55 protein-coding genes (2 of these 55 cut by a window edge) are annotated in these 56,566 nt (G+C 58.8%); 41 read left to right on the top strand and 14 right to left on the bottom strand.

Annotated elements, in window-relative coordinates:
- Window positions 1-60, top strand: the end of a protein-coding gene (gene tcdA / locus M5G20_RS24780) for a tRNA cyclic N6-threonylcarbamoyladenosine(37) synthase TcdA (RefSeq protein ID WP_273921306.1). The gene continues 759 nt to the left of window position 1, outside the view; only the last 60 of its 819 coding nucleotides appear in the window; its start codon lies beyond the left edge, outside the window; it ends in the stop codon at window positions 58-60.
- Window positions 61-178: 118 nt separating this feature from the next.
- On the opposite strand, the gene M5G20_RS24775 is transcribed toward tcdA, so the two are convergent.
- From M5G20_RS24775 to map, 8 genes are all read right to left on the bottom strand, one after another.
- Window positions 179-592, bottom strand: a complete 414-nt coding sequence (locus tag M5G20_RS24775) for a SufE family protein (RefSeq protein WP_273921305.1) — start codon at window positions 590-592, stop codon at window positions 179-181.
- Entirely contained in the window at window positions 589-1,794 is a 1,206-nt protein-coding gene (locus M5G20_RS24770; protein ID WP_273921304.1) for an aminotransferase class V-fold PLP-dependent enzyme, read from the bottom strand. The genes M5G20_RS24775 and M5G20_RS24770 overlap by 4 nt, the downstream gene beginning before the upstream one ends.
- Before the next feature lie 131 nt (window positions 1,795-1,925).
- Window positions 1,926-2,960, bottom strand: a complete 1,035-nt coding sequence (gene dapD / locus M5G20_RS24765) for a 2,3,4,5-tetrahydropyridine-2,6-dicarboxylate N-succinyltransferase (protein ID WP_150732093.1) — start codon at window positions 2,958-2,960, stop codon at window positions 1,926-1,928.
- Between the two features lie 31 nt (window positions 2,961-2,991).
- The gene (locus tag M5G20_RS24760) at window positions 2,992-3,354 is read right to left on the bottom strand and encodes an ArsC family reductase (RefSeq protein ID WP_008057297.1); all 363 of its coding nucleotides are present in this window, start codon (window positions 3,352-3,354) and stop codon (window positions 2,992-2,994) included.
- Between the two features lie 522 nt (window positions 3,355-3,876).
- Window positions 3,877-4,626 (bottom strand): peptidase M12, encoded by a 750-nt coding sequence (locus M5G20_RS24755; protein ID WP_273921303.1) that lies wholly within the window; start codon window positions 4,624-4,626, stop codon window positions 3,877-3,879.
- Between the two features lie 211 nt (window positions 4,627-4,837).
- Window positions 4,838-6,037, bottom strand: coding sequence for a succinyldiaminopimelate transaminase (gene dapC, locus M5G20_RS24750; RefSeq protein WP_273921302.1), 1,200 nt, complete (start codon window positions 6,035-6,037; stop codon window positions 4,838-4,840).
- A gap of 182 nt (window positions 6,038-6,219) precedes the next feature.
- Entirely contained in the window at window positions 6,220-8,922 is a 2,703-nt protein-coding gene (locus M5G20_RS24745) for a [protein-PII] uridylyltransferase (RefSeq protein WP_150732097.1), read from the bottom strand.
- Window positions 8,923-8,963: 41 nt separating this feature from the next.
- Window positions 8,964-9,746: a type I methionyl aminopeptidase gene (map, locus tag M5G20_RS24740; protein WP_273921301.1), complete on the bottom strand. Its 783-nt coding sequence runs from the start codon at window positions 9,744-9,746 to the stop codon at window positions 8,964-8,966.
- Between the two features lie 371 nt (window positions 9,747-10,117).
- On the opposite strand from map, the gene rpsB reads away from it, so the two are divergent.
- The 23 genes from rpsB (at window position 10,118) to ispD (ending at window position 36,231) form a co-directional block, all read left to right on the top strand.
- On the top strand, window positions 10,118-10,855 hold the full coding sequence (rpsB, locus tag M5G20_RS24735) for a 30S ribosomal protein S2 (RefSeq protein ID WP_060541028.1): 738 nt from the start codon (window positions 10,118-10,120) through the stop codon (window positions 10,853-10,855).
- Window positions 10,856-11,047: 192 nt separating this feature from the next.
- Window positions 11,048-11,911 (top strand): translation elongation factor Ts, encoded by an 864-nt coding sequence (gene tsf / locus M5G20_RS24730; protein ID WP_273921300.1) that lies wholly within the window; start codon window positions 11,048-11,050, stop codon window positions 11,909-11,911.
- A gap of 211 nt (window positions 11,912-12,122) precedes the next feature.
- Window positions 12,123-12,866, top strand: a complete 744-nt coding sequence (gene pyrH / locus M5G20_RS24725) for a UMP kinase (RefSeq protein WP_003198235.1) — start codon at window positions 12,123-12,125, stop codon at window positions 12,864-12,866.
- Entirely contained in the window at window positions 12,863-13,420 is a 558-nt protein-coding gene (frr, locus tag M5G20_RS24720; protein WP_075946742.1) for a ribosome recycling factor, read from the top strand. The genes pyrH and frr overlap by 4 nt, the downstream gene beginning before the upstream one ends.
- A 13-nt stretch (window positions 13,421-13,433) precedes the next feature.
- Window positions 13,434-14,189: a polyprenyl diphosphate synthase gene (gene uppS / locus M5G20_RS24715; protein ID WP_150732100.1), complete on the top strand. Its 756-nt coding sequence runs from the start codon at window positions 13,434-13,436 to the stop codon at window positions 14,187-14,189.
- Window positions 14,189-14,995, top strand: a complete 807-nt coding sequence (locus tag M5G20_RS24710) for a phosphatidate cytidylyltransferase (RefSeq protein ID WP_273921299.1) — start codon at window positions 14,189-14,191, stop codon at window positions 14,993-14,995. The genes uppS and M5G20_RS24710 overlap by 1 nt, the downstream gene beginning before the upstream one ends.
- Window positions 14,992-16,182 (top strand): 1-deoxy-D-xylulose-5-phosphate reductoisomerase, encoded by a 1,191-nt coding sequence (gene ispC, locus M5G20_RS24705; protein ID WP_273921298.1) that lies wholly within the window; start codon window positions 14,992-14,994, stop codon window positions 16,180-16,182. Before M5G20_RS24710 ends, ispC begins: the two co-directional genes overlap by 4 nt.
- Before the next feature lie 52 nt (window positions 16,183-16,234).
- Window positions 16,235-17,587, top strand: coding sequence for a sigma E protease regulator RseP (rseP, locus tag M5G20_RS24700; protein WP_273921297.1), 1,353 nt, complete (start codon window positions 16,235-16,237; stop codon window positions 17,585-17,587).
- Window positions 17,588-17,661: 74 nt separating this feature from the next.
- Window positions 17,662-20,037, top strand: coding sequence for an outer membrane protein assembly factor BamA (gene bamA / locus M5G20_RS24695; RefSeq protein ID WP_273921296.1), 2,376 nt, complete (start codon window positions 17,662-17,664; stop codon window positions 20,035-20,037).
- Between the two features lie 45 nt (window positions 20,038-20,082).
- The gene (locus M5G20_RS24690) at window positions 20,083-20,586 is read left to right on the top strand and encodes an OmpH family outer membrane protein (RefSeq protein WP_007990260.1); all 504 of its coding nucleotides are present in this window, start codon (window positions 20,083-20,085) and stop codon (window positions 20,584-20,586) included.
- 3 nt (window positions 20,587-20,589) lie between these two features.
- The gene (gene lpxD / locus M5G20_RS24685) at window positions 20,590-21,645 is read left to right on the top strand and encodes a UDP-3-O-(3-hydroxymyristoyl)glucosamine N-acyltransferase (protein ID WP_273921295.1); all 1,056 of its coding nucleotides are present in this window, start codon (window positions 20,590-20,592) and stop codon (window positions 21,643-21,645) included.
- A 108-nt stretch (window positions 21,646-21,753) separates the two neighbouring features.
- Window positions 21,754-22,194 (top strand): 3-hydroxyacyl-ACP dehydratase FabZ, encoded by a 441-nt coding sequence (fabZ, locus tag M5G20_RS24680; RefSeq protein ID WP_007907157.1) that lies wholly within the window; start codon window positions 21,754-21,756, stop codon window positions 22,192-22,194.
- Entirely contained in the window at window positions 22,191-22,967 is a 777-nt protein-coding gene (gene lpxA / locus M5G20_RS24675; protein ID WP_075946749.1) for an acyl-ACP--UDP-N-acetylglucosamine O-acyltransferase, read from the top strand. Before fabZ ends, lpxA begins: the two co-directional genes overlap by 4 nt.
- 2 nt (window positions 22,968-22,969) lie before the next feature.
- On the top strand, window positions 22,970-24,100 hold the full coding sequence (gene lpxB / locus M5G20_RS24670) for a lipid-A-disaccharide synthase (RefSeq protein ID WP_273921293.1): 1,131 nt from the start codon (window positions 22,970-22,972) through the stop codon (window positions 24,098-24,100).
- A gap of 11 nt (window positions 24,101-24,111) precedes the next feature.
- Window positions 24,112-24,738 (top strand): ribonuclease HII, encoded by a 627-nt coding sequence (rnhB, locus tag M5G20_RS24665; protein WP_139315768.1) that lies wholly within the window; start codon window positions 24,112-24,114, stop codon window positions 24,736-24,738.
- A 77-nt stretch (window positions 24,739-24,815) separates the two neighbouring features.
- Window positions 24,816-28,337 (top strand): DNA polymerase III subunit alpha, encoded by a 3,522-nt coding sequence (gene dnaE / locus M5G20_RS24660; RefSeq protein WP_212625620.1) that lies wholly within the window; start codon window positions 24,816-24,818, stop codon window positions 28,335-28,337.
- Between the two features lie 138 nt (window positions 28,338-28,475).
- The gene (locus M5G20_RS24655; protein ID WP_150732108.1) at window positions 28,476-29,423 is read left to right on the top strand and encodes an acetyl-CoA carboxylase carboxyltransferase subunit alpha; all 948 of its coding nucleotides are present in this window, start codon (window positions 28,476-28,478) and stop codon (window positions 29,421-29,423) included.
- 132 nt (window positions 29,424-29,555) lie between these two features.
- Window positions 29,556-30,884: a tRNA lysidine(34) synthetase TilS gene (tilS, locus tag M5G20_RS24650; RefSeq protein ID WP_273921291.1), complete on the top strand. Its 1,329-nt coding sequence runs from the start codon at window positions 29,556-29,558 to the stop codon at window positions 30,882-30,884.
- A 274-nt stretch (window positions 30,885-31,158) separates the two neighbouring features.
- On the top strand, window positions 31,159-32,790 hold the full coding sequence (locus M5G20_RS24645) for a CTP synthase (protein ID WP_157714753.1): 1,632 nt from the start codon (window positions 31,159-31,161) through the stop codon (window positions 32,788-32,790).
- 5 nt (window positions 32,791-32,795) lie between these two features.
- Window positions 32,796-33,641: a 3-deoxy-8-phosphooctulonate synthase gene (gene kdsA / locus M5G20_RS24640; RefSeq protein WP_060541044.1), complete on the top strand. Its 846-nt coding sequence runs from the start codon at window positions 32,796-32,798 to the stop codon at window positions 33,639-33,641.
- A gap of 145 nt (window positions 33,642-33,786) precedes the next feature.
- Window positions 33,787-35,076 (top strand): phosphopyruvate hydratase, encoded by a 1,290-nt coding sequence (gene eno / locus M5G20_RS24635; protein WP_075946755.1) that lies wholly within the window; start codon window positions 33,787-33,789, stop codon window positions 35,074-35,076.
- Between the two features lie 172 nt (window positions 35,077-35,248).
- Window positions 35,249-35,527, top strand: a complete 279-nt coding sequence (ftsB, locus tag M5G20_RS24630; RefSeq protein WP_075946756.1) for a cell division protein FtsB — start codon at window positions 35,249-35,251, stop codon at window positions 35,525-35,527.
- Window positions 35,524-36,231 carry a 2-C-methyl-D-erythritol 4-phosphate cytidylyltransferase gene (gene ispD, locus M5G20_RS24625; RefSeq protein ID WP_212625618.1) on the top strand — a complete coding sequence of 236 codons (708 nt, stop codon included), beginning with the start codon at window positions 35,524-35,526 and terminating at the stop codon, window positions 36,229-36,231. Before ftsB ends, ispD begins: the two co-directional genes overlap by 4 nt.
- Here the strand turns inward: ispD and M5G20_RS24620 are convergent.
- Complete coding sequence (locus tag M5G20_RS24620) at window positions 36,228-37,124, bottom strand: LysR substrate-binding domain-containing protein (RefSeq protein WP_150732112.1); 897 nt, start codon at window positions 37,122-37,124, stop codon at window positions 36,228-36,230. The two genes, ispD and M5G20_RS24620, sit on opposite strands and share 4 nt — an antisense overlap.
- A 107-nt stretch (window positions 37,125-37,231) precedes the next feature.
- Between M5G20_RS24620 and M5G20_RS24615 the strand changes: the two genes are divergently transcribed.
- The 8 genes from M5G20_RS24615 to rpoS all read left to right on the top strand — a co-directional run bounded on the left by M5G20_RS24615 (window position 37,232) and on the right by rpoS (window position 44,454).
- Window positions 37,232-38,344, top strand: coding sequence for an S-(hydroxymethyl)glutathione dehydrogenase/class III alcohol dehydrogenase (locus M5G20_RS24615; protein ID WP_273921287.1), 1,113 nt, complete (start codon window positions 37,232-37,234; stop codon window positions 38,342-38,344).
- 96 nt (window positions 38,345-38,440) lie between these two features.
- Window positions 38,441-39,289, top strand: coding sequence for an S-formylglutathione hydrolase (gene fghA / locus M5G20_RS24610; RefSeq protein ID WP_443218321.1), 849 nt, complete (start codon window positions 38,441-38,443; stop codon window positions 39,287-39,289).
- Between the two features lie 41 nt (window positions 39,290-39,330).
- Window positions 39,331-39,804 (top strand): 2-C-methyl-D-erythritol 2,4-cyclodiphosphate synthase, encoded by a 474-nt coding sequence (gene ispF, locus M5G20_RS24605; RefSeq protein WP_034149878.1) that lies wholly within the window; start codon window positions 39,331-39,333, stop codon window positions 39,802-39,804.
- On the top strand, window positions 39,801-40,859 hold the full coding sequence (truD, locus tag M5G20_RS24600) for a tRNA pseudouridine(13) synthase TruD (RefSeq protein WP_273921286.1): 1,059 nt from the start codon (window positions 39,801-39,803) through the stop codon (window positions 40,857-40,859). The genes ispF and truD overlap by 4 nt, the downstream gene beginning before the upstream one ends.
- Complete coding sequence (gene surE / locus M5G20_RS24595) at window positions 40,847-41,596, top strand: 5'/3'-nucleotidase SurE (RefSeq protein ID WP_273921285.1); 750 nt, start codon at window positions 40,847-40,849, stop codon at window positions 41,594-41,596. The genes truD and surE overlap by 13 nt, the downstream gene beginning before the upstream one ends.
- A gap of 41 nt (window positions 41,597-41,637) precedes the next feature.
- Entirely contained in the window at window positions 41,638-42,273 is a 636-nt protein-coding gene (locus tag M5G20_RS24590; RefSeq protein ID WP_177336601.1) for a protein-L-isoaspartate(D-aspartate) O-methyltransferase, read from the top strand.
- A gap of 211 nt (window positions 42,274-42,484) precedes the next feature.
- Window positions 42,485-43,342, top strand: coding sequence for a peptidoglycan DD-metalloendopeptidase family protein (locus M5G20_RS24585; RefSeq protein ID WP_273921376.1), 858 nt, complete (start codon window positions 42,485-42,487; stop codon window positions 43,340-43,342).
- A gap of 104 nt (window positions 43,343-43,446) precedes the next feature.
- Entirely contained in the window at window positions 43,447-44,454 is a 1,008-nt protein-coding gene (rpoS, locus tag M5G20_RS24580) for an RNA polymerase sigma factor RpoS (RefSeq protein WP_056856224.1), read from the top strand.
- 484 nt (window positions 44,455-44,938) lie between these two features.
- Here rpoS and fdxA read toward each other — a convergent pair whose 3' ends face one another.
- Together fdxA and mutS are read right to left on the bottom strand one after the other, a co-directional pair.
- Window positions 44,939-45,262, bottom strand: coding sequence for a ferredoxin FdxA (gene fdxA, locus M5G20_RS24575; protein WP_273921284.1), 324 nt, complete (start codon window positions 45,260-45,262; stop codon window positions 44,939-44,941).
- A gap of 142 nt (window positions 45,263-45,404) precedes the next feature.
- Window positions 45,405-47,984 carry a DNA mismatch repair protein MutS gene (gene mutS, locus M5G20_RS24570; RefSeq protein ID WP_273921282.1) on the bottom strand — a complete coding sequence of 860 codons (2,580 nt, stop codon included), beginning with the start codon at window positions 47,982-47,984 and terminating at the stop codon, window positions 45,405-45,407.
- A gap of 210 nt (window positions 47,985-48,194) precedes the next feature.
- On the opposite strand from mutS, the gene M5G20_RS24565 reads away from it, so the two are divergent.
- The 5 genes from M5G20_RS24565 (at window position 48,195) to recX (ending at window position 51,668) form a co-directional block, all read left to right on the top strand.
- Window positions 48,195-48,929, top strand: coding sequence for a LexA family transcriptional regulator (locus M5G20_RS24565; protein WP_273921374.1), 735 nt, complete (start codon window positions 48,195-48,197; stop codon window positions 48,927-48,929).
- Window positions 48,930-49,090: 161 nt separating this feature from the next.
- A complete protein-coding gene (locus M5G20_RS24560) occupies window positions 49,091-49,432 on the top strand; it encodes a phage holin family protein (protein WP_273921281.1) in 342 nt (113 codons plus the stop codon).
- A gap of 117 nt (window positions 49,433-49,549) precedes the next feature.
- Window positions 49,550-50,050: a CinA family protein gene (locus tag M5G20_RS24555; RefSeq protein WP_273921280.1), complete on the top strand. Its 501-nt coding sequence runs from the start codon at window positions 49,550-49,552 to the stop codon at window positions 50,048-50,050.
- An 83-nt stretch (window positions 50,051-50,133) separates the two neighbouring features.
- Window positions 50,134-51,192: a recombinase RecA gene (recA, locus tag M5G20_RS24550; protein WP_053159537.1), complete on the top strand. Its 1,059-nt coding sequence runs from the start codon at window positions 50,134-50,136 to the stop codon at window positions 51,190-51,192.
- 8 nt (window positions 51,193-51,200) lie between these two features.
- Window positions 51,201-51,668 carry a recombination regulator RecX gene (gene recX / locus M5G20_RS24545; protein ID WP_273921278.1) on the top strand — a complete coding sequence of 156 codons (468 nt, stop codon included), beginning with the start codon at window positions 51,201-51,203 and terminating at the stop codon, window positions 51,666-51,668.
- A gap of 44 nt (window positions 51,669-51,712) precedes the next feature.
- Here recX and M5G20_RS24540 read toward each other — a convergent pair whose 3' ends face one another.
- Entirely contained in the window at window positions 51,713-52,831 is a 1,119-nt protein-coding gene (locus M5G20_RS24540; RefSeq protein WP_273921277.1) for a TIGR00730 family Rossman fold protein, read from the bottom strand.
- A gap of 483 nt (window positions 52,832-53,314) precedes the next feature.
- Between M5G20_RS24540 and M5G20_RS24535 the strand changes: the two genes are divergently transcribed.
- Complete coding sequence (locus tag M5G20_RS24535; RefSeq protein ID WP_273921276.1) at window positions 53,315-53,509, top strand: hypothetical protein; 195 nt, start codon at window positions 53,315-53,317, stop codon at window positions 53,507-53,509.
- Here the strand turns inward: M5G20_RS24535 and M5G20_RS24530 are convergent, their stop codons facing one another.
- The gene (locus M5G20_RS24530) at window positions 53,510-53,932 is read right to left on the bottom strand and encodes a PA3611 family quorum-sensing-regulated virulence factor (protein WP_273921275.1); all 423 of its coding nucleotides are present in this window, start codon (window positions 53,930-53,932) and stop codon (window positions 53,510-53,512) included. It lies immediately after the preceding gene.
- Between the two features lie 189 nt (window positions 53,933-54,121).
- Between M5G20_RS24530 and M5G20_RS24525 the strand changes: the two genes are divergently transcribed.
- The 3 genes from M5G20_RS24525 (at window position 54,122) to M5G20_RS24515 (ending at window position 56,174) form a co-directional block, all read left to right on the top strand.
- On the top strand, window positions 54,122-54,865 hold the full coding sequence (locus M5G20_RS24525) for a tRNA-uridine aminocarboxypropyltransferase (protein WP_273921274.1): 744 nt from the start codon (window positions 54,122-54,124) through the stop codon (window positions 54,863-54,865).
- Between the two features lie 220 nt (window positions 54,866-55,085).
- Window positions 55,086-55,736, top strand: a complete 651-nt coding sequence (gene erdR / locus M5G20_RS24520) for a response regulator transcription factor ErdR (protein WP_034149864.1) — start codon at window positions 55,086-55,088, stop codon at window positions 55,734-55,736.
- Between the two features lie 75 nt (window positions 55,737-55,811).
- A complete protein-coding gene (locus tag M5G20_RS24515) occupies window positions 55,812-56,174 on the top strand; it encodes a diacylglycerol kinase (RefSeq protein ID WP_008060649.1) in 363 nt (120 codons plus the stop codon).
- On the opposite strand, the gene M5G20_RS24510 is transcribed toward M5G20_RS24515, so the two are convergent.
- A protein-coding gene (locus M5G20_RS24510) for a LysR family transcriptional regulator (RefSeq protein WP_075946790.1) crosses the window boundary here: on the bottom strand, window positions 56,171-56,566 show its end. It continues 531 nt past the right edge of the window; 396 of the gene's 927 nt are visible here — the last part of the coding sequence; its start codon lies beyond the right edge, outside the window; its stop codon occupies window positions 56,171-56,173. The two genes, M5G20_RS24515 and M5G20_RS24510, sit on opposite strands and share 4 nt — an antisense overlap.

Below are 56,566 nucleotides of genomic sequence, written 5' to 3'. Positions count from 1 at the left end.
GTGGACAAGATTGTGGCAGGCGTGCGGCGGCCGGCGGAGCGGGTCAAACCCCAAACTTGAACCCTTCCCTGTAGGCGCCGGCTTGCTGGCGATTCGGGCGACACGGTATGCCTGACACCGCGGCGCTTGGATCGCCAGCAAGCCGGCTCCTACGGGATTGTGTGGCGCCGAATAATCTTCATGAAGCCGCGAAAGCTAACTCGCGCATCCGCTGAAGCACTGCATTCAATCCGTTACTGCGCGACTGCGACAACTGCCGCCCCAGCCCCAACTGGTTGAACCACTCCGGTAAATCCACCTGCTGCAATTCAGTCGCCGACAAGCCATTGACCCGCGCCAGCAGTAACGCCACTAGCCCACGAATCAACCGCGCATCGCTGTTGGCGCTGAATTGCCAATGGCCTTCGCGCAATTCGCCCACCAGCCACACCTGGCTTTCACAGCCGTGCACGCGGTTGGCTTCACACATCTGTGCATCGCTCAACGCAGGCAGACGTTCGCCCCACTGCATCAACAACCGCGCCCGCTGTTCCCAGCCAGCGGCGGCCTGAAAGGTTTCGAGTGCGCAAACGGCATCGTCAGGCAGGTTCATCGCAACAACTCCAGTGCCTGATCCAGCGCCTCAAAGAACCGTTCAAGATCTTCTGAATCATTGTAGAGCGCCAACGAAACCCGGATCGCTCCGGCCAGTTCGAAGCGTTTAAGTAGCGGCATGGCGCAATGATGACCGGCGCGCACCGCGATGCCTTGCTCGGTCAGCAAATGTGCCAGATCCGAGTTGTGCACGCCCTCGATGGTGAAGCTGGCCAGCGCCAGTTGCGGCTTGCCGAGCAAGCGAATGCCGTTGCGTGCCTCAAGACCTTTGAGCAGATAGTCATGCAGCGCCGCTTCATGGGCAGACACGGCGTCCTGATCGAGTCCGGCGAGATAATCCAGGGTTGCCCCCAGGCCGATCACACTGGCGATTGGCGGTGTTCCAGCCTCGAAACCCAAGGGGGCCGGGCGAAAACGTGCGTCGTGGTAGTTAGCGTCCAGCACCATCTCGCCACCGAACTGCCACGGCCGCAACTGTTGCAACGCTTCGTTGCGGCCGAACAGCACTCCGAGGCCATCGGGGCCGTAGAGCTTGTGGCTGGAAAATACATAAAAATCACAGCCCAGCGCTTGCACGTCATGGCGACCATGGACCACGCCTTGTGCGCCATCGATCACGGTCAATGCGTTGTGCGCCTTGGCCATCGCCAGCAACTCAGGCAGAGGCTGCCAGGCGCCGATCACGTTGGATAATTGGCTGATGGCCAGCAGCCGCGTGCGCGGACCGATCAAGCCGGCGGCGGCTTCAAGGTCGATCACACCGTCGACATCCAGTGGCAGGATCACCAGTTTCAGGTCGCGGCGGTGCGCCAGTTGCTGCCACGGCAGCAGGTTGGCGTGATGCTCCAGAGCGCTGATGACAATTTCATCGCCTGCATGGAACAGGTGTTCCAGGCCATAGGCCAGGAGGTTCAGCGCAGAAGTGGCGCCGTGGGTAAAGATAATCTGTCCGCGGTCACCGGCATTGAGCCATTGCGCGACTTTGCGGCGGCTGTCCTCAAAGGCCTGGGTTGCGTGAGCGCCGGGCAGATGTTGTGCCCGATGCACGTTGGCTGCGCCGTTGGCGTAGTAATGCGTCAGGGCATCCAGCAGGGCTTGAGGTTTTTGCGTGGTGGCGGCGTTGTCCAGATAGGTCTGGCCTTGCCGTTGCAGGGCGGCGATGGCCGGAAAGTCGGCGCGCCAGGGAGAGGGAATCATCATGCTGTCGGGCCCTGGTGAACATGGGCGGGGTGTACACGGCACCTTGTGGGAGCAAGCCTGCTCGCGATGGCGTCCGTAAGTCCGCCAAAAAGCATCGCGAGCAGGCTCGCTCCCACAGGTGCCTGCGGCACTTAGTTGTGAGCGTGCAGCGCTTCGTTCAGTTCGATCGCCGATTTGTGGGTTTTGCATTCCACGGCACCGGTTTCCGAATTGCGACGGAACAACAGGTCGGTCTGGCCAGCCAGTTCACGAGCCTTCACCACTTTGACCAGCTTGTTGTTCTCGTCCAGCAGCGCCACTTTGGTACCAGCGGTCACGTACAGGCCCGACTCAACAGTATTGCGGTCACCCAACGGGATGCCGATACCGGCGTTGGCGCCGATCAGGCAGCCTTCGCCAACCTTGATCACGATGTTGCCGCCGCCCGACAGGGTGCCCATGGTCGAGCAACCGCCGCCCAAGTCCGAGCCCTTGCCGACGAATACGCCAGCGGACACGCGGCCTTCGATCATGCCCGGGCCTTCGGTGCCGGCGTTGAAGTTGATGAAGCCTTCGTGCATCACGGTGGTGCCTTCGCCCACGTAGGCGCCCAGACGCAGACGCGCGGCGTCAGCGATACGCACGCCGGCCGGAACCACGTAGTCAGTCATTTTCGGGAACTTGTCCACCGAGAACACTTCCAGCAACTCGCCACGCAGGCGGGCTTCCAGTTGATGCTCGGCCAGTTCGGACAGGTCGATCGCGCCCTGGCTGGTCCAGGCCACGTTCGGCAGCAGCGGGAAGATGCCGGCCAGGTTCAGGCCGTGCGGCTTGACCAGGCGATGGGACAACAGGTGCAGCTTGAGGTACGCCTCAGGGGTCGAAGACAGTTGGGCGTCTTCAGCCAGCACGGTGGCGACCAGCGGCTTGTGGCTTTCGGCCAGACGGGTCAGCAGGGCTGCCTGTGCAGCGTCGACGCCTTTGACGGCTTCGGCCAGTTGCGAAGCCTGAGCGGTGGTGAAAGTGATGGCCTGGTTGCCTTCGCTGTAGCCCAGGATCGGTGCGATGGCAGCGACCAGTTCCGCCGACGGGTTGAGCAGTGGCTGTGCGTAAAACACTTCCAGCCATGCGCCTTGACGGTTTTGAGTGCCGACACCAAAGGCCAGGCTGAATGGGGTAGTGGACATGTTGATACCTCTAACAAATTGAACGGGCTGCTTACTTGAGTGCGGCCGCGTAGATATCTGGCTTGAAGCCAATCAGGGTTCGGTCACCGAGATCGAGCACCGGGCGCTTGATCATCGAAGGTTGTGCGAGCATCAGTTCAATGGCTTTCGACTGGTCGAGATCGGCTTTGCGTTCGTCGTCGAGCTTGCGAAAGGTCGTGCCTGCACGGTTCAACACCACTTCCCAGCCGTGCTCGTTGCACCATTGGGTCAGGTGTTCGCGGTCGATACCGACCGCTTTGTAATCATGGAAGTCATAGCTGACAGCGTGTTCATCGAGCCAGGTGCGCGCCTTTTTCATGGTGTCGCAGGCTTTGATGCCGAAAAGGTGCAACGTTTTGCTTGAAACGGTCAAGGAATTGCCCCCTTTACAGGTGCCGGAAATAAAAGGTCCGGGATTATGCCATGGAAGCGCAAATCCTGTGGGAGCGAGGTCGCGATGGCGGCTTAACATTCAACATTGATGATGGCTGATCCGACGCTATCGGGAGCAAGCTCGGCTCCTGCAGGGTTTTGGGGGATTGCTGCGTGCAACATCGGTGCAAAGGTCAATACACAGTCTAAGCGGCTAATATGGCACTTCAAAGCTGTCGATCGCCCAGGAACCCGGCGTTACGCAAATCGCCTGCACCGTCCAGATCATGCTGGTGATGTTCGGCGTTTCACGCCTGGCCGGCACTATTGATGCGCAGGCTGCAGAGCGAGGCGCTGATGAACGATGCCTAAGGTCTTGTGACGTTCAACGTCATCACCGGATTGGTGATGACGTGCTTCGAGAGATGTTGAGGAAGCGGGACCTAAGTGAGGCTGATCTGGGGGGGGTGAAATAGCCAATTACTTGCCTGGCAGGCGCGGTAGTTTGTATTGCGCATTGTCGTTAGTCCTTGGGATAAGCCATTTGCATAATCGCAATATCTCCGTCACTGATGGCCCATGTTTCCGACTGGGCCCAATTGTCAATAGTCCATTCAGGAATGACTTCATAATGCATGACGGAGTCTCCGTCATAAGGGAGGTAAGTGTGTTGGTTGTTTCGAGGGAGGGGCAAGATATTTGTGTCGACTACACTCTTACTCCAGCCAAAATGTTCTGCGCAATATTTATAAGTGTTCTCGACATTCCAGGGGATTGCAGAATCGGGGTGCTGGTGAGCGTGTTCCGCCCCAAGGGCATGTCCGAATTCGTGCATAACCGCATACTTGAATCGGCTGTCGCCGGGCACCCATTTCAGAAACATGCTAGGGCCGCGCCTAAGTTCGTCAGTTCCGCCGATGTCGTCGATAAGGGCGTCTGTACCGACCGCAGAGGACTGAGCGCCGTCTGGTGGGTTTAAAAAGATTCGGATATCGCCAATCTCGCCATTTATAAAGTCAAACTTCAGGTTAACGTAGGGGAGCCATTCACTGGCGGCATCCTTTACCGCTGCAATAGCTTCCGCACTGGCGTCGTACATGGCGATTTTGAGCGTTTTTCCGTTTTTCCAATACTTTGTATGGGATCCAATATTTCTTGTCGGGCGACTTGAAGGACGGGTGTTGGAATTAAGAGGGCGTTCTTGGGTCGCGGCGTTATAAGAAGAGGAGTTACTAGTGGGGGTGATTGTTGTGCAGGGGATAAATGAAGTCATGATTGTACGTCCGTGTTTCAAACAAGAGGTTGTTGGTTGTTGGTTGTTGGTTGTTGGTTGTTGGTTAGTGTTGGTTATTTGGTTGAGTGAGTAAGTTGGATTAAGTGGAGTTATTGAAAATAATGTTTGATGGGAGGTTTGTATAGAGGGAAGGTTGTAACTGAAAAGATCAGCCCGCACCGCGTTGCACAGTGCGGGTCATTATAAAGAGTTATTTGCGGGTAATAATGAAGTTGCGGATGCGTTCTGCTGCTTCTATACATTCAGCCAGCGGTGCCACAAGTGCCATGCGCACGCGCCCGGCGCCCGGGTTTACGCCATCCACATCGCGCGACAGGTAAGAGCCCGGCACCACCGTCACATGCTCCTGCTCGAACAGGTCGCGGCAGAACGCTGCGTCGTCACCGGCCACATTCGGCCACAGGTAGAAACTGCCATCCGGGCGCTGTACGTCCAGCACCGGGCTGAGGATTTCCAGTACCGCGTCGAATTTTTCGCGGTACAGGGCTCGGTTGGCGCGCACATGCACTTCGTCGTTCCACGCGGCAACGCTGGCCAGCTGGGTTTGAACCGGCATCGCGCAGCCGTGGTAGGTGCGATACAGCAGGAAGCCCTTGAGAATGTCCGCGTCACCCGCGACGAAACCCGAACGCAGGCCGGGCAGGTTGGAGCGCTTGGACAGGCTGTGGAACACCACGCAACGCTTGAAGTCCTTGCGGCCCAGTTCCACGCAGGCGCTGAGCAACCCCGGCGGCGGGGTTTGTTCGTCGAAGTACAGTTCGCTGTAGCACTCGTCAGCGGCGATCACGAAGTCGTATTCGTCAGCCAGGGCGATCAGCTTCTTGAGGGTGTCGACGGGAATCAACGCACCCGTCGGATTGCCCGGCGAGCACAGGAACAGGATCTGGCAGCGCTTCCAGATGTCCGGCGTGACCGCGTCGAAATCCGGATTGAAGCCGTTCTCGTCCAGGCACGGCAGGTAATGCGGTTTGGCCCCGGCGAGAAACGCTGCGCCTTCGTAGATCTGATAGAACGGGTTCGGGCTGACTACCAAAGCGTCATCGCCACGGTTAACCACAGTCTGGGTGAAGGCGAACAGCGCCTCGCGGGTGCCATTGACCGGCAGCACGTTGCGCGCCGGGTCGAGCCAGCCGCTCGGGACGTTGAAGCGACGCTCGCACCAGGCGGCAATGGCTTCACGCAGCTCCGGGATGCCGAGGGTGGTCGGGTACACCGCCATCTTTTCCAGATTGCTGGCCAGGGCCTCGGCGACGAAGCTTGGCGAACGGTGCTTCGGCTCACCGATCGACAGCGCGATAGGGCGCTTGTCCGGGGTTGGCGTGACGCTGCCGAGCAGGGCGCGGAGCTTTTCGAACGGGTAGGGCTGGAGCTGGGACAGGGCGTTGTTCATCGGTCGATCTCGTTCGGTGCGGGGTGTGGACAACCCTTGTTTCCTGTGGGAGCAGGCTTGCCAGCGATGGTCGTTAACGATAACGCGTGCTTGCCGGCTAATCGCGGTGTTACTGAGTCCATCGCTGGCAAGCCAGCTCCTACAAAGAGCGGGCTCGTTCCCACAGGGGAAAATTTGTTATGTCAGATACTGATGCGCGACAGCTTGATATCGGGTTCCTGGCTGACGCTCAACTGCTCGACGATTGCATCCTGCAGCCGGCTGCACAGCAGCGGATCAGACAGCGGGTGGTTGTTGGCGTCGGTGATGAAGAACACGTCTTCCACGCGCTCGCCGAGGGTGGCGATCTTGGCGTTCTGCAGCGACAGGTCGAACTCCAGGAATATCGTACCGATTCGTGCCAACAGGCCGGGGCGGTCGGGTGCGGTCAGCTCCAGCACGGTCACCGGGCGCTGAGCGTCGTTGTGGATCGTCACCTGCGGCGCAAAGGCGAAATGCTTGAGCTGGCGCGGCACCCGACGCTGGATGATGGTCGGGTAGTCGTCAGGATTACGCAGGGCTTCTGTCAGTCCGTCACGGATCTGTTTGACCCGTGCCGGATTGTCGCCGATCGAGTCGCCGTCGGTGTCGAGCACGATGTAGGTGTCGAGGGTGAACTGGCTGCTGGATGTGATGACCCGGGCGTCGTGAATGTTCAGGTTGAGCTGGTCCATCGCGGCCACGGTCACGGCGAAGAAGTCATGCTGGTCCGGCGCATAGATGAAAATCTGCGTACCGCCCTCGAATTCCCGTTGCGTGGTTTCCTTGATCAGCACCAGCGGCCCGCCGTCTGCCGGCTGCTGGAGGATCGCGTCGCTGTGCCAGGCGACATCGCCGGCGGTGTGACGCAGGAAATAGTCATCGCCCAATTGTGCCCACAACTGCTCGACGTCATCCGGATCGGTACCGCCGCGCACCAGAATGTCCAGGGCGGCGCTCTGGGTCTGGCGAATCTGCTCTTCGCGATCCACCGGATTCTCCAGGCCGCGACGCAGGGCGCGCTTGGTCTCGGTGTAGAGCTGGCGCAACAGGCTGGCGCGCCAGGAATTCCACAGCGTCGGGTTGGTGGCGTTGATGTCGGCGACGGTCAGTACGTACAGGTAGTCGAGACGGGTTTCATCGCCGACGGTCTGGGCGAAGTCGTGAATCACCTGCGGATCGGACAAGTCCTTGCGCTGGGCAGTGGTCGACATCGCCAGGTGATTCTGGACCAGCCAGACGATCAGGCGGCTGTCCCACACCGGCAACTGGTGGCGCTGGCAGAAAGCCTCTGCGTCCACAGCGCCAATTTCCGAGTGATCGCCGTGCCGGCCCTTGCCGATGTCGTGGTACAGCCCCGCCATGTAGATCAACTCGGGCTTGGGCAGTTTGGCCATCAGCTTGGCGGCCAGCGGGAATTTTTCCGACACCTGGGTGTACTGCAACTTACGCAAGTGTTTGATCAGGTTCAGCGTGTGGGCATCGACCGTATAGATGTGAAACAGATCGTGCTGCATCTGTCCGACGATGAAGCCGAACTCCGGCAAATAACGCCCAAGGATGCCGTAGCGATTCATCCGGCGCAGGTTGCGATGGATGCCGATCTTGCACTTGAACAGCTCGATGAACAGGCTGGTGTTGCGGATGTCGTTGCGGAAGTCATCGTCGATCAGGTGACGATTCTCGCGCAGCAGGCGAATGGTGTCGGCGCGTACGCCTTTGATTTCCGGCTGTTGGGCCATGAGCACGAAGATCTCGAGCATGGCGAACGGCGTGCGGCGGAACACATTGTCGTTGCGCGCCTCGATGTAGCCATCGTGCAGCTGGAAGCGCGAGTTGATCGGCTGCGGCGGCGCTTCGTCCTCCGGCGCGAGGATGACTTCCTCGAAGTGCTGGATGATCAGGTCGCTGAGCTGGGCAATGCTCATGACCACGCGGAAGTACTGCTGCATGAAGTTTTCGACGGCTTGCTTGGCATCGTCACCTTCAAAGCCCAGCAGCCCGGCAATGGCGCGCTGGTGATCGAACAGCAGGCGGTCTTCGGAGCGACCGGCAAGCATGTGCAGCGCATAGCGCACCTTCCACAGGAATTCCTGGGAAGAGGCGAGCAGGGCGTTCTCGCTTTCGACCAGGAAACCTTCCCCGGCCAGCGCCCGCAGGTTCAGGGTGCCGTACTCGCGACGGGCGAACCACAGGATCGTCTGGATATCGCGCAACCCGCCGGGCGAGCCTTTGACGTTGGGTTCCAGGTTGTATTCGGTGTCGTTGTACTTGTGGTGGCGGGCTTTCTGCTCGGCGCGCTTGGCCAGGAAGAACTCCTTGCTCGGCCACATGTGTGCGGTGCTGGTGACGTCCAGCATGCGCTGACGCAGATGTTCCGGGCCGGTAATGGTCCGGCTTTCCATGAGGTTGGTCACCACGGTCAGATCGGCGCGGGCCTCGACAGCGCATTCGTCCACCGAGCGAACGCTCTGGCCGACTTCCAGGCCAATGTCCCACAGCAGCGTTAGAAAACGCTCGATGGAATCACGGAAAACTTCGTGGTCGGCGCTGTCGAGCAAAATCAACAGGTCGATATCGGAATACGGGTGCAGTTCGCCTCGACCGTAACCGCCGACCGCAACCAGCGCGATATCGGCGTCTTCACTCCAGTCGAATTGATCCCAGGCCTTTTGCAGGATGTTATCGACGAACCAGGCGCGATCCTCGATCAGCCGACGGATATCCCGGCCGCTGCGAAAACGTGCATCGAGCACTTCGCGGGCCTGGCGGATCGCCTTCTTGAAAGCAGCGATAGGGCTTGCCTTCAGGGCCAGTTCAGCCTGGAACTGGCCGCGGTCGAAGAGTTCGGGATCCACCTGCGGCATCGATTGGCTTTCCTTTCTATAGGCTGGGTTCGGTAACGGGATCAGGCCGAGATGCGGGGGATGGTGTCATCGCTGCGCAGGGTGAAGATCTCGTAACCGGTGTCGGTCACCAGCAGGGTGTGTTCCCACTGTGCCGACAGCTTGCGGTCCTTGGTGATCGCGGTCCAGCCGTCGCCCAGCACTTTGGTGTCGGCGCGACCCTGGTTGATCATCGGCTCGATGGTGAACGTCATGCCTGCCTTCAGTTCCATGCCGGTGCCAGCGCGGCCGTAGTGCAGGATCTGCGGTTCTTCGTGGAATACCTTGCCGATACCGTGACCACAGAACTCGCGAACCACCGAGAAACCGTTCTTCTCAGCGTGCTTCTGGATCACTTCACCGATATCGCCCAGGCGGCAGCCGGGCTTGACCAGCTCAATGGCCTTGTACATGCATTCCTGAGTCACTTGCGACAGGCGCTCGGCCCAGACCGGCACGCTGCCGACGTGGAACATGCGGCTGGTGTCGCCGTGGTAGCCGTCCTTGATGACCGTCACGTCGATGTTCAGGGTGTCGCCATCTTTCAGCGGCTTGTCGTTCGGGATGCCATGGCAGACCACATGGTTGATCGACGTGCAGATCGACTTTGGATAGCCCTTGTAGTTGAGCGGGGCAGGGATCGCTTTCTGCTCATTGACGATGTAGTCGTGGCAGATCTGGTTCAACTGATCGGTGGTAACGCCCGGCTTGACATGTTCGGCAATCATTTCCAGCACATCGGCGGCCAGTTTGCCGGCGATGCGCATTTTTGCGATGTCCTCGGGAGTTTTGAGGGTGACGGTCATACAGGCTCTCTCTGCGCTCGATGGCGCTTTCATAACGAAAAGGGCGTTGCGCAATCGAACTTCGCAGCCCTGAAAAACGCGATTCTATCAGACGATCAGCGCAAATCCGCGCTTCTGTGCATCGCTTCTCTCTATAGAATGGTGCATTCTGGGCGGATTCCAAGGGAGGGAGTATCCCGGTCGCCGGGATTTCAGAATCCGGGTTCCGTTTTCCCCTGCCCTGTGATATAAAATGCGCCGCTTTCCGGGGATGCCCCGAAAAGCCTAAATCCACACACGTGTCGACACGATGACCTGGGTGCCTTCAGCTGATGCTGCTGGTTGGTCATTGGGATACGTGGAGGCCAAACCCGACTTACTAAGGAACTATCATGTCCCAAGTCAACATGCGCGATATGCTGAAGGCCGGTGTGCACTTCGGTCACCAGACCCGTTACTGGAACCCGAAAATGGGTAAATACATTTTCGGCGCGCGTAACAAGATCCACATCATCAACCTTGAAAAAACCCTGCCAATGTTCAACGAAGCTCTGACTTTCGTAGAGCGTCTGGCCCAGGGCAAAAACAAGATTCTGTTCGTCGGCACCAAGCGTTCCGCTGGCAAGATCGTTGCTGAAGAAGCAGCACGTTGCGGTTCGCCGTACGTCGATCACCGCTGGTTGGGCGGCATGCTGACCAACTTCAAAACCATCCGTGCTTCCATCAAGCGTCTGCGTGACCTTGAAGTACAAGCCGAAGACGGTACTTTCGCCAAGCTGACCAAGAAAGAAGCGCTGATGCGCTCCCGTGACCTGGAAAAGCTGGATCGTTCCCTGGGTGGTATCAAGGACATGGGCGGTCTGCCAGACGCTCTGTTCGTTATCGACGTTGATCACGAGCGCATCGCGATCACCGAAGCCAACAAGCTGGGCATCCCGGTTATCGGCGTAGTCGATACCAACAGCAGCCCGGAAGGCGTTGACTACATCATCCCAGGCAACGATGACGCCATCCGCGCTATCCAGCTGTACATGGGTTCGATGGCTGACGCTGTTATCCGTGGTCGCAACAACGTTTCTGGCGGCACCGAAGTTTTCGTTGAAGAAGCTCCGGCAGCTGCAGCTGAGTAATTGACGCCCTGGCGTTGACTCAGTAAGCAAAAAGGGGGCTTGGCCCCCTTTTTGCCACCTCGAAAACCATTTGTCGGCGGCGCAGCTACAGCATTTGTAACGTGCAGCAGCTTACAAGGGTGGTTCGGGAAGAATTGAACGCCCGTTCGATCGGGTGGAATGGTTGATAACCTATCCAAGAGGAATTTTGAAATGGCAGAGATTACTGCAGCGTTGGTCAAAGAACTGCGCGAGCGTACTGGCGAAGGCATGATGGACTGCAAAAAGGCCTTGACCAAGGCTGGCGGCGACATCGAAAAAGCCATTGATGACATGCGTGCTTCGGGCGCCATCAAGGCTGCCAAGAAAGCCGGCAACGTTGCCGCTGAAGGCGCTATCGCCATCAAGGCAGACGACAAGTCCGCCGTACTGCTGGAAGTGAACTCGCAGACCGACTTCCTGGCCCTGCAAGACGACTTCAAAAACTTCGTTGCTGCCAGCGTAGAAAAAGCCTTCGCCGAAAAACTGACCGACGCAGCTCCGCTGATCGCCGCTCAGGAATCGGCTCGTGAAGCCCTGGTGGCCAAGGTTGGCGAAAACGTCAACATCCGTCGCCTGGTTCGTGTTGAAGGTGACGTGGTCGGTACTTACCTGCACGGTAACAAGATCGGTGTTGCTGTTGTTCTCAAGGGCGGCGATGTACAGCTGGCCAAAGAGATCGCCATGCACGTGGCGGCAAGCAACCCTGAGTTCCTGCTGCCATCGCAGGTTTCGCCAGAAGCCATCGAGCGCGAGAAGGGCGTTTTCATGTCCCTGAACGAAGACAAGATGAAAGGCAAGCCTGCTGAAATCGTCGAGAAGATGATTGCTGGCCGTATCACCAAGTTCCTGGCTGAAGCCAGCCTGGTAGAGCAAGCTTTCGTGATGAACCCAGAAATCACCGTTGGTGCTCTGGCCAAGAAAGCCGGTGCTGAAATCGTTTCCTTCACCTACTTCAAAGTAGGCGAAGGCATCGAGAAGCCAGTGGACAACTTCGCAGAAGAAGTTGCTGCCCAACTGGCTGCTGCCAAGCAATAAGACGGTTTTTTAACTGTCGCCCTGAAGAGGCTGCCCGCTCACGCGCGCAGCCTCTTTTCAGATGGGTTGCCAATTTTTATTTGGTTTCCATTTGGAACTGGCTTACAAAGCCATGTTCCGATGGCGCTGAAGCAGCGCCAAGCTAGAGTGAACGCCAGCTGAAAACAGCTCGCAAAGAATTTTTTAAAATACGCCGCAGGAGAGATTCGCAATGGCTCAGCAGGGCAGTGGTTATCAGGCTCGCTATAAACGCATTCTACTCAAACTTAGCGGCGAGGCCCTGATGGGCTCGGAAGAGTTCGGGATCGATCCGAAAGTTCTGGATCGCATGGCATTGGAAGTCGGCCAGCTGGTTGGCATCGGTGTTCAGGTCGGTCTGGTGATCGGCGGTGGCAACCTGTTCCGCGGTGCGGCGCTGAGCGCGGCCGGCATGGATCGGGTAACGGGCGACCACATGGGCATGCTGGCCACTGTGATGAACGCGCTGGCCATGCGCGACGCGCTTGAGCGTGCCAATATCTCCGCCATCGTGATGTCGGCCATTTCCATGGTGGGTGTGACCGATCACTACGATCGCCGCAAAGCCATGCGTCACCTGAACTCCAAGGAAGTCGTGATTTTCGCGGCCGGTACTGGCAATCCGTTCTTCACCACGGACTCGGCTGCCTGCCTGCGCGCAATCGAAATCGATGCTGATGTCGTACTCAAGGCAACCAAGGTCGATGGTGTCTACACCGCTGATCCATTCAAAGACCCGCACGCCGAGAAGTTCGATCATCTGACCTACGATGAAGTGCTGGATCGCAAGCTGGGCGTGATGGATCTGACGGCCATTTGCCTGTGCCGCGATCACAAGATGCCGCTGCGCGTATTTAACATGAACAAACCCGGCGCCCTGCTGAACATCGTGCATGGCGGCGCCGAAGGAACCCTGATCGAGGAAGTTCAACAATGATCAACGAAATCAAGAAAGACGCTCAAGAGCGCATGCAGAAATCCGTGGAATCGCTGGCGCACAATTTCGGCCGTATCCGTACCGGCCAGGCGCATCCAAGCATTCTCGAAGGTGTGATGGTGCCGTACTACGGTTCCGACACGCCGATCAAGCAAGTCGCCAACATCACCGTCAAAGACGCCCGTACCCTGCAAGTCGTGGCCTTTGAGCGCAACATGCTCGGTGCCGTCGACAAGGCGATCGGTAGCGCAGGTCTGAACCTGAACCCGACCAACCTGGGTGAGTTGCTGCTGATCTCCATGCCGGCCCTGACTGAAGAAACCCGCAAGGGCTTCACCAAGCAAGCTCGCGATGTTGCAGAAGATGCCCGTGTTGCCGTGCGTAACATCCGTCGTGATGCCAACAGCCAGCTCAAGGATCTGGTCAAGGAAAAAGAGATCAGCGAAGACGAAGAGCGTCGTGCGACTGGCGAGATCGACGATCTGACCAAGAAGTACGTGGCTCAAATCGACGCGAACCTGGCGCAGAAAGAAAAAGACCTGATGGCCGTATAAGGGTCGATTTTTCATGGAAAAGACCAAGCAGATTGCGCCCTCCGCGGTGCCGCGCCATGTCGCGATCATCATGGATGGTAATAATCGCTGGGCGAAAAAACGCTTTATGCCGGGTGTCGCCGGGCATAAAGCGGGTGTCGATGCGGTTCGTGCAGTCATCGAAGTGTGTGCTGAGTCAGGGGTCGAGGTATTGACCCTGTTCGCGTTCTCCAGTGAGAACTGGCAGCGCCCGGCCGATGAGGTCAGTGCCTTGATGGATCTGTTCTTCAAGGCATTGCGGCGTGAGGCCAAGCGCCTCAATGACAACAACATCAGCTTGCGAATCATCGGTGATCGTTCGCGGTTTCATCCGGAGCTTCAGGCCGCCATGCGTGAAGCCGAGAACATGACCGCTGGCGCCAACCGTTTCGTCCTGCAGATCGCCGCCAACTACGGTGGCCAGTGGGATATCGCGCAGGCCGCTCAGCGTCTGGCGCGGGAAGTTCAGGCCGGGCACCTGCGTCCGGAAGACATCACCCCGGATTTGCTGCAAGCCTGTCTGGCGACCGGCGATCTGCCGTTGCCGGACTTGTGCATCCGCACCGGTGGCGAGCATCGCATCAGCAACTTCCTGCTGTGGCAGCTGGCTTACGCCGAGTTGTACTTCTCCGACCTGTTCTGGCCGGACTTCAAACACGATGCCATGCGTAATGCGCTGGCCGATTTCGCATCCCGCCAGCGTCGCTTCGGTAAAACGAGCGAGCAGGTCGAGGCTGGAGCCCGGGTTTAATGCTTAAACAACGAATCATCACCGCGCTGATCCTGCTGCCGATTGCCTTGGGCGGGTTTTTCCTGCTGGAAGGCTCCGGTTTTGCGCTGTTCATCGGGCTGGTCGTGACCCTCGGTGCCTGGGAATGGGCGCGTCTGGCGGGCTTCACCGCTCAGCCTGTTCGCGTTGCCTATGCCGCCATCGTCGCGTTGATGCTGTTTATCATGTACATCCTGCCCGGCCTTGCGCCTTGGGTGCTGGGTGCTTCAGTGCTGTGGTGGGCGATTGCAACCTATCTGGTGCTGACGTATCCGCGCTCCAGCGAGCATTGGGCCAGCGCGGCCTGCAAGCTGGTGATCGGTCTGCTGATCCTGCTGCCGGCCTGGCAAGGCCTGGTGCAGATCAAGCAGCAGCCCTTGGGCAACTGGCTGATCATGGCGGTGATGGTGCTGGTCTGGGGCGCTGATATTGGCGCGTACTTTTCCGGTCGGGCTTTCGGCAAGCGCAAGCTGGCGCCGCAGGTCAGTCCTGGCAAGAGCTGGGAAGGTGTTTACGGCGGCTTGGCCCTGAGCCTGGTCATCACCGTAATCGTCGGCTTTGTTCGTGACTGGACCGTTGCCGAACTGTTCAAAGGCCTGATCGGCGCGGCCGTGATCGTGTTTATTTCGGTTGTCGGCGACCTGACCGAAAGCATGTTCAAGCGCCAATCCGGGATCAAGGACAGCAGCAATCTGCTGCCAGGTCATGGCGGCGTGCTGGATCGCATCGACAGCCTGACCGCCGCCATTCCGGTGTTCGCCGTTCTGTTGTGGATGGCCGCACCATGAGCCGTCCTCAGCAGATTACCGTTCTGGGGGCGACCGGCTCGATCGGTTTGAGCACACTTGATGTCATCGCTCGTCATCCCGAGCGCTATCAGGCCTTTGCATTGAGCGGATTCACTCGATTGAGTGAATTGCTGGCATTGTGCGTACGTCATACGCCACGCTTTGCCGTTGTGCCGCAAGCCGCGGCTGCGCGCAGCCTGCAGGACGATTTGCGCGCGGCAGGCCTTTCGACTCGTGTGCTGGTGGGCGAAGAAGGTTTGTGTCAGGTCGCTGCCGATCCTGAAGTGGATGCAGTCATGGCGGCCATTGTCGGTGCAGCAGGTCTGCGGCCGACTCTGGCAGCAGTCGAGGCGGGCAAGAAAATCCTCCTCGCCAACAAAGAAGCGCTGGTCATGTCCGGTGCATTGTTCATGCAGGCTGTGCGCAAAAGCGGCTCCGTCCTGCTGCCGATCGACAGTGAGCACAACGCAATATTCCAGTGCATGCCAGCGGATTTTGCCCGTGGTCTCAGCTCGGTTGGCGTGCGTCGGATTTTACTGACGGCCTCTGGTGGCCCATTCCGACAGACGCCCATGGCAGAGTTGGCGCATGTTTCACCTGATCAGGCGTGCGCTCACCCTAACTGGTCCATGGGGCGCAAGATTTCGGTCGATTCGGCCAGCATGATGAACAAAGGGCTCGAGTTGATCGAGGCCTGCTGGTTGTTCGATGCCAAGCCGTCCCAGGTCGAGGTGGTGATTCACCCGCAAAGCGTGATTCATTCGCTGGTCGACTACATTGATGGCTCGGTTTTGGCCCAGCTGGGTAATCCGGATATGCGTACGCCAATCTCCAATGCACTGGCCTGGCCGGAGCGGATCGATTCGGGCGTGCCGCCGCTGGATCTGTTTGCCATCGCGCGCCTGGATTTCCAGGCGCCGGACGAAGAGCGCTTCCCTTGTCTGCGCCTGGCGCGGCAGGCGGCAGAAGCGGGTAACAGTGCTCCGGCCATGCTTAATGCGGCGAATGAAGTAGCGGTGGCAGCGTTTCTCGACGGACGGGTTCGTTACCTGGAAATCGCGAGTATCATCGAGGAAACCTTGAATGTTGAGCCTGTGGTAGCAGTCGATGATCTCGAGGCAGTGTTCACGGCGGATGCGAAAGCGCGTCTGCTGGCCGAACAATGGTTGAGTCGTCACGGGCGGTAAGTGCTGCAAGGCATTGGCCATGCAGCACCGGACAGGAATGCGGAGAAAGTAGATGAGCGCGCTCTATATGATTGTCGGCACCCTGGTGGCTTTGGGTGTGCTGGTTACCTTCCACGAGTTCGGCCACTTCTGGGTCGCGCGTCGCTGTGGGGTCAAAGTGCTGCGCTTCTCCGTAGGCTTCGGCATGCCGCTGCTGCGCTGGCACGACAAACAAGGCACCGAGTTCGTGGTAGCTGCCATCCCGTTGGGCGGCTACGTGAAAATGCTCGACGAGCGTGAAGGCGAAGTTCCGGCGGATCAGGTCGATCAGTCCTTTAATCGCAAAACCGTTCGTCAGCGTATTGCTATCGTGGCGGCCGGGCCGATTGCCAACTTTCTGCTGGCGTTGGGTTTTTTCTGGGTGGTGGCCATGCTCGGCAGCGAGCAGGTCCGTCCGGTCATTGGTGCCGTGGAATCCGGCAGCATCGCCGCCAAGGCCGGCCTGACCGCGGGTCAGGAGATCATTTCCATCGATGGTGAGCCGACTTCCGGCTGGGCAGCTGTGAATTTGCAGTTGGTCCGTCGCCTCGGCGAGAGCGGTTCACTGCAGGTGCTGGTTCGCGATCAGGGCTCTTCGATGGAGTCGCCCCGTGAGCTGGCACTGGATAAGTGGTTGAAGGGCGCCGACGAGCCGGATCCGATCCGTTCGCTGGGTATTCGACCATGGCGCCCGGCACTGCCGCCGGTGCTGGCTGAGCTTGATCCGAAAGGTCCGGCGCAGGCTGCCGGGCTGAAGATGGGTGACCGTCTGCTGGCACTGGATGGCAAGGCGCTGGACGACTGGCAGCAGGTGGTCGACACCGTCCGTATGCGTCCTGATACCAAAATCATGCTGCGGGTTGAGCGCGATGGTGCTCAAATCGACGTCCCGGTGACACTGGCTGCCCGTGGCGAGAGCAAGGCGCCCAGCGGATACCTGGGGGCAGGGGTGAAAGCGGTCGACTGGCCGCCGGAAATGATTCGCGAGGTCAGCTACGGGCCATTGGCCGCGATTGGAGAGGGGGCTCGACGCACCTGGACCATGAGCGTGCTGACCCTCGATTCACTGAAGAAAATGTTGTTCGGCGAGCTCTCGGTAAAAAACTTGAGTGGACCGATAACCATTGCTAAAGTGGCGGGCGCTTCGGCCCAGTCGGGTGTTGCTGATTTCCTGAATTTCCTTGCTTATCTGAGTATTAGCCTGGGAGTTCTGAATTTGCTGCCCATTCCTGTGCTGGATGGGGGGCATTTGTTGTTTTATCTGATCGAGTGGGCGCGTGGTCGTCCCTTGTCGGATCGGGTGCAGGGTTGGGGGATACAGATCGGTATCAGTTTGGTGGTCGGAGTGATGTTGCTTGCTCTGGTCAATGATCTGGGACGTCTGTAACACTTCGCTGAATTGCGAATCTGCCGCATTTTGCGGCAGTTTGTTTATTGCCAGTTGGAATAAGAAAGGACTTCATGAAACGTCTGCTGCTAACTGCGGTTCTCACCGTATTGATGATCGCCGAAGTTCACGCCGAGTCCTTCACTATCTCTGATATTCGCGTCAATGGCCTCCAGCGGGTCTCCGCGGGTAGCGTCTTTGGTGCTTTGCCGTTGAACGTCGGTGAACAGGCGGATGATCGTCGCCTGGTGGAATCCACTCGTGCGCTGTTCAAAACCGGGTTCTTTCAAGATATCCAGCTGGGCCGCGATGGCAACGTCCTTGTCATTACGGTAGTCGAGCGTCCGTCGGTTGCCAGTATCGAAATCGAAGGTAACAAGGCGATCTCCACTGAAGACCTGATGAAGGGCCTCAAGCAGTCCGGTCTGGCCGAAGGCGAAATCTTTCAGCGCGCCACCCTCGAAGGCGTGCGTAACGAACTGCAGCGCCAGTACGTGGCCCAGGGTCGCTACTCCGCTACCGTCGACACCGAAGTGGTGCCGCAACCGCGTAACCGCGTGGGCCTGAAGGTCAACATCAACGAAGGCACCGTTGCGGCTATCCAGCACATCAACGTGGTGGGTAACACGGTCTTCCCTGATGAAGACCTGATCGACCTGTTCGAACTCAAGACCACCAACTGGCTGTCGTTCTTCAAGAACGATGACAAGTACGCCCGTGAAAAACTTTCCGGTGACCTGGAGCGACTGCGTTCCTACTACCTGGACCGTGGCTATATCAACATGGATATCGCTTCGACCCAGGTGTCCATCACCCCGGACAAGAAGCACGTCTACATCACCGTCAACATCAACGAAGGTGACAAGTACACTGTTCGTGACGTGAAGTTGAGCGGTGACCTGAAAGTCCCTGAAGACCAGATCAAGTCCCTGCTGCTGGTGCAGAAAGGCCAGGTGTTCTCGCGCAAGCTGATGACCACTACTTCCGAACTGATCACCCGTCGCCTGGGTAACGAAGGTTATACCTTCGCCAACGTCAACGGCGTGCCACAGCCGCACGATGATGATCACACCGTAGATATCACTTTCGCGGTCGATCCAGGCAAGCGTGCCTACGTGAACCGAATCAACTTCCGCGGCAACACCAAGTCCGAAGACGAAGTGCTGCGTCGTGAAATGCGTCAGATGGAAGGTGGCTGGGCTTCGACCTACCTGATCGACCAATCCAAGACCCGTCTGGAGCGTCTGGGCTTCTTCAAGGAAGTCAACGTTGAAACGCCAGCGGTGCCAGGTGTCGATGACCAGGTTGACGTCAACTACAGCGTTGAAGAGCAAGCCTCCGGTTCGATTACCGCCAGCGTTGGTTTCGCCCAGAGTGCCGGTCTGATCCTCGGTGGCTCGATCACCCAGAACAACTTCCTCGGTACCGGTAACAAGGTCAGCATCGGCTTGACCCGCAGCGAATACCAGAGCCGCTATAACTTCGGTTATGTCGACCCGTACTGGACTGCTGACGGCGTGAGCCTGGGTTACAACGCCTTCTACCGCACCACCGACTACGATGACCTCGACGTCGACGTAGCCAGCTACTCCGTAGACAGCCTGGGTGCAGGCGTGAGTGTTGGTTACCCGATCAGCGAGACTTCGCGTCTGACCTTTGGTCTGACGGCTCAACAGGACGAAATCAAGACCGGTGTATACACCGTTGACGAGATCTTTGACTTCGTTGACAAGGAAGGCGACAAGTACCTGAACTTCAAGGCTTCGGCCGGTTGGTCCGAGTCCACCTTGAACAAGGGCGTACTCGCGACACGTGGTCATTCCCAGAGCCTCGTGCTGGAAACCACGACGCCGGGCAGCGACCTGTCGTTCTTCAAGCTCGATTACCGTGGCCAGCTGTTCCAGCCATTGAGCGACAACTACACCATGCGCCTGCACACCGAATTGGGTTATGGCGATGGCTACGGTTCAACCGACGGCTTGCCATTCTATGAAAACTACTATGCTGGTGGTTTCAACTCGGTTCGTGGCTTCAAGGACAGCACACTGGGTCCTCGCAGTACGCCAAGTACCGGCAAGAACCCAGGCACTGCGGTCGATCCGGACCAGGATCCGCTGCCGTTCGGTGGTAACGTCCTGATCCAGGGTGGTGTTGAAGTCCTGTTCCCGCTGCCGTTCGTCAAGGATCAGCGATCCCTGCGTACCTCGGTATTCTGGGATGTGGGTAACGTATTCGACTCATCGTGCTCCGATACTGTGAACGCCGATGGCACGAAGTCCAACACCAAGTGCAACGACATTAGCCTGAGCAATATGGCCAGTTCTGTTGGTGTAGGTGTGACATGGGTCACCGCACTGGGTCCTTTGAGTTTTGCGTTGGCCATGCCAGTCAAGAAACCGGATGACGCTGAAACTCAAGTGTTCCAATTCTCCCTCGGTCAGACGTTCTAAGCGTTTGACCCAAGATAACGACAATGGATTTTGTAGGAGTACATCGTGCGTAAGTTGACTCAATTGGTTCTCCTGGCTTCCGTGCTGGTAGCAGGTCCGGCATTTGCCGACATGAAAATCGCCGTTCTGAACTATCAGATGGCCCTGCTGGAATCCGATGCGGCCAAGAAGTACGCCGTGGATGCCGAGAAGAAGTTCGGCCCGCAACTGACCAAGCTCAAGACTCTGGAAAGCAGCGCCAAGGGTATTCAGGATCGTCTGATGGCGGGTGGCGACAAGATGCAGCAAGGCGAGCGTGAGCGTCTGGAGCTTGAATTCAAGCAAAAGGCTCGTGATTTCCAGTTCCAGTCCAAGGAACTGAACGAAGCCAAGGCTGTTGCCGATCGTGAAATGCTGAAGCAGCTCAAGCCAAAACTGGACAGCGCTGTGGAAGAAGTCATCAAGAAAGGTGCTTTTGACCTGGTCTTCGAGCGTGGTGCAGTGATTGATGTCAAGCCTCAGTACGACATCACGCGCCAGGTTATCGAGCGCATGAATCAGCTGAAGTAATCCATGACCGCGACTATAAAGCTCGGCCAATTGGCCGAGTTCCTTGGCGCCACACTGCGTGGCGACCCGGAGAAAGAAATCACTGGGCTAGCCACCTTGCAGGAGGCTGGCCCAGCTCAGTTGAGCTTTCTCGCAAACCCCCAGTATCGTAAATACCTGGCAGGCAGTCAGGCTGCAGCGCTGTTGCTGAAAGCCGCTGACGCCGAAGGTTTTTCCGGTAATACACTGGTGGTGCCTGATCCGTACGCTGCCTACGCGCGTATCTCTCACCTGTTCGATCCCAAACCCAAAGCAGCTGCCGGCATTCACCCGACAGCAGTGATTGCGGCTGATGCGGTGGTTGACCCTGCGGCGAGCATCGGCGCGTTTGCCGTCATCGAAAGCGGCGTGCGTATTGCGGCCGGTACCACCGTTGGCGCGCACTGCTTCATCGGTGCCCGTAGCGTGATCGACGAAGGTGGCTGGCTGGCTCCGCGCGTGACCTTGTATCACGACGTACGTATCGGCAAGCGGGTAGTGATTCAGTCCGGTGCCGTACTGGGTGGCGAAGGTTTCGGTTTTGCCAACGAGAAAGGCATCTGGCAGAAAATCGCCCAGATTGGTGGGGTCTTGATCGGCGATGACGTGGAGATCGGCGTGAATACCGCCATCGACCGTGGCGCGCTGGCCGATACCATCATCGGTAACGGTGTGAAGCTCGACAACCAGATTCAGATCGCCCACAACGTCCAGGTCGGTGATCACACCGCCATGGCCGCGTGCGTGGGGATTTCCGGCAGCACCAAGATCGGCAAGCACTGCATGCTTGCCGGTGGCGTAGGGCTGGTGGGGCATATCGATATTTGCGACAACGTGTTCATCACCGGGATGACCATGGTGACCCACTCGATCACCGAGCCAGGCGCCTATTCATCCGGCACGGCGATGCAGCCAGCGGCCGAATGGCGCAAAAGCGCGGCACGTCTGCGTCAGCTCGATGACATCGCGCGACGTTTGCGACAGCTGGAAAAGCAAACAGGGGAAGTGACCCCTGGCGGTAATGCTTCATCAGATGGCTGATACCATTTCCATATCAAGTGTGCACAGCCGCTAGACTGCGTCCTTGATTTGCTAGAGGGGTGTGCGTCAGTCGCGCGCTCCCAATCTTTACATAGGCTTCCCCCCGAAATGATGGACATCAACGAGATTCGCGAATACCTGCCTCACCGTTACCCGTTCCTGCTGGTGGACCGGGTCGTGGATCTGGATGTGGAAGGCAAGCGCATTCGCGCCTACAAGAATGTCAGCATCAACGAACCGTTCTTCAATGGTCACTTCCCTGCGCATCCAATCATGCCGGGCGTTCTGATCATCGAGGCGATGGCTCAGGCTGCCGGGATCCTTGGTTTCAAAATGCTCGACGTGAAGCCGGCCGATGGCACGCTTTACTACTTCGTCGGTTCCGACAAGCTGCGTTTCCGCCAGCCAGTGCTGCCGGGTGATCAGTTGATCCTCGAAGCCAAGTTCCTGAGCTGCAAGCGTCAGATCTGGAAATTCGAATGCCAGGCTTCGGTCGATGGCAAGCCGGTCTGCTCTGCTGAAATCATCTGCGCGGAACGCAAACTATGAGTTTGATTGACCCTCGTGCAATCATCGATCCGACGGCTGTTCTGGCCGACGGTGTCGAGGTCGGCCCGTGGTCGATCATCGGCGCAGGTGTGGAAATCGGCGAGGGGACAGTGATCGGGCCGCACGTGATTCTCAAAGGCCCGACCCGAATCGGTAAGTACAACCGCATCTATCAGTTTTCCTCGGTAGGTGAGGACACGCCTGACCTGAAATACAAAGGCGAGGAAACCCGCCTGGTGATCGGTGACCACAACGTCATCCGTGAAGGCGTGACGATTCACCGCGGGACCATTCAGGATCGTTCGGAAACGACCCTGGGTGATCACAACCTGATCATGGCTTACGCGCACATCGGTCACGACAGCGTCATCGGCAACCATTGCATCCTGGTCAACAACACCGCGCTGGCTGGCCACGTGCACGTTGAAGACTGGGCGATCCTCTCTGGCTTTACCCTGGTCCACCAGTATTGCCACATCGGCGCCCACAGCTTTTCCGGCATGGGCACGGCAATTGGCAAGGACGTTCCAGCGTATGTCACGGTGTTCGGCAACCCGGCCGAAGCTCGCAGCATGAACTTCGAAGGCATGCGCCGTCGCGGTTTCAGCGAAGATGCGATCCACGCCCTGCGTCGCGCCTACAAGGTGGTTTACCGCCAGGGCCTGACAGTCGAGCAGGCACTCGCCGAGCTGGCCGAACCCTCGATCCAGTTCCCGGAAGTTGCAGTGTTCCGCGACTCCATCCAGTCTTCGACCCGCGGCATCACTCGCTAATCATGGCCAATCTGCGTATTGCGCTGGTAGCGGGTGAAGCTTCCGGCGACATTCTCGGCGCGGGACTCATGCGTGCGCTCAAGGCACGTCACCCGGCGGTCGAATTCATCGGTGTCGGTGGTCCGCTGATGCAGGCCGAAGGCCTGAACCCGTATTTCCCGATGGAACGCCTGTCGGTGATGGGCCTGGTGGAAGTGCTGGGCCGGTTGCGCGAGTTACTGGCGCGACGCAAAAAGCTGGTTGCCGACCTGATCGCTGCGAAGCCGGACGTTTTCATCGGTATCGATGCGCCGGACTTCAACCTCAATATCGAACTCAAGTTGCGTCAGGCCGGGATCAAGACCGTGCATTACGTCAGCCCGTCGGTATGGGCCTGGCGGCAGAAGCGGGTACTGAAGATTCGCGAAGGCTGCGATCTGATGCTGACGCTGTTCCCGTTTGAAGCCAGATTCTATGAAGAGAAGGGTGTGCCGGTACGGTTCGTCGGCCACTCCCTGGCTGACGCCATTCCGCTCCAGGCTGATCGTGCCGCCGCTCGCGCCGAGCTGGGCTTGCCTGACGGGCCGCTGGTCGCGCTGATGCCGGGCAGTCGCGGTGGTGAAGTCGGCCGCCTCGGTGCGCTGTTTCTTGATACCGCCCAGCGTCTGCGGGCCTTGCGCCCCGGCGTCAGGTTCGTCATGCCGTGCGCCAGTCCTGAGCGTCGTGCGCAGCTTGAAGAAATGCTCGCCGGCCGCGATCTGCCGCTGACCTTGCTCGATGGCAAATCGCACCTGGCGCTGGCCGCCTGCGATGCGGTATTGATCGCTTCCGGAACGGCGACGCTTGAGGCCTTGCTGTACAAGCGGCCGATGGTGGTGGCTTACCGCCTGGCACCGCTGACGTTCTGGATTCTCAAGCGGATGGTGAAAAGCCCTTACGTGTCCCTGCCGAATCTGCTGGCCCAGCGTCTGCTGGTACCCGAATTACTGCAGGACGATGCGACGGTCGATGCGCTGGCCCAAACCTTGTCGCCGCTGATCGAGGGTGGCGAAGAGCAAACCCGTGGCTTCGATGAAATTCACCGGACCCTGCGTCTTGATGCCTCCAACCAGGCGGCGGATGCCGTGCTCAACCTGATCGGCGACGTACAATGAGTAAGACAAGCATGCAGATGGGGCTGGATTTCACCTTGGTCGCCGAAGTTGAAGAATTGGTTGCCGGTGTCGACGAAGTCGGTCGGGGCCCGCTCTGTGGCGCGGTGGTCACGGCTGCCGTGATTCTCGATCCGAATCGGCCGATCCTCGGTTTGAACGACTCGAAGAAGCTCACCGAAGCCCGGCGCGAGAAGCTTTACGACGAGATCTGCGAAAAAGCCCTGAGCTGGTGCATCGCTCGCGCCGAAGTCGAAGAAATCGATGAACTGAACATCCTGCATGCCACCATGCTGGCCATGCAGCGAGCCGTCGCCGGGCTGCACATCCAGCCGAAACTGGCGATGATCGACGGCAACCGTTGCCCGAAATTGCCGATGCGCGCCGAAGCGGTGGTGCAGGGCGACGGCAAGGTTCCGGCCATCGCTGCGGCGTCGATTCTGGCCAAGGTCAGCCGCGACCGTGAAATGGCCGCGTTTGAATTGATCTATCCGGGTTACGGCATTGGCGGCCATAAAGGCTACCCGACACCCGTTCATCTGGAAGCGCTGTCACGCTTGGGGCCGACCCCGATTCACCGGCGTTCGTTTGCGCCTGTGCGCCTGGCCTATGAAGCGCGGGAAAGCCTGATCGAGAGTTAGCAGCAAGGCTGATTTTTTTTGCCAAGGCCCGGTACAATCCGGGCCTTGTTGTCTTCATGTTTACAGACAGGATCACTATGCCGGCTTCATTCGTTCATCTACGCCTGCACACTGAATACTCCCTGGTCGATGGTCTGGTGCGGATCAAGCCGCTGGTCAAGACGCTGGTCGGCATGAACATGCCAGCCGTCGCGGTCACCGACCAGAACAACATGTGTTCCCTGGTCAAATTCTATAAAAACGCCATGGGGGCCGGGATCAAGCCGATCTGCGGCGCCGACCTGTGGCTGTCGAACAAGGATCCGGACAATGCCCTGAGCCGGATCAGCCTGCTGGTAATGAACGCCGTCGGCTATCGCAACCTGACCGAGTTGATCTCCCGCGGCTTCATCGATGGCCAGCGCAATGGCTCGATCATCATAGAGCGTGAGTGGGTGGCCGAGGCCAATGAAGGCTTGATCATGCTGTCGGCGGCCAAGGAAGGTGAGATCGGTCAGGCCATTATCAGTGGCAATCCGGACGAAGCCGAAACCCTGGCGCGCGAATGGATGGCGGTTTTTCCGGACCGTTTCTATCTGGAGATTCAGCGGACCAATCGGCCGAATGACGAAGAGCAGCTGCACGGCGCTGTCGCCCTGGCCGAGAAGATCGGCGCGCCACTGGTGGCGACCAACGATGTGCGCTTCATCAAGCAGGAAGACTTCGCTGCCCACGAAACCCGCGTATGTATTGGTGAGGGCCGCGCCCTCGACGATCCGCGGCGTTCGAAGAATTACAGCGATCAGCAATACCTCAAAAGCGCCGAGGAAATGGCCGAGCTGTTCAGCGACATTCCCGAAGCGCTGGAAAACACCGTCGAGATCGCCAAGCGCTGCAACATCGATGTGAAGCTGGGCACGCACTTCCTGCCCAACTTCCCGATCCCCGATGGCATGACCATCGATGAATATTTCCGCAAGGTGTCCTTCGATGGCCTTGAGGAGCGGCTTGCGGTCCTGCTGCCCAAGGACACCACTGAAGATTACGAAGCCAAGCGCCAGGTCTATGTCGACCGGCTGAATTTCGAGCTGGATATCATCATCCAGATGGGCTTTCCCGGTTACTTCCTGATCGTGATGGACTTTATCCAGTGGGCCAAGAACAACGGCGTGCCGGTAGGTCCTGGCCGTGGGTCGGGTGCCGGCTCGCTGGTGGCCTACGTACAGAAGATCACCGACCTCGACCCGCTGGAATATGACCTGCTGTTCGAACGTTTCCTTAACCCGGAACGGGTTTCGATGCCCGACTTCGACGTCGACTTCTGCATGGACGGTCGTGACCGGGTCATCGACTATGTGGCCGAGAAGTACGGCCGCAACGCCGTGAGCCAGATCATCACCTTTGGTTCCATGGCGGCGAAGGCGGTGGTCCGCGACGTGGCACGGGTGCAGGGCAAGTCCTATGGCCTGGCGGATCGTCTGTCGAAGATGATTCCGTTCGAAGTGGGCATGACCCTGGAAAAAGCCTACGAACAGGAAGAAATCCTGCGTGACTTCATCAAGGTCGATGAAGAAGCCGCGGAAATCTGGGAGATGGCCCGCAAGCTCGAAGGCGTTGTGCGTAACGTCGGTAAACACGCCGGTGGTGTGGTGATTGCGCCGACCAAGCTGACCGACTTCTCGCCGATCTATTGCGACGAAGCAGGCGACGGCCTGGTGACCCAGTTCGACAAGGATGACGTTGAAGCCGCCGGTCTGGTGAAGTTCGACTTCCTGGGTCTGCGGACCCTGACGATCATCGACTGGGCGCTGAAAACCATCAACCGCGATCGCGCCAAGGTCAACGAACCGCCGCTCGACATCGCGTTCATCCCGCTGGACGACAAACCGACCTACACGCTGCTGCAAAAAGCCGAAACCACGGCGGTGTTCCAGCTTGAATCGCGCGGCATGAAAGAGCTGATCAAAAAGCTCAAGCCCGACTGCCTTGAAGACTTGATCGCACTGGTGGCACTGTTCCGTCCGGGCCCGCTGCAATCGGGCATGGTGGACGACTTCATCAACCGTAAGCACGGTCGCGCCGAACTGGCGTATCCGCACTCGGACTACCAGTACGAAGGCTTGAAGCCGGTATTAGCACCGACTTACGGCATCATCCTGTATCAGGAACAGGTGATGCAGATTGCCCAGGTGATGGCGGGCTACACCCTCGGCGGTGCGGACATGCTGCGTCGAGCCATGGGTAAGAAAAAGCCCGAGGAAATGGCCAAGCAGCGTGGCGGTTTCATTGAAGGTTGCGCCACCAACAATATTGACGCGGACCTTGCCGGTAACATTTTCGACCTGGTAGAAAAATTCGCCGGTTACGGCTTCAACAAATCCCACTCCGCTGCCTATGGCCTGGTGTCGTACCAGACCGCATGGCTGAAAGCGCACTACCCGGCACCGTTCATGGCCGCGGTGCTCTCGGCGGATATGCACAACACGGACAAGGTCGTGACCTTGATCGAAGAAGTGCGCACGATGAAGCTGCGTCTCGACGCGCCGGACGTGAACACTTCGGAATTCAAGTTCACGGTGAACGACGAAGGCCGGATCATTTACGGTCTCGGTGCGATCAAGGGCGTGGGTGAGGGCCCGGTGGAGGCGATCACCGAAGCGCGCCTGAAAGGCCCGTTCAAGGACCTGTTCGATTTCTGCGCCCGGGTCGACCTCAAGCGCATCAACAAGCGTACCCTCGACGGCTTGATCCGCAGCGGTGCGCTGGATCGTCTTGGCCCGTATTTCCATGACGAGCAGAAAGCCTACCAAGCCAACATCGACCGCAATCGCGCGGTGTTGCTGACCGCCATGGAAGAAGCGATCAAGGCCGCCGAACAAACCGCACGCACCCAGGACAGTGGTCACTCCGACCTGTTTGGCGGTTTGTTTGTCGAAGAAGACGCCGACGTCTACGCCAACCATCGCAAGGCCAAGGAACTGACCCTCAAGGAACGCCTGAAAGGGGAGAAAGACACCCTCGGCCTGTACCTGACCGGTCACCCGATCGACGAATACGAGGGTGAAATCCGTCGTTTCGCACGTCAGCGCATCATCGATTTGAAACCGGCGCGCGACACCCAGACGGTCGCCGGGATGATCATCGCCCTGCGTGTGATGAAGAACAAAAAGGGCGACAAGATGGGGTTCATCACCCTTGACGACCGCTCTGGCCGAATCGAGGCCTCGCTGTTTTCCGAAGCGTTCCATTCCGCGCAATCGCTGTTGCAGACCGACGCGATGGTGGTGGTCGAGGGCGAGGTCAGCAACGACGACTTCTCCGGTGGCCTGAAGCTGCGGGTCAAGCGGGTGATGAGCATGGAAGATGCGCGCACCAACCTGGCCGAGAGCCTGCGTTTGAAGCTGCACGCCAAGGATCTCAAGGGCGATCAGCTACGCTGGCTGGGTGAACTGTTAAAGCGTCACCGCGGTGCCTGTCCGATCACCATGGACTACACCAGCCCCGACGCAAAGGCCTTGCTGCAGTTCGGTGAAGGCTGGCGAATCGATCCGGCGGATGCGTTGATTCAAGCCCTGCGTGACCAGTTCGGGCGAGACAACGTCTTCCTCCAATACCGTTGACCGGCAGGTAATGTCAGAACGCCTGCCCGCAACCTGAATTTTTAATCTCGACCTCAGCGCGCCTGTCCCTTAAGGTAGGGCGCGAATAGACAACCGGCCGGCCCAAGATCACTTGGACTCGACCCAAGACGGACGCCTATGAACCCGAATTTTCTAGATTTCGAACAGCCGATCGCCGACCTGCAAGCCAAGATCGAAGAGTTGCGCTTGGTCGGTAATGACAATTCGCTGAATATCGGCGATGAGATCTCCCGCCTGCAGGACAAGAGCAAAACGCTGACCGAAGACATTTTCGGCAAGCTGACCAGCTGGCAGATCGCACGTCTGGCGCGCCACCCGAAACGTCCTTACACCCTGGACTACATCGAACACATCTTTACCGAGTTCGACGAATTGCACGGTGATCGTCACTTCTCCGACGACGCAGCCATCGTCGGCGGTATCGCCCGTCTGGACGACCAGCCGGTGATGATCATCGGTCACCAGAAAGGCCGTGAAGTGCGCGAGAAAGTTCGCCGCAACTTCGGCATGCCGCGCCCGGAAGGCTACCGCAAGGCGTGCCGCCTGATGGAAATGGCCGAACGCTTCAAGATGCCGATCCTGACCTTCATCGACACCCCGGGCGCCTACCCGGGCATCGATGCCGAAGAGCGCAACCAGAGTGAAGCGATCGCCTGGAACCTGCGTGTGATGGCGCGCCTGAAAACCCCGATCATCGCCACCGTAATCGGCGAAGGTGGATCCGGCGGTGCATTGGCCATCGGCGTTTGCGATCAGCTGAACATGCTGCAGTACTCGACCTACGCGGTGATCTCGCCGGAAGGTTGCGCTTCGATCCTGTGGAAAACCGCCGAGAAAGCTCCGGATGCCGCTGAAGCGATGGGCATCACCGCCGAGCGCCTCAAAGGCCTGGGCATCGTCGACAAGGTGATTGGTGAGCCTTTGGGTGGCGCCCACCGTGACCCGGCGGCTGCAGCGGCTTCGATCCGTGCCGAGCTGAGCTCGCAACTGGCGATGCTCAAGAAACTCGACAACAAGGCGCTGCTGGACCGTCGTTACGAGCGCCTGATGAGCTACGGTCTCTGATCGAACACGCAGTACCCATGTGGGAGCGAGCCTACTCGCGAAAGCGGTATGACAGTCAGCAACTGTGTTGAATGTTAAGCCGCCTTCGCGAGCCGGCTCGCTCCCACATTTGATTTGTGCAATGAGGCAGAAATGAGTCAGTCCGCGATTGATTTGCCTTCCAGGCTTCTGCTGAACCTGAAGCCCTGGCGCAACGCCACTACCTGGCACATCGCTTTCTCCGGTGGCCTCGACTCCACCGTCCTGCTGCACCTTCTCGCCCACCTCGCCAAAACCGAATCCCTGCCGGCACTCACCGCCATCCATGTCCATCATGGCCTTCAGGCTGTGGCGGACGCGTGGCCGGAACATTGTCGGTCGGTCTGTGACGCGTTGGGCGTGCCGCTGCAGGTCGTGCACGTGCAGGTGCAACCCGGCGCCAGCCTGGAACGTGCGGCACGGGATGCGCGTTACGGCGCGTTCATTCAGGCGACTCAAGCCAATGAAGTGCTGCTGACCGCGCAACACCGTGACGATCAGGCGGAAACCCTGTTGTTCCGCCTGTTACGTGGGGCAGGGGTGCGAGGGTTGTCGGGGATGCCACGCCAGCGCCCGTTGGGTAACGGGCATTTGCTGAGGCCTTTGCTCGATATCACCAGGACAGAGCTGGAAACCTACGCCAGCGAAAACCATTTGAACTGGATTGAGGATCCTTCCAATCAGGACCGGCAGTTCTCGCGCAATTACCTGCGCCATCAGGTGTTCCCGGCGTTGACGGCGCGCTTCCCGCAGGCAATGGCGACCATGGCTCGCAGCGCCGCACATCTGAGTGAGGCGCAGGCATTACTCGATGATCTTGCGCAAATCGACTTGAGTCAGGCGAGCACGCCAAGTGATTTCGATTGGCTGGGCTTGCCGTCTCTGGAACTGGCCGGGCTGGAAAAGCTTTCCGTTGCCCGCCAGCGTAACGCGCTCAGCCACTGGCTCGAACCGCTCACCCGACTGCCCGACAGCGACCATTGGTCGGGTTGGGACAGTTTACGTGATGCAGCCGTGGACGCCCGCCCGATCTGGCGGCTGGCGGATGGCGAGTTGCATCGGGCAGGTGGGCGTCTATGGTGGTTGTCGGGTGGTTGGTTGGACCCGGTGCTCGCAGCAGGGGAGTGGCCTGACCCCGCGCAGCCGCGCGCGTTGCCCGGCAATGGCGTACTGATGTTAACGGGGCAAATCCCCGATGGCCCGTTGCAGATCCGCTATCGTGAAGGTGGCGAAATCATGGAGTTGCCGCCGCGCGGCCATCGCGATCTGAAGCGTTTGCTTAACGAGCGGGGAGTGCCGCAGTTTGTGCGCGGCAGATTGCCGCTGCTGTTCAAGGGCGGGCAATTGCTGGCGGTGCCGAACCTTCAGGGGTTGGAGAGTGGTGCGGGGGGAAACTGGAATTTGCATTGGCAGCCGCCGAACGAAGATCAAGGTTTGAGCTGAAAGGGGCTTTCCGGTAGACTACGCTCCCTTCTTGATACAACTTCTGTGGATTCGCCTGAATTGCAGGAGTTGCCGATTACCAAGCAGTCTTTGCTGGGCGATTCCAAAAAATGTGTAGCGAGCAACGTACCGGTGTTTCATCTTCCGGTCTGTCCCAACGCGGCGGTTTTTTTGAAAGGTGCACTGTGATTAATGCAGGTGATCGGGGGCTTCGGCCTTCCTTCGCTTTCCCCGGCGGCTCGGACCGCTTTAACGCAGACTTCTAGGGTTTTTCATGACGCGCTACATATTCGTCACGGGCGGTGTTGTTTCTTCATTGGGGAAAGGCATTGCATCGGCATCATTGGCGGCCATCCTGGAGGCGCGGGGACTTAAGGTCACCATGCTGAAGCTGGACCCGTACATCAACGTCGACCCGGGCACCATGAGCCCGTTCCAGCACGGTGAAGTGTTCGTCACCCACGACGGCGCCGAGACCGATCTGGACCTGGGCCACTACGAGCGGTTCATCCGCACGACCATGACCCAGAACAACAACTTCACCACCGGCCGTGTCTACGAACACGTGCTGCGCAAAGAGCGCCGTGGTGATTACCTGGGCGCAACCATCCAGGTGATTCCGCACATCACCGACGAAATCAAGCGCCGCATCATCAAGGGTGCAGGCGATGCCGACGTGGCAATGGTCGAGATCGGTGGCACCGTAGGTGACATCGAGTCGCAACCTTTCCTCGAAGCCATCCGCCAGCTGCGTTTCGAAGTCGGCGCCAAGCGCGCGATGTTGATGCACCTGACACTGGTGCCCTACATCGCCACGGCCGGCGAAACCAAAACCAAGCCAACCCAGCACTCGGTCAAGGAACTGCGTTCCATCGGCCTGCAGCCAGACGTGCTGGTCTGCCGCTCCGATCACCCGATCGACATTTCTTCGCGCCGCAAGATCGCGCAGTTCACCAACGTTGAAGAACGTGCGGTCATCGCGCTGGAAGACGCCGACACCATCTACAAGATCCCGGGCATCCTGCACTCCCAGGGCCTGGACGATTTCGTCGTCGAGCGTTTCGGCTTGCAGTGTGGCGGTGCCGATCTGTCCGAGTGGGAAGCCGTGGTCGACGCCAAGCTCAATCCTGAGCACGAAGTCACCATCGCCATGGTCGGCAAGTACATGGAACTGCTGGACGCCTACAAGTCGCTGATCGAAGCGATGAGTCATGCCGGCATCAGCAACCGCACCAAGGTCAACCTGCGCTACATCGATTCCGAAGACATCGAAAACCAGGGCACTGCGCTGCTCGAAGGCGTCGATGCGATTCTGGTGCCGGGCGGCTTCGGTCTGCGTGGCGTGGAAGGCAAGATCACTGCTGTCCAATATGCTCGCGAAAACAAGGTTCCCTACCTGGGCATCTGCCTGGGCATGCAAGTGGCTGTCATCGAGTTCGCTCGTAACGTCATGGGCTGGAAAGACGCCAACTCCACCGAGTTCGATCGTGCAAGCGGTCACCCGGTCGTAGGCCTGATCACCGAGTGGGAAGATGCCACCGGTGCCGTCGAAACCCGTACCGAAACCTCCGACCTGGGCGGCACCATGCGCCTCGGCGCGCAGGATTGCCTGCTGGAACCGGGTTCGCTGGTTCACGATTGCTATGGCAAGGACGTGATCGTTGAACGTCACCGTCATCGTTATGAAGTGAACAACAACCTGCTGCCGAAAATCATGGAAGCCGGCCTGAAAATCTCAGGTCGCTCCGGTGATGGTGCGCTGGTTGAAGTGGTTGAAGCACCGGATCATCCATGGTTCGTCGCTTGCCAGTTCCACCCTGAGTTCACCTCGACGCCACGCGACGGTCACCCGTTGTTCAGCGGTTTCGTCAAGGCAGCTTTGGCTCAACACCAGAAGAAGGCGTAAACCTGATGGCGCAGAAGATCATCCGCGTAGGCGATATCGAGATTGCCAACGACAAGCCAATGGTGCTGTTCGGCGGCATGAACGTGCTGGAAAGCCGCGACATGGCGATGCAAGTCTGCGAAGAGTACGTGAAGGTTACCCAGAAACTGGGTATCCCTTACGTGTTCAAGGCCAGCTTCGACAAGGCCAACCGTTCCTCCGTGACCTCTTACCGTGGCCCCGGCCTGGAAGAGGGCATGCGGATTTTCCAGGACATCAAGCAAGCCTTCGGCGTGCCGATCATCACCGACGTCCACGAGCCTGAGCAGGCGGCGGTCGTCGCTGAAGTCTGCGACATCATTCAGCTGCCGGCCTTCCTGTCGCGCCAGACCGACCTCGTCGTCGCAATGGCCAGGACCGGCGCGGTGATCAACATCAAGAAAGCCCAGTTCCTCGCGCCTCAGGAAATGAAACATATCCTGAACAAGTGCGTGGAAGCGGGTAACGATCAGTTGATCCTCTGCGAACGTGGTTCGAGCTTCGGCTACAACAACCTGGTCGTCGACATGCTCGGCTTCGGCATCATGAAGCAGTTCGAATACCCGGTGTTCTTCGACGTGACCCACGCGCTGCAAATGCCGGGTGGTCGCGCCGATTCAGCCGGCGGTCGCCGCGCTCAGGTCCTCGATCTGGCGAAAGCCGGCATGAGCCAATCCCTGGCCGGTCTGTTCCTCGAAGCTCACCCGGATCCGGACAACGCCAAGTGCGACGGCCCTTGCGCCTTGCGTCTGGACAAACTGGAGCCATTTCTGGCCCAGCTCAAAGCCCTGGACGAACTGGTAAAGAGTTTTCCGACGGTAGAAACCGCGTAGCATCGGAATTCGGTTGTAGGAGCCGGCTTGCTGGCGATAGCGTCCTTACGGGCCCCATCGCCGGCAAGCCGGCTCCTACAAGTGTGACCTACAAGTTATAAATCGATCAGTAAGCGTTTTCGTCAACTTTGGAGTGTTTACAACAATGGCTAAAATCGTCGACATCAAAGGTCGTGAAGTTCTCGACTCCCGTGGCAATCCCACCGTGGAAGCGGACGTGCTTCTCGACAACGGCATCATCGGCAGTGCTTGCGCGCCGTCCGGTGCTTCCACTGGCTCGCGTGAAGCACTCGAGCTGCGTGATGGCGACAAGAGCCGTTACCTGGGCAAGGGCGTACTCAAAGCCGTAGCCAACATCAACGGTCCGATCCGCGATCTGTTGAAAGGTATGGACCCAAGCGACCAGAAAGCCCTCGATCTGGCGATGATCAAGCTCGACGGTACTGAAAACAAGGCAACCCTGGGCGCCAACGCCATCCTCGCCGTTTCCCTGGCCGCGGCCAAGGCAGCAGCACAGGACCAGGACCTGCCGCTGTACGCCCACATTGCCAACCTGAACGGCACCCCGGGTGTTTACTCGATGCCGGTTCCGATGATGAACATCATCAACGGTGGCGAGCACGCCGATAACAACGTCGACATCCAGGAATTCATGGTTCAGCCGGTTGGCGCCAAGTCTTTCTCGGAAGGTCTGCGCATGGGCACCGAGATTTTCCACCACCTCAAAGCCGTGCTGAAGGCCCGTGGCCTGAGCACTGCCGTCGGTGACGAAGGTGGTTTCGCACCAAACCTGGCTTCCAACGAAGACGCGCTGAAAGTGATCTCCGAAGCAGTGGCCAACGCTGGCTACAAACTCGGCACTGACGTGACCCTGGCTCTGGACTGCGCGGCCAGCGAATTCTACGAAGACGGCAAGTACAACCTGTCCGGCGAAGGCCAGGTGTTCACCGCCGAAGGTTTCGCTGATTACCTGAAAGGCCTGACCGAGCGTTACCCGATCATCTCCATCGAAGATGGCCTGGACGAGTCCGACTGGGCTGGCTGGAAAATCCTCACCGACAAGATCGGCGAGAAGACTCAGCTGGTAGGCGACGATCTGTTTGTGACCAACACCAAGATCCTGAAAGAAGGCATCGATAAAAAGATCGCCAACTCGATCCTGATCAAGTTCAACCAGATCGGCACCCTGACCGAAACCCTGGAAGCCATCCAGATGGCCAAGGCTGCCGGTTACACCGCCGTGATCTCGCACCGCTCCGGCGAAACCGAAGATTCGACCATTGCCGACCTGGCCGTGGGCACCTCGGCTGGCCAGATCAAGACCGGCTCCCTGTGCCGTTCCGATCGCGTTTCCAAGTACAACCAACTGCTGCGTATCGAAGAGCAGTTGAACGGTAAAGCCAAGTACAACGGCCGTAGCGAGTTCCGCGGTTAATTGAGTACATGGTAAAAAAGTCAGCGGATCGTGTCGGAAAAATCGCTACAGCGACGTTTTTGCCACTAATCTGATGCCTTAAGAGCACAAGCCTGGTTCTTCCAGGCTTCGTGCTATCAGTAGCTTCATGTTTTGGTGTGGCTGTCTTTTTTCACTGGATACCTGATATTCGATGCGCAGTCCCAATTGGTTGTTCCTCGTCTTGCTCCTGTTGCTGGCTGGCCTGCAATACCGCCTGTGGGTGGGTGATGGCAGCCTGGCGCAAGTGGCCGAGCTGACTCAGCAGATTGCCGATCAGCAAGCTGAGAACCAGACGTTGCTGGAGCGCAATCGGGTGATGGACGCTGAAGTCAGTGAGTTGAAAAAGGGCATGGAGACCGTCGAAGAGCGGGCTCGCCACGAGTTGGGCATGGTCAAGGACGGTGAAACCCTTTACCAGTTGGCACAATGAACCAGACGTTACCGGCCTTCTGGGCCGTGATTCCCGCCGCGGGCGTTGGCGCCCGTATGGCCGCGGACCGTCCCAAGCAGTATTTGCAATTGGGCGGGCGCACTATTCTCGAACACAGCCTCGGCTGTTTCCTTGATCATCCTTGCCTGAAAGGCCTGGTGGTCAGTCTTGCTGTTGATGATCCTTATTGGCCGAATCTGGCGTGTGCTGTCGATAAACGTATCCACCGCGTTGACGGCGGCGCCGAGCGTTCCGGTTCGGTGCTCAATGCCTTGCTGCACTTGCATGCGTTGGGTGCGGAAGATGAGGATTGGGTGCTGGTGCACGACGCTGCCCGGCCCAACCTGAGCCGCGACGATCTGGACAAGTTGTTGGGCGAGCTGGCTGAAGACCCGGTGGGCGGGCTGTTGGCGGTTCCTGCACGGGATACGCTCAAGCGGGTCGATAAACAGGGTCGTGTGGTTGAGACCGTGGATCGCAGTGTGATCTGGCAGGCTTATACGCCGCAGATGTTTCGCCTCGGTGCGTTGCATCGGGCGTTGGCCGACAGTCTGGTGGCGGACGCAGTCATCACCGATGAAGCGTCGGCCATGGAGTGGTCCGGGATGGCGCCGCGCTTGATTGAAGGGCGATCCGATAACCTCAAAGTCACGCGCCCTGAAGACCTGGAATGGTTGCGTCAGCGTTGGGCTAACCGACGTTAACCCTGATACTCCGGCCTTTCGGCCAACCCTTCCTTTAGATAATCGACCAATTTGCGCACCTTCGGCGACAAGTGCCGTTGCTGTGGATACAACGCCCACACCGCCGTATTGGGCGGTTGATGCGCTTCCAACAGCGAAATCAACGCGCCGCTTTTCAGATGCTCCAGCACGTAATAATCCGGCAACTGACACAACCCCACGCCTTGCAGTGCCGCGTCCAACACCGCCTGCCCACTGTTGCATCGCCAGTTTCCCTGCACCCGTTGCGAATATTCCCGCCCGTTCTGTTCCAGTTGCCACAGGTCAGAACTGCCGATGAGGCAGTTATGGCGGCTCAGTTCCGACAAGCTGTGTGGGCGACCGTACCGCTCAAGGTAAGACGCAGAGGCGCAAAGAAACATGCGCCGTGGCGCTAGGCGGGTGGCGACCAGTCTTGAGTCCTGCAAGCGCCCGAGGCGGATCGCCAGGTCGAGGCCTTCGTGCACCAGGTCGAGTTGCCGATTGCTCAACTCGATGTCGATCCGCAGTTGCGGGTAAAGCCCCATGAAACGGGTAACCAGGGGCACGATGAAGCGTTCGCCGTAAGCCACGGCGCAGGTCATGCGCAACATGCCTTTGGGTTCGCTGGTCAGGTCGCCGACGGCGCGCAGTGCTTCTTCGCGTCCATCCTGCAGACGTTGGCAATGTTGTAGAAAAGTCTGCCCGGCTTCAGTCAGCGTCACCCGCCGCGTGCTGCGGTAGAGCAAACGGGTTTGCAGACGCTCTTCAAGGCGTACGATTTGTCGACTGATATGCGAGGAAGAAACGCCCAAGCGGTCGGCGGCAGCGGTGAACTGGCTGCATTCGGCGACGGCGACGAATTCGTCGATGCCTTCCCAGCGGTTATCGGACATAAAAGATTATCCCTGTATGGCAATAATGTTTTGCTTTTGTCCGGATTATTCACCGTAAGGCGCTGTATTACACTCACTGTCTCGTTTTTATTCACTGGAGAATCACCATGATCAAGTCGCGCGCCGCCGTTGCCTTCGAGGCCAAGAAACCTCTGGAGATCGTTGAAGTCGATGTCGCCATGCCCAAGGCCGGTGAAGTGTTGCTGCGCGTGGTGGCCTCCGGTGTTTGCCATACCGATGCCTACACCTTGTCCGGTGCCGACCCGGAAGGCATCTTCCCGTCTATCCTCGGTCACGAAGGCGGGGCGATTGTCGAAGCGATCGGCGAGGGTGTGACTTCCGTCGCAGTCGGCGATCACGTGATCCCGCTCTACACCCCGGAATGCCGCCAGTGCAAATTCTGCCTGTCGGGCAAAACCAACCTGTGCCAGGCCATTCGCGCAACCCAGGGCAAAGGCCTGATGCCGGACGGCACTTCGCGTTTTTCCTACAAGGGTGAAACGATTTTCCACTACATGGGCACGTCGACGTTCTCCGAGTACACCGTGCTGCCGGAAATCTCGGTCGCCAAAATTGCCAAAGAAGCACCGCTGGAAAAAGTCTGCCTGCTGGGTTGCGGCGTCACCACCGGCATCGGCGCAGTGCTCAACACTGCCAAGGTGAAACCAGGTGATACCGTGGCCATTTTCGGCCTCGGCGGCATCGGTCTTTCCGCTGTCATCGGCGCGGTAAAAGCCAAGGCTGCGCGGATCATTGCCATTGACATCAACCCCGCCAAATTCGAGATCGCCAGACAGTTGGGTGCAACCGATTGTGTAAACCCGAAAGACTTCGATCGTCCGATCCAGGAAGTCATCGTCGACATGACCGATGGCGGCGTCGACTTCTCGTTCGAGTGCATCGGTAATGTGCAACTGATGCGTGCAGCGCTCGAGTGCTGCCACAAGGGCTGGGGCGAGTCGGTGATTATCGGCGTTGCCGGCGCCGGTCAGGAAATCTCCACCCGTCCGTTCCAGCTGGTCACCGGTCGCGTCTGGCGCGGTTCGGCGTTTGGTGGCGTGCGTGGTCGCACCGAGTTGCCAAGCTACGTGGAAATGGCCGAAACCGGCGAAATCCCGCTGGATACTTTCATCACCCACACCATGGGCCTGGAAGATATCAACAAGGCTTTCGACCTGATGCATGAAGGGAAAAGCATCCGCACTGTCATCCATTTCTAAAAGCGGCGGCGAGCGACGAGCCCCAAGCTACAAGAAGAGCGCACCGTGCCTCTGCTTGCAGCTTCAGGCTTGAAGCTCGCCACTGGGAGAATCCCCATGACTTTGGAAAACATTTCCTGCCAGAAAAGCTTCGGCGGCTGGCACAAGCGCTATCGCCATCGCTCCGAAGTGCTCGGCTGTGACATGGTGTTCGCCGTGTACCTGCCGCCGCAAGCGGAGCAGGGCGGCAAGCTGCCGGTGCTGTACTGGCTGTCCGGCCTGACCTGTACTGACGAGAACTTCATGCAGAAGGCCGGCGCCATGCGCATGGCCGCCGAGCTGGGGTTGATCATTGTTGCGCCGGACACCAGCCCTCGGGGTCCTGATGTTCCGGGGGATCCGGAGGGTGCGTGGGACTTTGGCCTCGGTGCCGGGTTCTATTTGAATGCCACGCAGGCACCGTGGTCTCGGCATTATCGGATGCATGACTATGTCGTGCAGGAACTGCCTGACTTGGTTGAAGCCCATTTCCCGGCATCGGACAAGCGCGGCATCAGCGGTCACTCCATGGGTGGCCACGGTGCGCTGGTGTGTGCCTTGCGCAATCCGGGGCGTTATCTGTCGGTGTCGGCGTTCTCGCCGATCAACAATCCGATGGACTGCCCGTGGGGGCAGAAGGCCTTTTCCCGTTATCTGGGTGAAGACCGTTCGAAATGGCGCGAATGGGATGCCTGCGCATTGATTGCCGAGGCCCGCGAGCAGTTGCCGCTGTTGGTCGACCAAGGTGATCGCGACGATTTCCTCGTCAACCAGCTCAAGCCGCAAGCCTTGCAACAGGCGACCAGACTGGCCGGGCATCCGCTGACGTTGCGCCTGCAACCTCGCTACGACCACAGTTATTTCTTCATCGCCAGTTTCATCGAAGATCACTTGCAACATCACGCGCATGCTCTAGGTGCTCAATAGCAGGTAGAATCACGCCCTGACAAAAATCGGGGCGTTTTTTTATGCGTATTGGCCACGGCTATGATGTGCACCGTTTCGCTGAAGGCGATTTCATTACTCTGGGCGGCGTGCGCATAGCACACAGCTTCGGGCTGCTCGCTCATTCCGACGGTGACGTCCTGCTGCACGCCTTGAGCGATGCCTTGCTCGGCGCGGCTGCGCTGGGTGACATCGGCAAGCATTTCCCGGACACCGACCCGCAATTCAAGGGCGCCGACAGCCGTGCGCTGTTGCGTCATGTCGTCGCACTGATCCACGCCAAAGGCTGGAAGGTCGGCAACGTCGATAACACCATCGTCGCCCAGGCGCCGAAAATGGCTCCGCATATCGAATCGATGCGTGCGCTGATTGCCGCGGATCTTCAAGTTGAGTTGGATCAAGTGAATGTGAAAGCTACCACCACCGAAAAGCTTGGCTTTGTCGGTCGCGAAGAAGGCATTGCCGTGCACTCCGTTGCCTTGTTGCTGCGCGCATGAACGAACTGCAACTGCTCGGCCCGCGGGCCTATGGTGAACCCCTCGGCACTGCGGCGCTGAAAGCCATCGCCGAAGATTTTCAGGTCGATGAAGTCCTTGATATTCCCTTGAGTGGCGACGGCGAACATCTGTGGATCTGGGTGGAAAAGCGCGGCCTGAATACTGAAGAAGCAGCACGGCGGATTGCCAAGGCCGCGGGCGTTTCCTTGCGCACGGTCAGCTATGCCGGGCTCAAGGATCGTCAGGCGCTGACACGTCAGTGGTTCAGCGTGCAACTGCCGGGTAAGGCCGATCCGGATCTGTCGGCAGCCGAAAACGACACGTTGAAAATCCTCAAGACCAGCCGCCACAAACGCAAGCTGCAACGCGGTGCGCACTCGGCCAATGGTTTCACGCTGCGTCTGACCCGGTTCGCCGGCGACAAGGCTGCGATCGAGGCGCGCCTGCAACTGATCGCCAAGCAGGGCATTCCCAATTATTTCGGTGCCCAGCGTTTCGGGCATGATGGCGGCAACGTGGTTGACGCCCGTGCCTGGGCCGCGCGCAAGGCTTTGCCGGAGCAACGCAATGTGCGTTCGCGCCTGCTGTCCACGGCCCGCAGTTTTCTGTTTAACCAGGTATTGGCCGCGCGTGTTGCCGACGGTACCTGGCAGCATGCCCAGGTCGGTGACTTGCTGGCGTTTACCGATAGCCGCAGTTTTTTTCCGGCCGGTGAGGCCGAATGCAGCGACCCGCGCCTGGCGATTCTCGATCTGCACCCGACAGGGCCGCAGTGGGGCGAAGGTGACTCGCCGGCCACGGGCGCTGTCCATGAACTGGAGCAGGCAATCGCCGCGCGCGAAGCAGACCTTCGCGATTGGTTGATTAACGCCGGTATGAGCCACGAACGTCGCATCCTGCGGCTGCCCATTGGTGGGTTGACGTGGCATTATCCCGAGCCTGACATTCTGCAACTGGAATTCGTCCTGCCGGCCGGATGCTTTGCCACCGTATTGGTGCGCGAGCTCGTTGATCTGGTGCCGGTGGGGCAGACGGACAGCCCATGCGTATTCTGATTTCTAACGACGATGGGGTAACCGCACCCGGTCTCGCCGCGCTTTATGCTGCGCTGGCGGATGACAACGAGTGTGTGGTTATCGCCCCGGACCAGGACAAAAGCGGCGCCAGCAGCTCGCTGACGCTCGACCGTCCGTTGCACCCGCACACACTGGGCAACGGTTTCATCAGCATCAACGGCACACCGACCGATTGCGTGCACCTGGGCCTCAATGGCTTGCTGGACCGCGAAGTGGACATGGTGGTTTCCGGGATCAACCTGGGCGCCAACCTGGGCGACGATGTGCTGTATTCCGGCACGGTGGCGGCGGCTTTGGAAGGGCGTTTCCTGGAGCGTCCTGCGTTCGCCTTTTCGTTGGTCTCACGCCAGGTCGAGAACCTGCCCACAGCGGCGTACTTCGCGCGCAAGCTGGTCGAGGCTCATGCGGATCTCGACCTGCCACCGCGCACGGTACTCAACGTGAACATTCCCAACTTGCCGCTGGAACACATCCGCGGCATCCAGTTGACCCGCCTCGGGCATCGCGCCCGCGCCGCGGCGCCGATCAAAGTAGTCGACCCGCGCGGCAAGGCCGGTTATTGGATCGCGGCGGCCGGGGATGCCGAAGATGGCGGCCCGGGCACCGATTTCCATGCGGTGATGCAGGGGTATGTTTCAATCACCCCGCTGCAGCTCGATCGAACCTTCAATGATGCCTTCAGAAGTCTTGATGGCTGGCTGGAGGGGCTGCGCTGATGACTCGTGGACAAGACGATATGCTGCATCGCGGCATAGGCATGACCTCGCAACGGACCCGCGAGCGACTTATCCAGCGACTGTATGAGGAAGGGGTGTCCAACGCCAAGGTGCTGGAAGTCATCCGTCGCACGCCGCGTCACCTGTTCGTCGACGAGGCGCTGGCACACCGGGCCTACGAGGACACGGCGCTGCCGATCGGGCATAACCAGACCATCTCCCAGCCTTATATGGTGGCTCGCATGAGCGAGTTGCTGCTGGAAGCCGGGCCGTTGGACAAGGTCATGGAAATCGGCACCGGTTCCGGCTATCAGACGGCGGTATTGTCGCAACTGGTGGAGCGGGTATTTTCCGTCGAGCGCATCAAGGTGCTGCAGGACCGGGCCAAGGAACGTCTGGTCGAGTTGAACCTGCGTAACGTGGTGTTTCGCTGGGGCGATGGCTGGGAGGGCTGGCCGGCGCTGGCACCGTACAACGGGATCATCGTGACCGCGGTGGCCACCGATGTCCCTCAAGCCTTGCTCGATCAATTGGCACCCGGCGGGCGTCTGGTGATTCCGGTGGGGTCCGGTGAGGTTCAACAATTGTTGCTGATCATTCGGGAAGAACAGGGCTTTTCCCGGCGCGTTTTGGGGAACGTTCGCTTCGTTCCTTTGCTCAATGGGCCACTGGCCTGAGCATTTATTCCGACGCGCTGAATTCTCTTCGATTGCCTCTGTCTTACAGCGGCGTCGATTGGTTAAACGGGTTGGTTTGGCGAACAGCAAACGTGTGCGCCCAGCCAAATCGCTTCATTAAGGGTAAAGCCTGCACGGCCCGTTATACTGGCGACATAGCATGCCGGATCACGGCAAATCACATTTTCAGCCACCACAAAGGGAGCGGCGGGTGAGTCTCACAGTCATTGCGCAGCGTATGGGTACAACGAGCTTTCAGCGCCTGGTGACTGGCCTTGTCTTGAGCACCTTGCTGGTGGGTTGTTCCAGCACGAAATCCAGCAACGTCCGGGTAGTCGATCGTAACAATGCCGCGCCCCAGCGCCCGATCGTGACGACCGGTCAGTATGTGGTTCGACCAAAAGACACCCTGTTTTCGATCGCGTTCCGCTACGGTTGGGACTACAAGGCTCTGGCCGCACGTAACAACATTCCTGCGCCGTACACGATTCGCCCGGGTCAGGCGATTCGCTTTGATGGCCGCACCGGTTCAACGCCGACAGCGGTGGTGAGTTCGTCCAGTTCGTCGCCTTCATCCTCGAGTAAAACCACGGTCATCCGGCGTCCGGTTGGCGGTTCTACCTCGACCACGACCACGGTTGTACCGTCCGTCGCCAACAAGCCGGCACCCGCTCCAATGCCTCCCGCCGGCCCGGCCCCGACCGGCTGGGGATGGCCATCCAATGGCATTTTGATTGGAAAATTCTCTTCAAACGGTAGTTTGAATAAAGGAATTGATATCGCCGGAGATTTGGGACAGCCTGTTTTAGCTGCGTCTGATGGGACGGTGGTATACGCCGGGAGTGGCTTAAGGGGCTACGGCGAATTAGTCATCATCAAACACAGCGAAACCTACGTCAGTGCCTACGGACATAACCGCAGGCTGTTGGTTCGGGAGGGGCAGCAGGTCAAGGTCGGACAGACAATTGCCGAAATGGGGTCCACGGGTACAGACCGGGTGAAACTGCATTTTGAGATTCGCCGCCAAGGTAAACCAGTAGATCCGCTGCAGTTCCTGCCACGCCGTTGATCGCTACCAGCCTGTTCCGTCGCGTAGAGGGGACAGGCTCCAGCGTTGCCAAGGATAAAGGCGCCGCTTGAGCTTGAGGTCGAACTCACCAAAGGACTATAACAATGGCTCTCAGTAAAGAAGTGCCGGAGTTTGACATCGACGATGAGGTTCTCCTGATGGAGACCGGCATCGGTACGGATTCGATGTCGAATGATGAAGGGGCGGCTCCACCTTCCGTTCGTGCCAAATCCAAACACTCCGCGTCGTTGAAACAACACAAGTACATTGACTACACGCGTGCACTTGATGCCACGCAGCTGTATCTCAATGAAATCGGCTTTTCCCCTCTGTTGTCCCCCGAAGAAGAAGTTCATTTTGCGCGCTTGTCGCAAAGTGGAGATCCGGCCGGGCGCAAACGCATGATTGAAAGTAATTTGCGACTGGTGGTGAAAATCGCCCGGCGCTATGTCAATCGTGGGTTGTCGCTGCTGGATCTGATCGAAGAGGGCAACCTCGGCCTGATTCGGGCGGTGGAAAAGTTCGACCCTGAGCGCGGCTTCCGCTTTTCGACCTACGCAACCTGGTGGATTCGTCAGACCATCGAGCGCGCGATCATGAATCAGACCCGGACCATCCGGTTGCCGATTCATGTGGTCAAGGAGCTCAATGTGTACCTGCGGGCTGCACGGGAGCTGACGCAAAAACTCGACCATGAACCCTCTCCCGAAGAAATCGCCAACCTGCTGGAAAAACCGGTAGCAGAGGTCAAGCGCATGCTCGGCCTCAACGAGCGGGTTTCTTCGGTCGACGTCTCGCTGGGTCCGGATTCGGATAAAACCCTGCTGGACACCCTCACCGACGATCGTCCAACCGATCCGTGCGAACTGCTGCAGGATGACGACCTGTCCCAGAGCATCGATCAATGGCTCTCCGAGCTCACTGACAAGCAGCGTGAAGTGGTTGTACGCCGCTTCGGTCTGCGCGGTCACGAGAGCAGCACCCTTGAAGATGTAGGTCTGGAAATCGGCCTGACCCGCGAACGAGTCAGACAGATTCAGGTTGAAGGCCTCAAGCGTCTGCGGGAGATCCTGGAGAAAAACGGCCTGTCCAGCGAGTCGCTGTTTCAATAAGCGATACGTTTGTCGGCCAACAAAAAGCCCCGATCTTCGGGGCTTTTTGCTATCTGGGAATCTGGCTTTCAGTGCGGAGGATATCACCGCGGGTTTGTCGTCTCGCGATGTAAGCCTTTGCTTACTCTTTCGTAAGTGTTCAGTATTTTTACACGGTGGCAGTCGGCCATGATTTGCAGCGATGGCTTCTATCACAATGATAATAAAGGGAATATTTAAAGATTAAGGATGTGTGACAAGCCATTCCGGCGCAGGAGGGCGATTGCTCTTGGTGAGGAACGCTCTAGTATCCGGGTTGTGTCGACGGATAGACACGCCCTTCAAGGATGAGGGGAAAGGAACTCGCAGGACGCGATTCATCAGGACGATGAAAAGGAACACAGGGAATAGGGAAAAAATGTGGGCGGGTCAAACCGCCCCTTTTTTTTGCTCGCAGAAAAGCAAAAAGGCCCTTGTGGGGCCTTTTTTGGGAACGCGGGGGTAATCAGCGTTCGAGGTGTTCGATCTTGCCTGGCTTGCCATCCCACTCAGCGGCGTCTGGCAGCGGATCTTTGCGTTCTGTGACGTTCGGCCAGATTTCGGCCAATTCCGTGTTCAACGCAATGAAGTTTTCCATACCGGCAGGCACTTCATCTTCAGAGAAGATGGCCACAGCCGGGCATTCAGGTTCGCACAGTGCGCAGTCGATGCACTCATCCGGGTGAATCACCAGGAAATTCGGGCCTTCGTAAAAGCAGTCCACCGGACACACTTCTACGCAGTCGGTGTACTTGCACTTGATGCAGTTGTCGGTGACGACGAAGGTCATTTCTAATTTTCTCCTCAGGCGCGGCTTGCTGCGCCCCTTCACGTGGGGGTCGCAAGGTTCGGGAGCGATAGTCTGCAGGCCAGGCTAATCGCCTGCAGCATCCCAAACCGCGCGAGATTCTAACAGCTTGCAAGCGTATGCGTTAGATCCGTGTCTTTAGTGTATAGAGCATTTCGAGTGCACGACGGGGTGTCATGTCGTCCAGATCGAGTTTGGCCAGCTCATCCAGCACCGGGTGCGGCAGGCTGGCGAACATGTCGCTCTGCTGCGGCGTCGCCGGTTTGCCTTTGACAGGCTTCGGCGCTTCATGGGGCAGGGCGGTGTCTTCCAGGCGGCTCAAATGCTCGCGGGCGCGCACGATCACTTCGCTGGGCACGCCGGCTAACTGTGCCACGGCCAGGCCGTAGCTCTGGCTCGCAGGCCCTGGCAATACATGGTGGAGGAACACGATGCGTTCGTTGTGTTCGGTGGCGTTGAGGTGCACGTTGGCCACCAGTGGTTGGGCTTCCGGCAGCACCGTCAGCTCGAAGTAGTGGGTGGCGAACAGCGTGTAGGCACGTAAATGCGCGAGACGCTCGGCGGCGGCCCAGGCCAGGGACAAACCGTCGAAAGTACTGGTCCCGCGTCCGACCTCGTCCATCAGCACCAGGCTGCGCTCGGTGGCGTTGTGCAGGATGTTGGCGGTTTCGCTCATTTCGACCATGAAAGTCGAGCGGCCACCGGCCAGGTCATCGCTGGAGCCAATCCGGGTGAAGATGCGGTCGACCAGCGACAACTCGCAACTGGCCGCCGGGACGAAGCTGCCGATGTGCGCCAGCAATACGATCAGCGCGGTCTGGCGCATGTAAGTGGATTTACCGCCCATGTTCGGGCCGGTGATCACCAGCATGCGCGTGTTGTCGTCCAGGCTCAGGTCGTTGGCCACGAACGGCGTGGTCAACACCTGCTCGACCACCGGGTGACGACCTTGGGTGATGCGCATGCACGGCTCGCTGACGAAGCGCGGGCAATTAAGGTCGAGGTTCAGCGCACGCTCGGCGAGGTTGCTCAAGACGTCCAGCTCGGCCAGTGCGCCGGCAGTGTCCTGCAGCGGCGGCAATTGCGAGATCAGGTCTTCGAGCAGTGCTTCGTAGAGCATCTTCTCTCGGGCCAGGGCACGGCTCTTGGCCGACAGTGCTTTGTCCTCGAAAGCCTTGAGTTCCGGGGTGATAAAACGCTCGGCACCCTTGAGGGTCTGGCGCCGGATGTAATCGGCCGGGGCGGATTCGGCCTGCTTGCTCGGCAATTCGATGAAGTAACCGTGGATGCGGTTGTAGCCGACCTTCAGGTGCGACAGGCCGGTGCGGGCCTTCTCGCGGGCTTCGAGGTCGATCAGGAACTGCCCGGCGTTTTCGCTGAGCGATTGCAGTTCGTCGAGTTCGCTGTCGTAACCGGTCTTCAACACACCGCCGTCACGGATCACCGCTGGCGGGTTATCGATAATGGCTTTTTCCAGCAACGCAGCCAGTTCCGGGTAGGTGCTGGTAATTGTCGCCAGTTGCTGGAGGTGCGGAGCTTCAAGTTCGGTCATCGCCACTTGCAGCTCAGGCAGTGCGCCGAGGGCATCACGCAGGCGTGCAAGGTCGCGCGGGCGAGCATTGCGCAGGCCGATCCGCGCGAGAATCCGCTCGATGTCGCCGATTTCCTTGAGTTGCGGTTGCAGCTTTTCGAAACGGTAGCCGTCGAGCAGGCAGGTGATCGAGCTCTGGCGTGCCAGCAAAACGGTAAGGTCGCGCAGCGGGCGGTTCAGCCAGCGGGTCAGCAGGCGACTGCCCATGGCGGTCTGGCAACGATCGACCACCGATTGCAGCGTGTTGTCGCGGCCGCCGGCGAGGTTGGTGTCCAGCTCCAGATTGCGACGGCTGGCGCCGTCCAGCACCACGGTGTCGTCCAGACGCTCATGGCGCAGGCTGCGCAAGTGGGGCAGGGCGGTGCGCTGGGTTTCTTTGGCATAGGCCAGCAGGCAACCGGCGGCGCCGATGGCCAGGGTCAGGTTCTCGCAACCGAAACCTTTGAGGTCCTGGGTGGAAAACTGCTGGCAAAGACTTTTCAACGCCGAATCGCGTTCGAAATCCCACGGCGCACGACGACGAACCCCACGGCGTTTTTCCGCCGGCAGATCTTTTGGCCAGTCGTCCGGGATCAACAACTCCACCGGATTGACCCGCTCCAGTTCTGCCAGCAAATTCTCCCAGCCCTTGATTTCCAGCACGCTGAAATTACCGCTGGTGATGTCCAGCACGGCCAGGCCGAACAGGCGCTCATCCCCCAGCACGGCTGCGATCAGGTTGTCGCGGCGCTCGTCCAGCAGCGCTTCGTCACTCACTGTCCCCGGTGTAATGATCCGCACCACCTGACGTTCCACCGGCCCTTTGCTGGTGGCCGGGTCGCCGACCTGCTCGCAGATCACCACCGACTCGCCGAGCTTCACCAGTTTCGCCAGATAACCTTCGGCGGCATGGTAAGGAATCCCGCACATCGGAATCGCCTGCCCGGCCGATTGCCCGCGAGCGGTCAGGGTGATGTCCAGCAACTTGGCGGCCTTCTTCGCGTCTTCATAGAAGATCTCGTAGAAGTCACCCATGCGGTAGAACATCAACTGGTCGGGGTGCTGGTTTTTCAGGCGCCAGTACTGCTGCATCATCGGCGTGTGGGAGGACAGGTCGGAGAGTGCTTTATTCATTGGGGATCGGAAAACTCGTCGAAAGGTGTGGGGCAAAAGAGGGGCATCGGCCCGGCTTTTCCGCAATGGGCGCAAGATTAACATGGGCGGTCTGCCGGACGCAGGCACGAACGCCACGCGGTCTGCTTCCGCGGGTTTACGCACTGCTTATGCGTCTTTAATGCAAACCTGCATTTGCCTCCCGTAAAAAGAACAAGCACTATGCGCGTTATGCAAAAACGCAATGTTTCTACCGTATTAAGAGCGCTGCTCGATCAGCACGGGATCTCCCCCACGGAGCTTCACCGTCGTACCGGCGTGCCTCAATCCACACTCTCGCGGATTCTCAGCGGGAAGATCGTCGACCCTTCGGATAAACACATTTCGAAGATCGCCGAGTACTTCGCCGTGAGCACCGACCAATTGCGCGGCCGCGCCGACGTCGCGCCGGTTGCTGCGGGCGGACGCGCAGAGCTGCATTCGGAACTCAAGGATATAAGTCTGTGGGACGACGATACCCCCATCGATGACGATGAGGTGTCAGTCCCCTTTCTTCGCGAGGTTGAATTGGCTGCGGGATCGGGAAGGTTCGTCATCGAGGAAAGCGAGCGCTCCAGCCTGCGCTTCGGCAAACGTAGCTTGCGCCATAACGGTGTGCAGTTCGACCAGGCCAAATGCGTGACCGTGCGCGGCAACAGCATGTTGCCGGTGCTGCGCGATGGGGCAACGGTTGGGGTCAATGCCGGCAAATGCGGGATTGGCGACATCATTGATGGCGATCTTTACGCAATCAACCATAACGGCCAGCTACGGGTGAAACAGCTTTATCGCCTGCCGACCGGGATTCGACTGCGCAGCTTCAATCGCGATGAGCACCCGGACGAGGACTACAGCTTCCAGGAAATGCAGGAAGAGCAAATCGTGATCCTCGGTCACGTCTTCTGGTGGGGCATGTACGCCCGTTAGTCGTTTTGGCAGACAAAAAAAGCCGCTGATGTAAGCGGTTTTTTTATTTGCTGAATGCATGGGACGGACTTGTGATATGCATCAATGCATTGACAATCCATGCGTTAATGCATGGTGTTTGGACGTCACTTGCTGGGTTTTTCATCCAAGGGAGGCGGGAAATGACCATGGAGCAATATGCATTGTTGGACATGCCTTTCTGGCTGTTTATCACCCTGCCTCTGGTTAGCGGAGTCGTCGGCGAAATGTGGCGGGCCGATAAAGAGGGCGTTACTGGCAGGAGTCTTGTCCGACGGCTGATCATGCGGTCTGGCTCCAGCATGGTCTGTGGTGCATCGACGATCATGCTGTTGCATGCTGCCAATGTTTCGATTTGGGCAGTATGTGCGGGAGGTTGCCTGACCGCGATGGCCGGCACGGACATGGTTTTGGGGCTTTATGAACGCTGGATGGCCAAACGCCTGGGCGTACGTGCCGTCCGACCCCATGAAGCGCAGAACTGATTGGCGGCCAACCGTATCCACCGGCATTCAGCCCTTACACTTTGATCGACCCTGTAACTTGCAAGTGCGATGGGCTGGTGTACGGTTAGTCTCATTCCGCCCGATCTGGAGATGACCGTGAAATTAACCACTCAACTGGCCGCTGACCTTGGCAGGCAATTGCAGCTTCTCAATGCCCATGTGTCCACGGCCGAGTCTTGTACCGGTGGCGGGATTGCCGAGGCGATCACCCGGATTCCCGGCAGTTCGGCCTGGTTCGAGGCCGGTTATGTCACCTACTCCAATCTGCAGAAGAACCTGCAATTGAACGTCCCGGTGGAGTTGTTCACCACGGTAGGGGCGGTCAGTCGCGAGGTGGTCGAAGCGATGGCCAAGGGCGCTCAGTATAAAAGCCGCGCGTTTTTTTCCGTGGCGGTCAGTGGCGTGGCCGGGCCGGACGGCGGTTCGCCAGGCAAACCGGTGGGTACCGTTTGGCTGGCCTGGGGCGTTGGCGAACGGGTATTCAGCGAGGTGCAGCACTTCCCCGGTGACCGTGACGAAGTCCGCCGACAAACGGTGAGGGCCGCTCTAGAGGGGCTGCTGCGCTATACCGCGGCAGAAATCTCAAATCAGGGGTAGGCGATCCGTAATCGCTGTGGAATAATACTGGCTACTTATACAGGTGTTGGCCGTCAGGCCTTATTGATTACGTGAGGACTTTAATGGACGACAACAAGAAGAAAGCCTTGGCTGCGGCCCTGGGTCAGATCGAACGTCAATTCGGCAAGGGTGCCGTAATGCGTATGGGCGATCAGGACCGTCAGGCGATCCCGGCTATCTCCACTGGCTCTCTGGGGCTGGACATCGCTCTCGGCATCGGCGGTCTGCCAAAAGGCCGTATTGTTGAAATCTACGGTCCTGAATCTTCCGGTAAAACCACGCTGACCTTGTCCGTGATCGCCCAGGCTCAAAAAGCCGGCGCGACCTGCGCATTCGTCGACGCCGAACACGCCCTCGACCCGGAATACGCCGGCAAGCTGGGCGTCAACGTCGACGACCTGCTGGTTTCCCAGCCGGACACCGGCGAACAGGCCCTGGAAATCACCGACATGCTGGTGCGCTCCAACGCGGTTGACGTGATCATCGTCGACTCCGTGGCAGCCCTGGTACCGAAGGCTGAAATCGAAGGCGAAATGGGCGACATGCACGTGGGCCTGCAAGCCCGCCTGATGTCCCAGGCGCTGCGTAAAATCACCGGTAACATCAAGAACGCCAACTGCCTGGTGATCTTCATCAACCAGATCCGTATGAAAATCGGCGTGATGTTCGGTAGCCCGGAAACCACCACGGGTGGTAACGCGCTGAAGTTCTACGCGTCGGTTCGTCTGGACATCCGCCGTACTGGCGCGGTGAAAGAAGGTGATGAAGTCGTCGGTAGCGAAACCCGCGTCAAGGTGGTGAAGAACAAAGTGGCTTCGCCGTTCCGTCAGGCCGAGTTCCAGATTCTTTACGGCAAGGGCATCTACCTCAACGGTGAGATGATCGACCTCGGCGTTCTGCATGGTTTCGTCGAAAAGTCCGGTGCATGGTATGCCTACAACGGCACCAAGATCGGTCAGGGCAAGGCCAACTCGGCCAAGTACCTGGCGGATAACCCGGACATCGCCGCAACGCTCGAGAAGCAACTGCGCGACAAGCTGCTGTCTCCTTCGTCGGTAGCAGACGCCAAAGCTTCTGCCGTCAAAGAGACTGAAGACGACCTGGCTGACGCTGATATCTGATTGATCCGATGACCGCCGTACTCGATACACTCGTCGCGGTGCGGCGAACCGCAATGGACCTGCTCGCACGACGCGAGCACGGTAGGGTCGAGCTGACGCGTAAGCTGCGCCAGCGCGGCGCTCTCCCTGAAATGATCGACACCGCGCTCGACCGATTGACGGAAGAGGGCTTGTTATCCGAATCCCGTTACCTGGAAAGCTTTGTTTCCTACCGTGCCCGTTCCGGATACGGCCCGTTGCGAATTCGTGAAGAGTTGAGCCAGCGTGGTCTGCAACGCAGCGATATCGAACTGGCCTTGCGCGAGAGCGGCATCGACTGGCAGGAGCAGCTGACAGATACCTGGCGCCGCAAATTCTCCGGGCAATTGCCGATCGACGCCCGGGAACGTGCAAAACAAGGCAGGTTCCTGGCGTATCGCGGATTTTCCATGGAGATGATCAGCCGCTTGTTCAGCGGTCGAGGGATGGATGATTAATTGAAGCGGCCCGCTATTTCGATAGCGGGCCGTTTTTTTTTGCCTTAAGTAACCTTGGATGGCGTGCGTGTGCGCTGTTGTGCCTGAGGCTGGGATTGCGCCCAGTTCTCCGGCAGGTTGATGTAGTCCACCAGCGCCCGCAATCGACCATGGTCACGTGCGTTGAAGGTGAAGGCCAGCCGCGCCAGGTGGCTGAACTGCGCTTCGTCATGTTCCTCGCCACTGTATGCGTGCTGATGAAAGTGATCGCTCAGGCACAGGTCGGCGAATGCTTCCTGCATGTGTTCGAGGGCGCGCTCACTGAGTTTGTGGTTCATGCGAATCACGAACTGATGTTTGAGCCAGCGGCTGGAGTGGAAGTTACTGTAGAACTGGTTGATGTGCTCCACGGCCTCCTCGGCGGTGTAGACCAGGTTCACCAAGTTCATGTCGGTAGGCAGGACATAGCGGTTTTCCACCAGTTGCTGCTCAATGAACTCCAGCGCTCCTTGCCAGAATGTGCCACCCGGCGCGTCGAGCAGTACCACGGGGACCAGCGGGCTTTTGCCGGTCTGGATCAGCGTCAACACTTCCAGCGCTTCATCCAGCGTGCCAAAACCGCCCGGGCACAGGACAAGCGCGTCGGCTTCCTTGACGAAGAACAGCTTGCGGGTGAAGAAAAAGTGGAAGGGCAGCAGGTTGGTCGTGCCCTGGACGGTGGGGTTGGCATGCTGTTCGAAGGGCAGGGTGATGTTGAAGCCCAGACTGTGATCCAGGCCGGCACCTTCGTGAGCCGCGGCCATGATGCCACCACCAGCGCCGGTAATAACCATCATGTCCGAATGCGCCAGCGCGGTACCGAGTTCGCGGGCGAGGCCATACAGCGGATGTTCTATCGGGGTGCGGGCAGAGCCGAACACCGTGACTTTGCGCCGACCCTTGAACTGTTCCAGCACCCGAAAGGCTTGCTCCAGTTCGCGCAGGGCTTGCAGTGTGATCTTGGCATTCCAGCGGTTGTGGTCATCCTGGGCCATGCGCAGCACCGTCAGGATCATGTCACGGTAGATCGGGATGTTCGGGCTGTTGGGGGAAACAAGGCTGAGTTGCTCTTCTACCTTGCTGATGAGGTCGTGGCCGCTTTCTTCAAAATGGCGGCTCAGGAGGTCATTCGGTTGGTAAGGCATTCAACTTCTCCTTCTGCACAGAGCCCACGGCTGCGACTACGCAATCGTCGACGCCACGACACTTCATGTGTCGCTGTCTGCCCAGGCCCATGCCTGGGCGATCCACTGGGTCCGAAGAGTCATCGGACCATCCAAACAGGCTCTGTTTATCCCTTGGATGAAAGAAACGTTCGCACAACACAATACGTAACGGGCGGCCCCTTTCCTGCCCTGACAAGTGAGTGTGGATACGTAGAATCTAGACCCTCGCGGTGATTTGCGCTGCCTTGATCATTGCGCCGCAAAGCCTTTCCTGGCAACCGCTTATTGACGATTTGCAAGGTGGTTTCACCGCTCGTCTGAGCGCGAGCCGAACGTCCAGCACTCTGATTTACTAAGTTACAGGTGTGACACGACAACTTTGCGTCAACGGCAGGGCGCACGATACAAGCAATTCAAGGATTTATCGCTCAACGCGAGTGAGGAGCAGGGAGGCGGGAAACCATGGCCAGAGTCATTCTGGAGATCGATACGCAGCTGTATCGATTACTGAAGTCCGCAGCCGAGACCAATCATTTGAGTCTCGAAGAGGAGTGCTGCCGGCGTCTTGTGGGTGCGGAGCGGCGTTCACGATATCTGCAGGCATTGCTGGCAGAGTTGCGCGCCGAGGATGAACAGCGGCGCGCCAAATCCCACTGATTACTTCTTCTTCGGCGTCGCTTTCGGGCAGTCCGATTCCTGATAGCTGGCAGAACCCACTGCGCGGTTGGTCTTCACCTCTGTGAAGTCGTAACGCATGACGGCGCCCTTGGCCATCAGTTTACGGAAAGCCGGGTTGTTGCAGACCGAGGCGCCCAGCTGGAAGTACACGGCTTTGGGGTCGGCGCGCATCTGGTTGGCGTGGCTGCTTTGCACGCTCAAATGGTTGATCAGGACATTGCCTTCGACGGTGTAGCCCTGATCGAGAATGTCTTCATTGATCGCCCGTGGCGTACCAACGCTGCTTTGTGCGGCGACGTTGCGCAGCTCTCTGTTCAGATTCTGCTCGCTCAAGGATGCAGCCTGAGCGTTGAAGGACGAAGCCAGCAGAATGGCAGCGGTGGGAACGATAAGGCGCAGCATGAAACTCTCCTGGGGCAGTGATGGGTGGTTTGACCCGTCACGTGACTGTGCGTTCAGTGGCGGCAAATTATAGGGGAGGCGGCCTGGACGGTACAGGCTTGGCCCTGTCGGTCTGGTAAACTGCCGGTACTTTTTGCCCTGCCGAGTGTTTTTCGTGTCGACCCCACTGTCCTGCCAGCGTTGCCTGCAATGAGCCATGCCCCCAACGCCGTAGCCCGCCTGCGCGATCAGCGCGAAGACGAAGGCATCAAACCGATTCAGGCCCGTGGCTGGCGCGCCACCCGTTGCCGCGCCTGCCGCGTGATCGAGAGCCACTGCCTGTGCGCCTGGCGCCCGCAGGTCGAGGCCCGCTCCGGGGTGTGCCTGATCATGACCAGCAAGGAAGTGTTCAAGCCGAGCAATACCGGTTGGCTGATCGCCGACGTGGTGCGTGATAACCACGCGTTCATCTGGTCGCGCACCGAAATCGACCCCCGCATGCTGGCGTTGCTGTCAGACCCGCAATGGCAGCCCTATCTGGTGTTTCCGGGGGAATATGTCGCGCCTGAGCGCGTGACCCACAGCGTGGCGGTGGATAGCCGCAAGCGGCCGCTGTTCATTCTGTTGGACGCGACCTGGACCGAAGCCCGGAAGATTTTCCGCAAAAGCCCTTACTTCGACTCGCTGCCGATCCTGAGTCTGCTGCCAGAAAAACTGTCCCGCTATCAATTGCGCCGCTCCACACGCAGCGAGCACCTGTGCACCGCGGAAGTCGCGGCACTGTGCCTCGATCTGGCGGGTGACGAGCAGGCGGCATCGGCGCTGGACGCTTATTTCGATGTGTTCAGCCAGCATTATCTCGATGCCAAGCGTCAGCTTGAAATGAACGTTGAAACACCCGCACATGCCGAGTTGTTACCGTTCGTGCAGAATGCCGCCGCGAGCATGCGTTGATTGTCGCCCATACTGCAAAAGACTGTAGTGGCCTTGTAGCTTGACCACCCCGGTTTCGCTGGGCATGCTTGGCGCCGTTCAGGGCGCGGCCGAAGTTTGATACGCCGTATTCGTTATTTGAATAGCTACGTGAATTGCCACGTATTGGCGTTGAGCGTGCCCCCAGGTGCAGCTTCTTGGCTGCATCTCGAGTTGTTAGAAGAACAGGATCATTTGAAAAATGGCCACATACGAAATCCTGATTGCCGATGACCACCCGCTTTTCCGCTCTGCCTTGCATCAAGCGTTGACCCTGGGCCTCGGTCCCGATGTGCGCCTGGTGGAAGTGGCAAGCATTGCCGAGCTGGAAACCCGCCTGACTGAAAAAGCCGATTGGGATCTGGTGCTACTGGACCTGAACATGCCTGGGGCGTACGGTTTTTCCGGGCTGGTGCTATTACGCGGTCAGTACCCGCAGATTCCGGTGGTCATGGTCTCCGCTCAGGAAGAGGCTACGATCATGGTCAAGTCCCGTGAATTCGGCGCCAGCGGTTTTATTCCCAAATCCAGTGATTTGAGCGTGATCCAGAAAGCCGTGCGTGCGGTACTTGATGGCGACGTGTTCTGGCCGCCGCAGGCGTTCGAGGCCGTCAGCGTTTCCGATGAGGCCAAGGCTGCCAGTGAAGGGCTTGCCAGCCTGACACCGCAGCAGTTCCGTGTCTTGACGATGGTCTGCGAGGGTTTGCTGAACAAACAGATCGCTTATGAACTCAGCGTTTCCGAAGCGACCATCAAGGCGCACGTAACGGCTATATTCCGTAAACTGAATGTGCGGACCCGGACTCAGGCGGCCTTGCTGCTGCAACAACTTGAGTCAATTTCGAGCCACTAAGGGTTGGCATCTTCACGCTTTTTTGACTTTGGTTAATCTAGCTTTCCCACTCCCTTTCGATCAGTTGCCCACGCTATGTCACCTTTCAAAGGCCAGACCGGCCTTAAACGTATCCTCAATGCCTCCGGCTACTCGCTGGACGGCCTGCGCGCAGCCTTTACCGGGGAAGCCGCATTTCGCCAGTTGGTCTTGCTCAATGTGATCCTGATCCCGCTGTCGTTCTTCCTGAACGTCAGCCGTGTCGAGCAGGCCTTGCTGATTGCCGTCTGTTTGCTGGCACTGATCGTCGAGTTGCTCAACTCGGCGGTAGAAGCGGCCATCGACCGTATTTCCCTTGAGTTGCACCCACTGTCGAAAAACGCCAAGGACATGGGCAGTGCCGCGCAGCTGGTGGCGTTGACCATGATTGCGCTGGTGTGGGCCGTGATTCTGCTTTAAGCGATGGTTGGCAGCACGATCTCGTCGCTGCGCTGAACCCCGGCGGTGAAGGCGCGGCACAGATCGAGGAACTCGCGCATCGCCGATGTCTGGTACTTCTGTTTGTGCCAGATGAAGTAGAACTGCCGCGCCAGATCCAGATCCGGCGTTTCTACCGCCACCAGGCTGCCGCGGCGGAAGGCGTCCCGCAGTGCCAAACGCGATATGCACCCAATCCCCAGGCCGGACTCCACCGCGCGCTTGATCGCCTCGGTGTGCTCGAGCTCCAGGCGGATATTCAGCGCGCTGCGGTGATGACGCATGGCCTGGTCAAACGTCAGGCGCGTGCCGGAACCTTGTTCACGCAAAATCCAGGCTTCGTGGCTTAGTTCATCCATGGTTGCGGTGCCGCG

Origin of the sequence: Pseudomonas sp. TNT2022 ID1044, from assembly GCF_028656895.1 — a bacterium.
GTDB classification, from domain to species: domain Bacteria; phylum Pseudomonadota; class Gammaproteobacteria; order Pseudomonadales; family Pseudomonadaceae; genus Aquipseudomonas; species Aquipseudomonas reinekei.
This window is presented reverse-complemented; position numbering and strand designations above follow the sequence as displayed.

What these genes read in the sequence shown, in the direction of transcription:
- M5G20_RS24775 (WP_273921305.1), bottom strand. Translation starts at nt 592, where the DNA reads ATGAACCTGCCTGACGATGCCGTTTGCGCACTCGAAACCTTTCAGGCC.
- M5G20_RS24770 (WP_273921304.1), bottom strand. Translation starts at nt 1,794, where the DNA reads ATGATGATTCCCTCTCCCTGGCGCGCCGACTTTCCGGCCATCGCCGCC.
- dapD (WP_150732093.1), bottom strand. Translation starts at nt 2,960, where the DNA reads ATGTCCACTACCCCATTCAGCCTGGCCTTTGGTGTCGGCACTCAAAAC.
- M5G20_RS24755 (WP_273921303.1), bottom strand. Translation starts at nt 4,626, where the DNA reads ATGACTTCATTTATCCCCTGCACAACAATCACCCCCACTAGTAACTCC.
- dapC (WP_273921302.1), bottom strand. Translation starts at nt 6,037, where the DNA reads ATGAACAACGCCCTGTCCCAGCTCCAGCCCTACCCGTTCGAAAAGCTC.
- M5G20_RS24745 (WP_150732097.1), bottom strand. Translation starts at nt 8,922, where the DNA reads ATGCCGCAGGTGGATCCCGAACTCTTCGACCGCGGCCAGTTCCAGGCT.
- map (WP_273921301.1), bottom strand. Translation starts at nt 9,746, where the DNA reads ATGACCGTCACCCTCAAAACTCCCGAGGACATCGCAAAAATGCGCATC.
- rpsB (WP_060541028.1), top strand. Translation starts at nt 10,118, where the DNA reads ATGTCCCAAGTCAACATGCGCGATATGCTGAAGGCCGGTGTGCACTTC.
- tsf (WP_273921300.1), top strand. Translation starts at nt 11,048, where the DNA reads ATGGCAGAGATTACTGCAGCGTTGGTCAAAGAACTGCGCGAGCGTACT.
- pyrH (WP_003198235.1), top strand. Translation starts at nt 12,123, where the DNA reads ATGGCTCAGCAGGGCAGTGGTTATCAGGCTCGCTATAAACGCATTCTA.
- frr (WP_075946742.1), top strand. Translation starts at nt 12,863, where the DNA reads ATGATCAACGAAATCAAGAAAGACGCTCAAGAGCGCATGCAGAAATCC.
- uppS (WP_150732100.1), top strand. Translation starts at nt 13,434, where the DNA reads ATGGAAAAGACCAAGCAGATTGCGCCCTCCGCGGTGCCGCGCCATGTC.
- M5G20_RS24710 (WP_273921299.1), top strand. Translation starts at nt 14,189, where the DNA reads ATGCTTAAACAACGAATCATCACCGCGCTGATCCTGCTGCCGATTGCC.
- ispC (WP_273921298.1), top strand. Translation starts at nt 14,992, where the DNA reads ATGAGCCGTCCTCAGCAGATTACCGTTCTGGGGGCGACCGGCTCGATC.
- rseP (WP_273921297.1), top strand. Translation starts at nt 16,235, where the DNA reads ATGAGCGCGCTCTATATGATTGTCGGCACCCTGGTGGCTTTGGGTGTG.
- bamA (WP_273921296.1), top strand. Translation starts at nt 17,662, where the DNA reads ATGAAACGTCTGCTGCTAACTGCGGTTCTCACCGTATTGATGATCGCC.
- lpxD (WP_273921295.1), top strand. Translation starts at nt 20,590, where the DNA reads ATGACCGCGACTATAAAGCTCGGCCAATTGGCCGAGTTCCTTGGCGCC.
- fabZ (WP_007907157.1), top strand. Translation starts at nt 21,754, where the DNA reads ATGATGGACATCAACGAGATTCGCGAATACCTGCCTCACCGTTACCCG.
- lpxA (WP_075946749.1), top strand. Translation starts at nt 22,191, where the DNA reads ATGAGTTTGATTGACCCTCGTGCAATCATCGATCCGACGGCTGTTCTG.
- lpxB (WP_273921293.1), top strand. Translation starts at nt 22,970, where the DNA reads ATGGCCAATCTGCGTATTGCGCTGGTAGCGGGTGAAGCTTCCGGCGAC.
- rnhB (WP_139315768.1), top strand. Translation starts at nt 24,112, where the DNA reads ATGCAGATGGGGCTGGATTTCACCTTGGTCGCCGAAGTTGAAGAATTG.
- dnaE (WP_212625620.1), top strand. Translation starts at nt 24,816, where the DNA reads ATGCCGGCTTCATTCGTTCATCTACGCCTGCACACTGAATACTCCCTG.
- M5G20_RS24655 (WP_150732108.1), top strand. Translation starts at nt 28,476, where the DNA reads ATGAACCCGAATTTTCTAGATTTCGAACAGCCGATCGCCGACCTGCAA.
- tilS (WP_273921291.1), top strand. Translation starts at nt 29,556, where the DNA reads ATGAGTCAGTCCGCGATTGATTTGCCTTCCAGGCTTCTGCTGAACCTG.
- M5G20_RS24645 (WP_157714753.1), top strand. Translation starts at nt 31,159, where the DNA reads ATGACGCGCTACATATTCGTCACGGGCGGTGTTGTTTCTTCATTGGGG.
- kdsA (WP_060541044.1), top strand. Translation starts at nt 32,796, where the DNA reads ATGGCGCAGAAGATCATCCGCGTAGGCGATATCGAGATTGCCAACGAC.
- eno (WP_075946755.1), top strand. Translation starts at nt 33,787, where the DNA reads ATGGCTAAAATCGTCGACATCAAAGGTCGTGAAGTTCTCGACTCCCGT.
- ftsB (WP_075946756.1), top strand. Translation starts at nt 35,249, where the DNA reads ATGCGCAGTCCCAATTGGTTGTTCCTCGTCTTGCTCCTGTTGCTGGCT.
- ispD (WP_212625618.1), top strand. Translation starts at nt 35,524, where the DNA reads ATGAACCAGACGTTACCGGCCTTCTGGGCCGTGATTCCCGCCGCGGGC.
- M5G20_RS24620 (WP_150732112.1), bottom strand. Translation starts at nt 37,124, where the DNA reads ATGTCCGATAACCGCTGGGAAGGCATCGACGAATTCGTCGCCGTCGCC.
- M5G20_RS24615 (WP_273921287.1), top strand. Translation starts at nt 37,232, where the DNA reads ATGATCAAGTCGCGCGCCGCCGTTGCCTTCGAGGCCAAGAAACCTCTG.
- fghA (WP_443218321.1), top strand. Translation starts at nt 38,441, where the DNA reads ATGACTTTGGAAAACATTTCCTGCCAGAAAAGCTTCGGCGGCTGGCAC.
- ispF (WP_034149878.1), top strand. Translation starts at nt 39,331, where the DNA reads ATGCGTATTGGCCACGGCTATGATGTGCACCGTTTCGCTGAAGGCGAT.
- truD (WP_273921286.1), top strand. Translation starts at nt 39,801, where the DNA reads ATGAACGAACTGCAACTGCTCGGCCCGCGGGCCTATGGTGAACCCCTC.
- surE (WP_273921285.1), top strand. Translation starts at nt 40,847, where the DNA reads ATGCGTATTCTGATTTCTAACGACGATGGGGTAACCGCACCCGGTCTC.
- M5G20_RS24590 (WP_177336601.1), top strand. Translation starts at nt 41,638, where the DNA reads ATGACCTCGCAACGGACCCGCGAGCGACTTATCCAGCGACTGTATGAG.
- rpoS (WP_056856224.1), top strand. Translation starts at nt 43,447, where the DNA reads ATGGCTCTCAGTAAAGAAGTGCCGGAGTTTGACATCGACGATGAGGTT.
- fdxA (WP_273921284.1), bottom strand. Translation starts at nt 45,262, where the DNA reads ATGACCTTCGTCGTCACCGACAACTGCATCAAGTGCAAGTACACCGAC.
- mutS (WP_273921282.1), bottom strand. Translation starts at nt 47,984, where the DNA reads ATGAATAAAGCACTCTCCGACCTGTCCTCCCACACGCCGATGATGCAG.
- M5G20_RS24565 (WP_273921374.1), top strand. Translation starts at nt 48,195, where the DNA reads ATGCAAAAACGCAATGTTTCTACCGTATTAAGAGCGCTGCTCGATCAG.
- M5G20_RS24560 (WP_273921281.1), top strand. Translation starts at nt 49,091, where the DNA reads ATGACCATGGAGCAATATGCATTGTTGGACATGCCTTTCTGGCTGTTT.
- recA (WP_053159537.1), top strand. Translation starts at nt 50,134, where the DNA reads ATGGACGACAACAAGAAGAAAGCCTTGGCTGCGGCCCTGGGTCAGATC.
- recX (WP_273921278.1), top strand. Translation starts at nt 51,201, where the DNA reads ATGACCGCCGTACTCGATACACTCGTCGCGGTGCGGCGAACCGCAATG.
- M5G20_RS24540 (WP_273921277.1), bottom strand. Translation starts at nt 52,831, where the DNA reads ATGCCTTACCAACCGAATGACCTCCTGAGCCGCCATTTTGAAGAAAGC.
- M5G20_RS24535 (WP_273921276.1), top strand. Translation starts at nt 53,315, where the DNA reads ATGGCCAGAGTCATTCTGGAGATCGATACGCAGCTGTATCGATTACTG.
- M5G20_RS24530 (WP_273921275.1), bottom strand. Translation starts at nt 53,932, where the DNA reads ATGCTGCGCCTTATCGTTCCCACCGCTGCCATTCTGCTGGCTTCGTCC.
- M5G20_RS24525 (WP_273921274.1), top strand. Translation starts at nt 54,122, where the DNA reads ATGAGCCATGCCCCCAACGCCGTAGCCCGCCTGCGCGATCAGCGCGAA.
- erdR (WP_034149864.1), top strand. Translation starts at nt 55,086, where the DNA reads ATGGCCACATACGAAATCCTGATTGCCGATGACCACCCGCTTTTCCGC.
- M5G20_RS24515 (WP_008060649.1), top strand. Translation starts at nt 55,812, where the DNA reads ATGTCACCTTTCAAAGGCCAGACCGGCCTTAAACGTATCCTCAATGCC.